The following is a 57,671-nucleotide window of genomic DNA, read 5'->3' as shown; positions in this document are numbered from 1 at the left end:
GGAGGTCGAGGCCGGGCGCGGCGAGGACCCGGCGGTGCCGGACGCCTCCGAGCCGACCCTGTCCGCCCTCGTGCTCGCCCAGGTGCTCCCGGGGCTGGCCGACCACCACCGCGAGGCGCTCGTGCTCGTCTACCTGCGGGACCGTTCGGTGGGCGAGGCCGCCGAGGAACTGGGCGTCCCGCCGGGCACGGTGAAGTCCCGGCTCCACTACGGCCTGCGCGCCCTGCGCGACGCTCTCCGGCGTTGATCTCGGGAGAAGCGCCCCTAAAACCGCGGTTTTAGCGTCGTTTTCCCCGAGATCAACAAGGATCTGGCCGGGGCACTGCTCAGCCCAGCAGGTCCCAGCGGTTGCCCGCGATGTCGAGGAACACCGCCACCCGCCCGTAGGGCTCGCTGCGCGGCTCGCTGACGAAGCGCACCCCGGCCTCCACCATGCGCGCGTAGGCACCGTCGAAGTCGTCCACACGCAGGAAGAGCCCCACGCGTCCCGCCCACTGGTCGCCCACGGCGGCGGTCTGGCGCTCCCCGTCGGCGCGCGCGAGGAGGAGCCCCGTGCCCCCGCCGGGGGGACGCACGACGACCCACCGCTTCGGCCGCCCCTCGGCCGACGTCAGCGCCGGGGAGTCCTCGACCAGCTCGAACCCCAGGGCCTTGGTGAAGAACTCGATCGCCGGGTCGTACTCGTCGACGATGACGCTGATGTGGTCCAGGCTCATCTCCATGGCGACACTCTAGGCGGCGACAGCCTCAGCGCCAGCGCCGGGCACATGTCCACGGCCTTGCCCGCCTCGTCCAGCAGGCGTTCGGGGACGGCGACCTCCGGCGCCTCCGGATAGCCGTGCCGGTCCAGCCGGATCAGCGCCGGGGCCAGGTGCGCGCACAGCCCATGGGCGTCGCACCGCGACCAGTCCACGGTCAGCCGCGACCGCGCGGCGGCGGCCTCCCCGGGCAGCGGTAGCACCTCCCGCACACGGGGCCGGCACGACCCGGCCACGGCGTGGACCGCGATGTCGTCGCGGAAGGCCTCCAGCGCCGACGCCGCCAGCCGCGCCGCGCCGTCCGGGTGGGCGCACGCGCCCCGGCCCGCCCCGATGGACGCGGCCTCGGCGACCGCTTCGGGCGTCCCCTCTCCCGCGGCCAGGTCGCCGAAGGCGCCGGCCAGCCGCGGCAGCCCGCGCGCGCACGGACCGCACTGGCGCGCGTTCTCCTCGGCCAGGTAGCGCAGCACACGGGCCGTCTCGTCCAGCGGGCAGGCGTCCGGGCCGACGGGCAGCACGATCCCCGCCCCGAGCGCCCCGCCCCGCGCCTCCATCCCCGCGCGCGAGAGCACGGCCCCCGCGGCGTCCCCGGGCGCCAGCCACGCCCCGTGGTAGCCGCCCACGAGCACGCCCCGCCCCGGGTCGGCCCCGCACGCCTCCAGCACCTCGCCCAAGGGCGTGCCGAAGGGGGCCTCCACGACGGCGGGGGAGCGGGCCGCCCCTCCCACGGTGAGGAGCAGCGACCCCGGTTCCCCGGGCGCGCCGACGACGCCGAACCGGTCCGCCCCCAGGGCCGCGACAACCGCGCGCTGGGCGTAGGGCTCGGCGTTGGACAGCAGCGTCGGCAGCCCGTCCACGCCGGCGTCGCTGGCGCGCTGCTTCACTCCGGGCGGGACGGGCCTGCTCCCGTTGATGCCGCGCACCAGCGCCCCGCCCTCACCGGACAGGAACCGCTCGGGGAGGCGCACCACCCGCACGGACGGGCCCGGCCCGCGTTCGGCGATCGCGTCGAGCAGCGACCGCTCGGCCCCGCCCCCGCCCGCGGTGCCGACCACCACCTCGTGGGCGTCCAGGGCGGAGGCGGCCAGCTCCGCGCCGTCCAGCACGAGGTGCGGGGCGCGCTCCAGCAGAGTGCGGTCCTTGCGGCTGCCCGGCTCGCCCTCGGTGGCGTTGACGACCACCCGGGCCGGGCACCCGCGCCGTCCGCACGCGCGCAGCACGGCGGCGACCTTGCGGGCGAACGGGAAGTGCGCTCCGCCCCGGCCGCGCAGCTCGCCCAGGCCCGCCAGGGCCACCAGGTCGTCGGGGCGCAGCCGGGGCGGCGCCGGGTGCAGGGCGCGGTGGCCGTCCAGGGCGAGGCGGGCCCCGCCCTCCAGCCCGGCCGTCAGCCGCGCCGGGCCGAGCGTGCGCACGGCGGTCGGGGCGTCCGCCGCCGCGCTCACCGCCGCCCCTCCCGGATGGAGGCCCAGAACTCCAGGTCCTCGGCGAGCCCGTCGCCGTCCCGCGGGTCGGCCGGGCGCCCCTGCGGGGAGCGGCCGCCCAGGGGCGGGAAGGCGCCGTCCGGGGCGCCGTCCCGATCGCCGGAGCGGACCACGGTCACCCGCCGCTCGGCGTCGGCGCGGCCCCGCTCGGGCCCGGCGGCGACCAGCAGCCGGGCGGCCAGGGCCAGCCCCACGGCGGCCAGGCACAGCGCGTACCCCGCCACCACCCACCCGGCGGGCTCGCGCCCGGCGGTGAGCCCGTGCACGATCGCCAGCGGCCAGCACAGGTAGGCGGCCGCGTGCACGGCCCGCCACAGCCGGGGGCGGCCGCCCCCGGTGAAGCGGCGCCGCAGCAGCCCGGTCACGACGATGACCAGCAGCAGGTCGGTGGAGAACGCGCCGAAGGCCACGGCCGCGTCCGCCCCGAACGGCAGCACCGCCTGGTGGGCGGCCACCCTGCCGAACGCCACCTGCAGGGCCACATGCGCGAAGAGGAACCCCAGCGCCGCCACCGCCACCGAGCGGTGCGCCGCCTGCAGCAGCACCCGGCGCCGCACGTCCAGCACGATCCGGTCGGTGGCCAGCAGCCCGCAGACCGTCGCGGCGGTCAGCCCGAGCAGCGCCAGCACCCCCGACGCCGCCCAGAGGAAATCCTGGAACGCGCGCAGGAAATCCAATTGGCGCGGCGCCGCAACGGCGAGGACGGTGTTCGATATAACTAGTCCGATTAGGAGGAAGGCGTGGGCGGCCAATGGCCGCCGCCGCGCCTTGAAGGTGATATCGATCGAGGTCAGAGCCTGTTCAAGCCTCTGTACGACGGTTCTGTCGGGCATTATCCGCCTCCACCTGGCACGGGTGGGCACCAGAACATAGCACGCGCGGTGCGCATGTGGGCGGAATCAAGAAAATCGCTTATGTGGTGAACCGGTGGCGCCCGTCGTGCGTATCTCTAGGCGATAACGGCCGTGAAACAGGTGGGAAACTGTGGCGGTCGATGACCGTGGACCCGATGGAGGGACCGTGAAGGCACCCGGAACGACCGCACTGGCCCTGGCCGGCGGGGCGGCGGCGCTGCTCGCCGCCGGATGCGGCGGCCAGGCCGAGATGCCCGAGTACGACGCGGCGCCCGCCGAAGGGGAGGCCGAGTCCTCCCCGGACGCCCCCGACGGGGCGCTGGCGGTGCGCGAGGGAACCGGCGTCGGCGAGGTGGTCACCGACGCCGACGGCTACACGCTCTACATGTACACCCCGGACGGCACCGAGCCGGCCGCCTCCTCGTGCACCGGGGACTGCGCGAAGCAGTGGCCCCCGGCGCTGGACGAGGGCGGCGGCGAGCCCGAGGGCATCGACGCCGACCTGGTCGGCAGCCTCGACCGAGAGGAGGGGGAGAGCCAGGTCACCCTCGGCGGGCGCCCCCTGTACCGGTACGCGGGCGACGTGGAGCCCGGCGACGTGAACGGCGAGGGCGTGGGCGGCCTCTGGTACGCCGTGGCGCCCGACGGGGGCAAGGCCGCGGAGGCCGTGGCGGACTCGGAGGGCTCCGGGGACTCCGGCGGCGCTGAGGACACCGAGGACACCGAGGGCTCCGACGGCGGCGGCGCGTCCGAGGACTCCGACGGCTACGGAGGCGGATCCGGATATGGCGACGACGGCGGATACGGGTACTGACCCGTCCCCCGGGCGCGGGCGCCGCCGCCTCGGGATGCGGCCCCTGTCCTCCCTCGGTGCGATCGAGTTCGCCGGGGTGGCCGCGTTCCTGGTCGTCTCCGCGATCACGGTGTTCATGGTGGTCCCCCACGGCTCCATGTCCGCCGCCGGCGTCTTCTGGCGCGAGTGGGAGATGACCGACCACGGCCCCCTCGGCCCGGCCGACCGGGACGCGCTGGCCAAGGTCCGCCAGGCCAACCTGTGGGAGATCCCCACCGGCCAGCAGGCCGAGGAGCGCGCCCGCAGCGACCGCGTCCGCGAGGTCGGCGGCATCCTCGCCGACGACCACGCCCTGATGGACGAGCAGGTCCGGGAGGTCGCCCGCGAGCTGGAGGTCGAACTGCCCAGCATGCCCAGCGCCCAGCAGCAGGACTGGATGGACGAGCTCGCCGGGCTCTCCGGCGACGCCTACGACCGCACGGCGGTGAACCGCCTGCGGTTCGCCCACGGCGAGGTGATCCAGGTGCTGGCCGAGGTGCGCGCCGGTACCCGCAACAGCCTCGTCCGCTCCTTCGTCCAGCACGCCATGTTCATGGTGCTCAAGCACATCACGCTGCTGGAGAGCACCGGCCTGGTGGACTTCGAGCGGCTCCCCGAGCCGCCGCCTCCCGAACGCCGCCGGGGCTGACCCCGGCGCGCCCCGGGCGCCGCAGCGGCGCCCGCCCGTCCACCCCCACGCACGACGGAAGACGGAAGGCACGACGATGACGAACCCCCGCAGACCCCGCAGCCCCCGCCGGAGCCGGACCCCCGCGCTCCTGGCCGCCCTCGCCGCGGCGGGCGCCCTCGCGACGGCCGCGCTCGTCGCGGCGACCGCGGCGCCCCCCACCGCCGTCCCGGTCGACGGCTACGAAGACGGGAGCGGCCCGAACGGTGACGGCGGCGGCGACGGCCCACCCGGGTCGGCCCCCGGCCCCGAGGACTTCGTCGACATCCGCGAGGTCCCTCCGGCGCCGCCCGGACCGCAGCCCGGCGACGCGGGCGGCGCCGACGGCGTCTACCGCGCCGAGTGCGGCCGCAACGAGAACGGACTGTTCAACTCCGAGAACGTGATCGTCGCCCCCGGGGTGCCCACCGGCGCCCAGCACACCCACGACTACGTCGGCAACCAGGACGTCAACCGGTTCACCGACGACGTCGAGGCCAACAACGCGATTCTGGCCGAGGGCGACACCAGCTGCGCCGACGGCGACCGGTCCATGCACTACTGGCCGGTGCTGCGCGACATCACCCGGGAGGGCGCGGACGCCGGCGCACCCGGCGGCGGCCTGGACGGCAACGTCGGCCGGATCCTCACCCCCGTGAGCGCCACCATCGAGTTCCGCGGCAACGCGGTCGACGAGGTGGTCCCCATGCCGCGCTTCCTGCAGGCCATCACCGGCAACGCGCGCGCCGCCACCAGCGGCGGGGAGAACGCCAACGCCCAGTGGACCTGCACCGGGTTCGAGGACCGGATCTCCACCGACCGGTACCCCCTGTGCCCCGACGGCAGCGATGTGACGAGGATCATGGACTTCCCGAGTTGCTGGGACGGGCGCAACACGGTGAGCGAGGACAACCGCTCGCACATCGTCTTCCCCGACCCGGAGACGGGCGCCTGCCCCGACGGCACGCGTCCCGTCCCCCAGCTGCGGCAGACCCTGGTCTACGAGGTGCCCGAGGGCCCCGCCTTCGCCGTCGACGGTTTCCCCGAAGAGGGGCACGCGGCTGTGACGGATCACTCCGACTTCATCAACGTGATGCCGGACGGTCTCATGGAGACGGCGGTGACCTGCATCAACGCCGGTCGCTCCTGCTGAGGGGGCGACGCGACACGCGCTGCGGACCGGGTGGGCGACACCCGGTCCGCAGCGCTCTATCGTGGGGCGACGGCGAGAAATAGACCACCGGTCTAAACCTGTTGTCCAGACCAACTGGCCGGTTACACCACTCGTCGTCGATGATGCGGACCAGACGACGAGAAGGAGCCGCTGTGTCTGAGACCGTTCCCGCCCCGGGCGTCGAGTCCGCCGACCCCACCAGTCAGGACGCGCCCACGACCCATAAAGAGCTGGTCACCTGGGTCGACGAGATCGCCGAGCTGACAAGGCCCGATGAGATCGTTTGGTGCGACGGGTCGGACGCCGAATGGGAGCGCCTGACTGGTCTACTCGTCGAGAAGGGCACGTTCGTCCGGCTCAACCCGGAACTGCGCCCCAACAGCTTCTACTGCCGCTCCGACCCCGGCGACGTCGCGCGCGTGGAGGACCGCACCTTCATCTGCTCCGAGCGCGAGCAGGACGCCGGTCCGACCAACAACTGGATCGCGCCCGACGAGATGCGCGCGACCTTCGCCGACGTCTTCGACGGCTGCATGCGCGGGCGCACCATGTACGTCGTCCCGTTCTGTATGGGCCCACTCGGCGGCGCCATCTCCCAGCTCGGCGTCGAGATCACCGACTCGCCCTACGTCGTGGTCTCCATGCGCATCATGGCGCGCATGGGCGAGGCCGCGCTGCGCCTCATCGAGGAGCGCGGCTCCTTCGTCAAGGCCGTCCACTCGGTGGGCGCCCCGCTGGAGCCCGGCCAGGAGGACGTCGCCTGGCCCTGCAGCTCCACCAAGTACATCTCGCACTTCCCCGAGACCCGGGAGATCTGGTCCTACGGGTCCGGCTACGGCGGCAACGCCCTGCTCGGCAAGAAGTGCTACGCCCTGCGCATCGCGTCGGTCATGGCGCGCGACGAGGGCTGGATGGCCGAGCACATGCTCATCCTGAAGGTCACCCCGCCCAGCGGCGACCCCAAGTACATCGCGGCCGCCTTCCCGAGCGCCTGCGGCAAGACCAACCTGGCCATGCTGGAGCCGACGATCCCCGGCTGGAAGGTCGAGACGGTCGGCGACGACATCGCCTGGATGCGGTTCGACGACGACGGCCGCCTGCGCGCCATCAACCCCGAGGCCGGGTTCTTCGGCGTCGCCCCGGGCACCGGCGAGTCCACCAACGCCAACGCGGTGCGCACCCTGTGGGGCAACAGCATCTTCACCAACGTCGCCCTGACCGACGACGGCGACGTGTGGTGGGAGGGCCTCACCGACGAGGCCCCGGCCGGCCTCACCGACTGGAAGGGCCGCCCCTGGACCCCCGGGTCCGGCGAGCCCGCCGCCCACCCCAACGCGCGCTTCACCACCCCGGCCGGGCAGGCCCCCACCATCGCCCCCGAGTGGGAGGACCCGGCGGGCGTGCCGATCTCGGCGATCCTGTTCGGCGGGCGCCGCGCCACCGCCGTCCCGCTGGTCAACGAGGCCTTCGACTGGCAGCACGGCGTGTTCATGGGCGCCAACGTGTCGTCGGAGAAGACCGCCGCCGCCGAGGGCACCGTGGGCGAGCTGCGTCGCGACCCGTTCGCGATGCTGCCGTTCTGCGGCTACAACATGGGCGACTACTTCGCCCACTGGCTGGAGATCGGGCGCGCCACCGACGCTGAGAAGCTGCCGCGGATCTTCTACGTCAACTGGTTCCGCAAGGACGCCGACGGGCGCATCGTGTGGCCCGGGTTCGGGGAGAACTCGCGCGTCATCAAGTGGATCGTGGAGCGCCTGGAGGGCAGGGCCGAGGTGCGGGCCACCCCGATCGGCAACCTGCCGACGCCGGAGTCGATCGACACCGAGGGCCTGGACCTGTCGGCCGAGGACCTGGAGTACCTGCTGACGGTGGACACCGAGACCTGGCGCCAGGAGGCCGGGCTGGTCCCCGAGTTCTTCAAGACCTTCGGCGACCAGCTCCCGCCGGAGCTGTGGGAGGAGTACAACAGGCTGACCGACCGGCTGGGGTAGGACGCCGGACCGGCTCCGGCCGGCGCAAGTGAGGCGGGGAGGCCCCCACCAGGGGTGGGCCTCCCCGCGTCCGCGTCAGGCCCCGTCCACGCCCTCCGCGGGGACCATGCGGAAGTACTGCCGGTCCTTGTCCTCGCGCACGACCACCCCGAGCTCGGCCAGCTCGCGCCGGAGCTCGTCGGCGTCGTCGCCCTCCGCGTCGTCCTTCAGCGCCTCCTTGCGGGCGCGCAGCAGCGCGTTTGCGGCGGGCGGCAGCTCCGGGAGCCCGTCGACCCAGCGCCGGTACTCCGCCGCGTAGGGGTCGGCCTCCAGCCACGGCCAGCCGTTCACCCGGAAGGCCTCGGCGACCCGCGCCTCCTTCAGGTCGCAGGGCATGCGCTCCAGCACGCGGCCGTCGCGGCCGAGGAGGACCAGCCGCTTGCCGGTCATCCCCTGGCCGTCGGTGAAGGCCCCCTCCACGTCGGCCCGCGCGTGTTCGCGGGTCCGCCCGCGCCGGGTGAGCTCCACCCGGTCGGTGCGCACGGCGAGGGTGAGCGCGTCGTGGTCGATCAGGAAGGACAGGACGAGGCCGCCGACCGCGCCGAGCACCCCGGCCCCGATGGTCGCCCCGGGTTCGGGGAGGGACTCCAGCAGCTCCAGCGGCCCCTGGAAGGGCGCCCAGGGCAGCGAGATGATCCACTGGGCCGCCCACTTGACCAGGAGCCCCGCGCCGATCCCGAGGAAGGGCGGGGCCAGGCGGAGCCAGGCGGGGTGGGCCACCACGGCGGCGCCCCCCGCGGCGCCACCGGGCGTGGATGCGTCGTTGACGTGCATGTCTTCGACGCTAGAGGGCGGGGGCGCCGCGCCGCGTCGGTCGGCGGCATGCATCGGGGCGCCCCGTGTCGTTCCTTGGTATGACCCGCCCCCACCCGCGCCAAGGCCTCCCCGTTGATCTCGGGAAAAACGCCCCTACAAGCGCGGTTTTAGGGGCGAGATCCCCGAGATCAACGGGGAAAGGGTGCTCCTACTGCCGGTAGCCCGACAGGAACCTGCCGATGCGGCCGATGGCGGCGTCGATGTCGTCGGGGTGGGGCAGGGTCAGGATGCGGAAGTGGTCGGGGCGCGGCCAGTTGAAGCCGGTGCCCTGCACCACGTGGATCTTCTCCTGGAGCAGCAGGTCCAGGACGAACCGCTCGTCGTCGGCGACCGGGTGCACCTTCGGGTCCAGGCGCGGGAAGGCGTACAGGGCGCCCTTCGGCTTCACGCAGGACACGCCGGGGATCTCGTTCAGGCGCTCCCAGGCCCGGTCGCGGCTCTCGCGCAGGCGCCCGCCGGGCAGCACCAGGTCCTCGATGCTCTGCCGCCCGCCGAGGGCCGCCTGAACCGCGTACTGCGCCGGGACGTTGGGGCACAGCCGCATTCCGGCCAGCGTGGTCAGGCCCTCCAGGTAGTCGCGGGCGTGCTTCTTGGGGCCGGTCACCGCCAGCCACCCGGACCGGAACCCGGCCACCCGGTAGGCCTTGGACAGGCCGCTGAAGGTCAGGCACAGCACGTCGGGGGCGAGCGCGGCGGGGCTGTGGTGCTCGGCGCCGTCGTAGAGGATCTTGTCGTAGATCTCGTCGCTGAAGACGATCAGGTTGCGGCGGCGGGCCAGGTCGCAGATGCGCTCGACCACCTCGCGGGGGTAGACCGCGCCGGTGGGGTTGTTCGGGTTGATCACCACGACCGCGCGGGTGCGGTCGGTGATCCTGGACTCCATGTCGTCCAGGTCGGGCAGCCAGTCGGCGGACTCGTCGCAGGCGTAGTGCACCGGGGTGCCCCCGGCCAGGGAGGTGACGGCGGTCCACAGGGGGAAGTCGGGGGAGGGGATGAGGACCTCGTCGCCGTCGTCGAGCAGCGCCTGGACGGCCATCTGGATCAGCTCGGAGATGCCGTTGCCCAGGTAGACGTCGGAGACGTCCAGCTCGGGGAAGCCGCGGGCGGCGTAGTGCTGGACCACGGCCCGGCGGGCGGGGAGGATGCCGCGCGCGTCGCTGTACCCGTGCGCGTTCGCCAGGTTCCGGACGATGTCCTGGACGAGGGCGTCGGGCGCCTCGAACCCGAACAGGGCCGGGTTGCCCGTGTTCAGGCGCAGCACGCTGTGCCCGGCCTCCTCAAGGGCGTTGGCCTGCTCGATGACCGGCCCGCGGATCTCGTAGGAGACGTTGGCGAGCTTGCCCGACTGCTTGTACTCCATGCTGACCTCCCCGTGGTTCCACTTGGTTCTACCAAGTGATCACTTGGAAAGTCCAACTCATTGTCTACACTGAGACGTATGCCGCGCCGAAGCTACGACCAGTACTGTGCCGTCTCCCGGGCCCTCGACGCCGTCGGCGAGCGGTGGACCCTCCTGGTGGTGCGCGAGCTCCAGGCGGGGCCGCGCCGCTACACCGACCTGCACGCCGACCTCCCCGGAGTCAGCACCGACGTCCTCGCCTCGCGCCTGCGCGACATGGAGCGCGACGGCCTGGTCGTGCGCCGCCCGCTCACCCCGCGCGGCGGCGCCGCCCTCTACGAGCTGACGCCGAGCGGCCGGGCGCTGCTGCCGGTCCTGCGCGCCCTCGCCGAGTGGGGCGCCCCCGGGCTCGGGGAGCGCCGCCCCACCGACGCCTTCCGGGCGCACTGGCTGGCGCCGCCGCTGCTCGGCGTGGTGGAGCGTGCCTGCCCCGAGGCGTCCGGCACGGTGGAGGTGCGCCTGGAGACCGGCGTGTTCCATGTGTGGGCGGCGGGGCCCGAGGGCGGGGAGGGCGGCTACGGCGACGGCCCGGCCGAGCGGCCCGACGCGGTCCTGGCGCTGAGCGAGGAGGCGTGCGTGCGCGTCGCCCGGGGCGCGCTGACTCCGGCGGAGGCCGTGGCGCGCGGCGAGGCGGCCGTCGAGGGGGTGGGCCCACTCGCCCGCGCCCTGGGGGCGGCGGAGTTTACCCCGACTTGAGGGTGACGCGGGTCTCGTTTGTCGTCGCCCCGTGCGAAGGTGTGGCCTACGACTCACCGTAGGGGGATCGACATGCCGTATCTGCTGCTCATCGGCACCAGGAAGGGCCTGTTCAAGGCCACCAGCGACGACCGGCGCGACTGGCGGGTCAGCGGCCCGCTCAAACTCGACAAGGAGTCCTGGACCGACATGATGGGGGTCTACGCCGTCGGCATCGACCCCCACAGCCGGCGCCTCCTGGCCGGGGCCGAGAGCTCCCACTTCGGGCCCAGCGTCTGGTACAGCGACGACCTGGGCGCCACCTGGAACGAGCCCGAGGAGCGCCCCATCGCCCTGCCCGAGGACGCCGAGGAGTCCTTCACCCGGGCGTGGCAGTTCGCCTTCACCGACGAGCCGGGCACCGTGTACGCGGGCGCCGAGCCGCACTCGCTGTTCCGCTCCACCGACGGCGGCGAGCACTTCGAGCTGGTCCGGGCCCTGTGGGACCACCCGCACCGCAAGGACTGGTTCCCCGGTGCCGGGGGCGGCGCCGTGCACACGATCATCCCCGGAAAGGTCACCGCCCAGGGGTCGGACCCGCGCGCCATGACGGTGGCCATGTCCACCGGCGGCGTCTACCAGACCCGCGACGCCGGCGCCTCCTGGGAGCCCGCCAACAAGGGCGTGACCACCACCTTCATGCCTGAGGAGACCCCCGAGTACGGCCAGTGCGTGCACAAGGTCTCCGTCGGCCCGGACGGCGCGTTCTACCTGCAGAACCACCACGGGGTGTTCCGCAGCGAGGACCCGGCGGGCGAGGGGTGGAGGCCGATCGCCGACGGCCTGCCGTCGGACTTCGGGTTCGCCATGGTGGCCCACCCGCACCGGCCCGGGACGGCGCTGAACTTCCCGGTCATCAGCGAGGCCTGCCACCTGCCGCCGGACCACCGGCTGCGGCCCTTCCGCACCGAGGACGCGGGCGGATCCTGGGGCGCCTACGACGCCGGGCTGCCGGCCGGCCCCTACTTCGGCATCGTGCTGCGCGACGCCGCCTGCACCGACGGCGCCGACGACCCCGGGTTCTACTTCGGCACCCGCGCGGGGGACGTGTACACGACGACCGACTCCGACGGGCGCTGGCACGCGGTCGCCGAGCACCTGCCGGACGTGCTGTGCGTGCGCGCGGCGGAGGTGTAGGGACGTGGCCGTGACGGTGATCCTGCCCCAGGTGCTGCAGTCCGACGCGGGCGGCGCCAAGCGCGTCGACCTGCCCTCCGCCCCGGACCTGCGCGGGGTCCTGGACGCGCTGGCCGACCGCCACCCCCGGCTCGACCGCCGGGTCCGCGACGAGCAGGGGGCGCTGCGCCGCTACGTCAACGTCTTCGTCGGCGACGACGAGTGCCGGGCGGTGTCCGGCCTGGAGACCCCCGTCCCCGACGGCACGGAGGTGCGCATCCTGCCCTCGGTCGCCGGGGGCTGAGCCCGGCACCCGCGCCGGCGGCGGAGAGAATCCTCCTCCGCCACCGGCGAGTTTCGCGTGCCCGCGGAGTCCTAGTCCTGTGGGGACGCGACGACTGACCGTGAGGGGTGCGGCCATGGTGCACAGGGTCGGAGAGGACGCCGTGGAGGCGGACGGGTACGGCGGGGGCGGGAGAGGCCCCGGCGGCCGCACCGCCGCCGGAAGCCCCGGAGGGTTCGTCCCCGACCACGCCTACGCGCTGCTCGAACGGGCCGTGGGCGCCGTGCTCCGGGCGGCCCAGCACGCCCGGCCCGAGCTCTTCGGCCGCCCCACGCCGTGCGCGGCGTGGAACCTGGAGATGCTCCTGCTGCACACCGCCGACTCGCTGGAGACCCTGGGCGAGGGGCTCGGCGAAGGGCGGGTCGCGCTCTTCCCGACCACGGCCACGGGCCACGACGCCATCTCCGAGGTGCGCATCCGCGCCTGCCGCCTGCTGCGCGTCCCCGCCGCCGGGGGCGAGGCCGCGGTGGCCGACCGCGCCCTGGGCGCCGCGGCGCTGGCCGGTGTCGGGGCGCTGGAGGCGGCGGTGCACGCCTGGGACATCGCGGCGGCCTGCGGGGCACCGTCGCCGGTGGCGCCGGACCTGGCCGCCGACCTGCTCCCGGTGGTGCCCCTGGTGGTCACCGACGCCACCCGGCACCAGCTCTTCGGCGACCCGGTGCCGCCCCCGCCCTGGGCGGGGGCGGCCGACCGGCTGGCGGCCCTCACCGGCCGGGACCCGCGGTGGCGGCAGGGGGTGTCGCGGGCCCGGCCGTAGCGGCCGGGTCAGGCGGCGGCGAGCAGCGCGTCGACGAACGGGTTGCGGAACTTGCCCGAGGGGTCCAGCTCCCCGGCCAGCCGCTTGAAGTCGGCGGCGCGCTCGTACAGGCCGATCAGCTCCCGCGGCGCGAGGCCGGTGAGCTTGGCCCAGTGCGGCCGCGCCCCCAGCGGGAGCAGCCGCTCCTCCAGCGCCGCGATGGCCGGCCGCAGCGCCTCCTCGTCGTTCACCCAGGTGAAGTGGAGGGCGGCGGAGTCGCGCCCGTAGGCGGGGCTGAGCCACAGGTCGTCGCCCCGCACGCTGCGGAGCTCGGAGGTGTACAGGAGCGGGGCCAGCAGGCGGCCGATCCCGCGCACCGCCTCGATGGCGGCCCGTGCGTTCTCCCGGGGGACGAAGTACTCCGACTGCAGCTCGTCGCCCGCCCCTTCGGGGGAGGACCCGGCGGCGGTGTGGAGGAAGTGGGGGAGGCGCTCGTGCCAGGGCCCATCGGCCCCGAGCTGCCCGGTGCACTGGACGGGGTCCCGCCCCGGGACCGGGTGGACGGGCTCCCGGGCGGCGTCGCCGCCGGTCCACCCTCCCGGCGAGCCCTCCCCGACCCGCTCCTTGAGCCAGAGGCGGGCGGTGCCGCTGGCCCAGTCGGTGAACGCGCTGACGCTGTAGGCGCTGCCGAAGACCTCGTCGAAGCGGTCCATCGGCTCGTCCAGGGGGACGTCGAGGAGGACCCGCTGGGCGACGGAGTAGGCGGGCTCGACGTCCAGCGTCATGCGGGTGACGATCCCGAGCGCCCCGAGGGAGACGACCGCCCCGGGGAAGGTGTCCGGGTGCGTGGCCCGGCTCAGCTCCACGATGTCGCCCTGCGGGCCGACCAGTTCGAGGGCGCTGACGGAGGCGGACAGGCAGCGCTGGGTGTCGCCGGAGCCGTGCGTGGCCGTCGCGCACGCGCCCGCGATGGTGATGTTCGGCAGGGACGCGAGGTTGCCCAGGGCGTATCCGGCCCGGTCGAGCGCGGTGCACACGTCGGTGTAGGTCATGCCCGCGGCGACGGTCGCCGTCGGAGGGCGGCCCTCCCCGTCGTCGATGGTGACGCCGCCCGGAAGCGCGTCGGTCCGGACCACGTCGCCGTCGGCGGCGATGACCGGGGAGAAGGAGTGGGTGCTTCCCAGGGCGCGGATGCGGTCGCTGCGGCGCACCAGCTCGCGCAGCTCCTCCACCGACGCGGGCCGGTGGGAGCGGGCCGGGTCGTAGGCGACGTTGCGCGCCCAGTTCGCGACCGGGAGCCGGGAGGGCGGGGGGAGGGGCATCGTCTCTCCGATTCAGTGGGCCGGGGGGCGGGGGCGGGACCCAGTCTCGCGCAGCGGCCCCGGGACCACGGTCCCGGGGCCGCATGCGGGGCCTGTGGGCCCTCAGATCGTGGCCGTGTCGATCACGAACCGGTAGCGCACGTCGCTGGAGGTGACGCGCTCGTAGGCGGTGTTGACCTCGTCGGCGCGGATCAGCTCGATCTCGGCGGTGATGCCGTGCTCGCCGCAGAAGTCCAGCATCTCCTGGGTCTCGGCGATGCCGCCGATCAGCGAGCCCGCGATCTTCTTGCGGCCGCCCATCAGGGCGAACAGGTTCACCGACACCGGCTCCTCGGGGGCGCCGACGTTGGCCAGCACCCCGTCGGTCTTCAGCAGGCCCAGGTAGGCGCTCATGTCCAGCGGGGCCGACACCGTGGACAGCACGATGTCGAAGGCGCCCGCCAGCTCGGTGAAGGTCTCCGGGTCGCTGGTGGCGAAGTACCGGTCCGCCCCCAGCCGAAGCCCGTCGTCCTTCTTGCGCAGCGACTGGCTGAGCACCGTGACCTCGGCCCCCATCGCGCGCGCGAGCTGCACGCCCATGTGGCCCAGGCCGCCCATGCCGACCACCGCGACCTTCGAGCCGGGCCCGGCGTTCCAGTACCGCAGCGGCGAATAGGTGGTGATGCCCGCGCACAGCAGCGGCGCGGCGGCGTCGAGCGGCAGCGCGTCGGGGATGCGCAGCACGTACGCCTCGTCGACGACGATCTGCTGCGAGTAGCCCCCGTAGGTGGGCTCCCCGTTGGAGTCCAGGGCGTTGTAGGTGCCGATCATCCCGGAGGTGCAGTACTGCTCCAGGCCCTTGCGGCAGTACTCGCACTCGCGGCAGGAGTCGACGAAGCAGCCCACGCCGACCCGGTCGCCGACGGCGTACCGGGTGACGCCGGGGCCGACCTCGGCGACCACTCCGGCGATCTCGTGCCCCGGGACCATCGGGAAGATCGCCTCGCCCCACCCCTCGTTCACCTGGTGGATGTCGGAGTGGCAGATGCCCGCGTACGCGATCTCGATCCGGACGTCGTTCTCGCCGACGGGTCGGCGCTCGATCGTGGTCCGCTCCAGCGGGGCCTTCGCGGCGGGGGCCGCGTAGGCGGCGACGGATGTCATCTAGGTCGTTCTCCTCTTGAGGACGGGACGCTCCGGCCCTCAAGGGCCGGGCGATGACGATCGTCCCTTGTGTGCAGGAACGGACCCAGACATCCGGTTAACGTACGTTCGCCGTGCCTACCACTGGCGGTGTCAGGCATTCGGCCGCGTACGCACCGATACTGGAGTAATGAGTGACGACACCGCCGACGGGCCCTCCGGTGACGCCGCCGAGCAGCCCTTGGACCGGCGCGCCGAGCTGAGCGAGTTCCTGCGCAGCCGCCGCGCCCGGCTCACGCCCGAGGACGTGGGCCTGCCGCGCTTCGGGCACCGGCGCCGGGTCCCCGGCCTGCGCCGGGAGGAGCTGGCGCAGATCGCCGGGGTGTCCGCCGCCTACTACACGCGGCTGGAGCAGGGGAACGGGCGCAACGTCTCCGCCGAGGTGCTGGAGGCGATCGCGCGCGCCCTGCGGCTCAACGACGCCGAGTACGCGCACCTGGTGCACCTGGCCAAGCCCAAGAAGCACAAGGTGCGGCGGGCGGCGTCCGCCCAGAAGGTGCGGCCCGGCCTGCGGAGCCTGCTGCACACCCTGGAGGGTGTGCCCGCCTACGTGGTGGGCCGCCGGTCCGACGTGCTGGCGTGGACCCGCGCCGCGGCGGCGGTCTTCGGCGACTGGGGAGAGCTGCCCGTGCGCGACCGGAACTGGGCGCGGCTGGTGTTCCTGCGCGAGGACTACCGCGAGCTGTTCGTCGACTGGGAGTCCAAGGCCGCGGACATCGTGAGCTACCTGCGCATGGACGCGGGGTGCTACCCGGACGACCCGCGGCTGTCCTCCCTGGTGGGCGAACTGTCGGTGAAGAGCGACGACTTCCGCAGGCTGTGGGCGGCCCACGACGTGAAGGAGAAGGGGTTCGGGTCCAAGGTGCTCAACCACCCGCTGGTGGGGGAGATGACCCTGTCCTTCGAGACCCTGCGCCTGCCCGAGGACCAGGACCAGGCCCTGGTGGTGTACCACGCCGAGCCGGAGTCCCCGTCGGCCGAAGCACTCCGCCTGGTCACCGGCTGGGGCGCCGACGCCACCCGAGCCGGCGAAAAGGCCCGCCGGGCGTGACCGGTCTGGGCACGGGGGCCGGGCCTCAGTCCTTCGAGGCGAGGCAGACGGTCTGACCGTTGATTACGGGATAGAAGGACGCGCTGTCGCAGGCGGCTGGGACGGTGGAGTATTCGGAGAGGGAGGACTGGGTGTACTTCCAGACGACGGTGGTGGTCGCCGCCGCCGCGAAGCAGGGGACCTCGACCCATCCGCCGCCGTCTTCGTCGTCGGTGATGTAGGCCATGCAGTCGCCGATCGCCACCTCGTCGGTCCCACCGTTGACGACGCTGCTCATCACGAGGGAAACGGGCTCGAACACGACATAGGCGAGCCCGAGGGCGACGGCCGCGGCCCCTAGCCAGAAGCCCGTCTCGTCACTCGACCCGTTCCCCGCCCCGTTCCCCGAAGAGGACTTCTTCTCGGAGGGTGCCGAACCGCCGGTGCCGGGCTTCTTGCCCGCTCCAGCGGACTTCGTCGCAGGCGGCTTGGGCGGAGCCTTCGCCGATGCGCTTCCGGTCGGCTTCCCGGAGGAGGCCTTCGGCGCCGGCTTCTTCACAGGCTTCTCGGCGGGCTTCTTCGGCGGCTTCTTCGTGCCGCTCTTCCCCTTCTCCTTCTGCGCCGGAGGATCCTCCGGCACCGGGGTCGCCACGCGTGTCGTCCGGGCCCGGATGACCTCGGTGACGTCTTCCGGCAGCCACCCGGCCGCCTCCGTCCGTCCCTCCTCCCCGGCGAGCGCGTTCAGCCGGGAGAGCACCTTGTCCAGGCCGGGCCGGTCCTCCGCCTTCTTGGCCAGGCACCGCCGCACCAGCGCAGCGAGCGGGCTCGGCACGCCCTCCAGGTCCGGCTCCTCGTGCACGACCCGGTAGACGACCGCCTCGGTCGGCCCCGTGCCGAACGGCGGGTTCCCGGACGAGGCCAGCGCCAGCAGGCACCCCAGGGCGAACACGTCCGACCGGGGGCCGACCTCCTTGCCGCGCGCCTGTTCGGGGGAGAGGAACCCGGGGGTGCCGATGACGGTGCGGGTCAACGAGGTGCTGGTCGCGTCCAGCGCCCGGGCGATGCCGAAGTCGATGACGCGCGGCCCGTCGTCGGCCAGGATCACGTTGGCGGGCTTGAGGTCGCGGTGCACCAGGCCGCAGCCGTGGATCGCGGTGAGCCCCTCGGCCAGCCCGGCGCCGAGCACCGCCACCGAGGCGAGCGGGAGCGCCGTGCGCATCTGGAGCACCTCGTGCAGCGAGGGGCCGGGGATGTAGGCGGTGGCGAGCCAGGGGCGCTCGGCGCCGGTGTCGGAGTCGACGAGCTGGGCCGTGTAGAACCCGCCGACCTTCCGCGCCGCCTCGACCTCGGCGGCGAACCGCTTCCGGAACTGCGGGTCGGCGGCCAGCTCGGCGCGCACCACCTTGACCGCCACCGGGCGCCCGCCCGGGGAGCGGCCGAGGAACACCTCGCCCATCCCGCCGCCGCCGAGCCGGGAGAGCAGGTTGTAGGGGCCCACACGATGGGGGGAGACCGTGGGGGGACCGGTCACCGCGCCTCCGTCCGTCCGAAGTGGAAGGTCGAGTCATCATGCCACCCGCCGGGCACGGTCGGCCAGACCCTCCGGGTATCGCTTCCGGTCACCGTCCCGGAAGGCGCGGGCGCCCCGTACCCGCCCCCACCTTTCCGCCCCGAAAAGGGGCGGCGCCAGTGACCGAAATTGCCGTGTAGCGGCCGCGCGCGATTCCGTCAATTCCGACGACCCGCTCTTTCGGATCAGAGGTGGGATGGTTAATCTGTGCGGGAATCGACTCCTGAAGGAGCACCATGACCTCCGTGCAAGGTTTTCCGGACCTCCTCTCCCCGGAATTCGCCGAGGACCCCTACTCGGCCTACCGCGCCATGCTGGACGAGGCCCCCCTCTTCTGGCACGAGGCCACCCAGAGCCACATCGTCTCCCGCTACGAGGACGTCTCCCGCGCCTTCAAGGACCCCGTCTTCACCACCGAGAACTACGGATGGCAGCTCGAACCGGTGCACGGGCGCACCATTTTGCAGATGAGCGGGCGCGAGCACGCCGTGCGGCGCGCGCTGGTGGCCCCCGCCTTCCGCGGCAGGGAACTGGAGGAGCGGTTCCAGCCGGTCATCGAGCGCAACTCGGCCGAACTGATCGACCGGTTCCGCCACAAAGGCGAGGCGGACCTGGTGCGGGACTTCGCGCGCCGCTTCCCCATCAACGTCATCGTCGACATGCTCGGCCTGGACCGCGCCGACCACGACCGCTTCCAGGACTGGTACTCCTCGATCATCGCGTTCCTGAGCAACCTCGCCCAGGATCCGGACATCGCCGCCGCCGGGATCCGGACGCGCGAGGAGCTGGCGGACTACATGATCCCGATCATCCGCGAGCGCCGCGCCGCCCCCGGCGACGACCTGCTCTCCCAGCTGTGCACCGCGGAGGTGGACGGCACGGTGATGAGCGACGAGGACATCAAGGCCTTCGTCAGCCTCCTGCTGGCGGCCGGCGGGGAGACCACCGACAAGGCCATCGCCGCCGTCTTCCGCAACCTGCTGGCCCACCCCGAGCAGCTGGAGGCGGTGCGCGCCGACCGGTCGCTGGTCACCCGGGCCTTCGCCGAGACGCTGCGGTACACCCCGCCGGTGCACATGATCATGCGCCAGCCCTCCGAGGACGTGGAGCTGAGCACCGGCACCGTGCCCGCCGGGTCCACGCTCACCTGCCTCATCGGCGCGGCCAACCGGGACCCGCGGCGCTTCGCCGACCCCGACCGCTTCGACATCTTCCGCGAGGACCTGCCCACCGACACGGCGTTCTCCGCCGCCGCCCACCACCTCTCCTTCGCCCTGGGCCGCCACTTCTGCGTGGGCGCGCTGCTGGCCAAGTCCGAGGTGGAGGTCGGCGTGAACGGCCTGCTGGACGCGATGCCCGACGTCCGGGTCGCCGACGGCCACGAACCCAAGGAGGAGGGCCTGTTCACCCGCGGCCCGCTCACCCTGCCGGTGGTCTTCACCCCGGCCGGCTGACGCGCCCCGTCCCGCCCCGTCCTGCCCCGGCCCGTTCCGCGCGGGGCCGGTGCAGGACGGGAACGGCGCAGGACGGGGGAGGGCGCGCCTCAGCGGCCCGAGACGTAGGCGGGGGTGAACCGCACCGGCAGGCTCTCCAGGCCGCGCATCCACACCGACGGGCGCCACGCCAGCGACTCGGGCGGGACCGCCAGCTCCGTGTCGGGAAGCCGGTCCAGCAGCACCTCCACGGTGCTGCGGGCGATCACCTCGGCCACCTCCGGCGCCGGGTACGGGCACCCGTGCTCGCCGTGCCCGAACGACATGTGCGCCCGGTTGCCCTGCAGGTCGACGTCGGGGCCCAGACTCCCGTTCGGGTCGGCGTTGGCCGCCGCCAGCCCCAGCACCAGCAGGTCCCCGGCCCGGATCCGGCGCCCGCCCAGCTGGGTGTCGCGGGCGGCGAACCGGCCGATGAAGTTCTGCGTGGGCGTGTCGTGCCAGAGCACCTCGTTCAGCGCCTGCCCCACGCTGGCCCGGCCGCCGGTCAGCGTCATCTCGAACCGCGGGTCGGTCAGCATCAGCCGCAGCGTGTTGCCGATCCAGTTGGCCGTGGGCTGCTGCGCGGCCGCGGTCACCACCAGCAGGTCGAGCACGATCTCGTCGTCGGACAGCCCGGCCGGGTGCTCCAGCAGCGCCGAGGGCACGTCCATCCCGGGCTCGGCCCGCTTGCGCTCCACCAGCCGGGCCATGGACTCCTGCACCCGCGCGTAGGCGGGCATCGCCTCGGGGCCCACGTCCAGCGACAGCGCCACGTCCCGCACCAGGTCGGGCGTCTCGGACTCGGGCATGCCGAACATCCCGGCCACCGCCGCGATCGGGATGCGCTGGGCGAACTGGGAGATCAGCTCGGCCCGGCCGCTCCCGGCGAACTCGTCCACCAGGCGGTCGGCGATCTGCTCGCACGAGCGCTGCAGGTCGAACTGGTCCACCTCGGACAGCGCGTCGCCGATGGCCCCGGCGCGGCGGCGGTGCTCGCCGCCCTCGGTGAACATCACCGAGGGGTTGTGCACCACGTAGGGCATCAGCGGCCAGTCGTCGGGCACGTGCTCCCACTGGTTCCACCGGCGGGTGTCCCGGGCGAACAGCTCGGAGTCCTCGGTGACCTGGTGCACCTCCCGGTACCCCAGGACCAGCCAGGCGGGCAGGTCCCCGTCGAGCAGGACCGGCACCACCGGGCCGTGGTCCCGCCGCATCTCGGCGTACATGGCGGCGGCGTCCCGCTGGAAGCGCTCCCCGTAGAAGGGCACGCGCCCGCCGGCGGGGGCGTCGGTCGGTGGGAAGGGTTCGGTCACGATGCGGTCTCCCGGGCTGACGGGGCGGAGGAAAGCGCGTACAGGTGGTCGACCAGCGCGAGCAGCACCCGCTTGGACGACTCGCGGTCGCGCGCGTCGCACTCCACGACCGGCACCTCCTCGGGCAGGTCGAGGGCCTCGCGCAGCTCCTCCAGGGTGTGCGCGACCGGCTCGAACCGGTTGCGGGCGACGATGAAGGGGATGCCGTGGTGCTCCAGCCGGTCCACGGCGTACCAGGAGTCCTCGATGCGGTGGGCGTCCACCAGCACCACCACGCCCAGCGTGCCGGAGAACAGCTGGTCCCACAGGAACCAGAAGCGCTTCTGGCCGGGCGCGCCGAACAGGTAGAGCACCAGCTCCTCGTCCAGGCTGATCCGGCCGAAGTCGAAGGCGATGGTGGTCGTGGTCTTGCCGCGGGCGCCCGCGGTGTCGTCCACGCCGACCCCCGCCTGCGTCATCACCTCCTCGGTGCTGAGCGGGCGGATCTCGCTGACGGCGCGGACCATGGTGGTCTTGCCGACGCCGAAGCCGCCCACGACGACGATCTTCACCCCGTCGGAGGCGGTCGCCCGCAGCGGCGGGCGGGTGTGGGCCCCGGGGTCAGAGGTTGCTGAGTCCAACGAGCACCTTCCTCAGGAAGTCCGGGTCGGGAAGCCGCGCCCCGGCCGTGGCCGAGGAGGGGTGGCGGGCCGAGACCATGCCCCGGTCCAGCAGGTCGGCCAGGAGGATCTTGACCACGCTGACCGGCAGCGCCAGGTCGGCGGAGAGCTCGACCACCGACGTGGGGCGGCGGGCGAGCCGCAGGATGCGGGCGTGCTCGGACTGCATGCCGGGGGCCGCGTCGGATTCGCTCACCACGAGGGTGACCAGGTCCAGCCCGGTGTCCTCGGCGCGGCTGCGCCCGCCGGTGACGGTGTAGAGCCGGTCCGGGTCCTCCCCGTCGAGCGCGTGCGGGCTCATACCGCCGGGCCGCCGGAGGCGGCGTGCCGGGGCGGCGCGGTGAGGAAGGCGCCGATCTGCTCGACGATCTCCTCCAGGTTGTGCCCGATCAGCCCGCTGTCGGCGTCCTCGGCGGCGACCAGCGCCACGTGCGCGCCGGGGCCGGCCTCCACGATGAACAGGATGCCGCCGTGGAACTCGGTCATCGAGCTGCGCACCCCGCCGGTGCCGTCCCCGAACTCGGCGGAGGCGCCCCCGGCCAGCGCCTGGACGCCGGCGGCGATGGCGGCGAGCTGGTCGGCCCTGTCGGCGGTGAGCCCCGGTGTGTGGCAGAGCTTGAGGCCGTCGCGGGAGAGCACCAGCGCGTGCCGGGCGCCGGGGGTCTCCCCGACGAGCCTCTCCAGCGTCCATTCGAGGGAGGAATCGGTGGCGTCCATGCGCTCACTCCTATCTGTCGTCCGGTCGGGCGGGGGCGGCGGTGCGGGGCGGGGCTCCTCGGGCCGTCCCGGGTCCTCCCGGGCCGCGCCGGCGGGCGGCCGCCGGTCCGGGGGCGGGACGGTTCCCGGCGGCCGCGGGGCGGATGCCGCCCGAGGAGCGCTCCCTAGCCGCCGCCGTCGGTGTCCTCGTCCTTCTGCGGGTCGGGGGAGCGCAGGGGAAGGGGGCCGGTGTCGCCGCTCCGGTGGCTCCGGGGGCGGCTCTGCTGGAACGCGCCGAACCGGCTGCCGAGCCCGCGACGCGGCTCCCGGCCCCCGTCGGAGGCGGGGGCGCTCCGGGCGCCGGCGGCGATGTCGGGGTCCGAGCGCAGGCTGTGGCCGCGGGGCCGCTTCGGCAGCGGACGCTTGGGGGCGGCGGTCTCGGGGGCGGGCGGCTCGGGCGCGACCGGTGCGGTGGTCTCGGGGGCGGCGGTCTCGTCCGCGGTCACGGTCGTAGCCGCGGCCGGGGCATCGGCGGGGGGCGCGGGGGCGGCGCGCAGGGCCTGGGGCTCCGGCGCGGCCCGACCGGGGGCGGCGGCGTGGGAGCCGTTGCGCACCGGAGCGGGCGGCGGGTCCTCGCGGGCGGAGGTGAGCAGGTGGTTGGGCAGGCGCAGGACCACGCCCACGCCGCCGCGCGAGGACGGGCGGAAGAAGACGTTCATCCGGTGCTTGCGGGCGAGCTGGCCGACCACGGCCAGGCCCAGGCGCGAGCCCGACAGGCGGGTCAGGTCGAGCGGTTCGGTGCGGGAGACCGCCAGCTCGGCGCGGGCCAGCGCCTGCGGCCGCATGCCCAGCCCGGCGTCCTCGACGGTGAACACCGCGCCGTTGTTCAGGTCCTCGACGTAGACGTGCACCTCCTCGGTGGGGGCCGAGAAGCGGGTGCCGTTGTCCATGAGCTCGGCCAGGGCGTGCATGACGTCCTCGGCGGCGTACCCGGCGACGGCCGAGCGGCTGCTGGAGTGCAGGCGCACGCGGCGGTAGGCGCTGATCCGGCCCATGGCGCCGCGCAGGATGCTCTCCATGCGGATCGGCTTGGTCCACCGGCGTCCGGTGCGGGCGCCGGTCAGGACGGCGATGCTGTCGGCGACCCGGCCGACCTGCGAGGTGGTGTGGTCGACGCGCATCAGGTCGCCGAGCATGTCGGGGTCGCAGCGGTCCTGCATGTCGCGCAGCTCGGCCAGGTTGCGGGTGCTCATCGCCTGCACCCGCCCGGCTGCGTTGGCGCAGGCGGCCAGGGCGGCGGCGCGGCGGCGCTCGCCCACCGCGATCTCCCGGACCAGGAGTTCGAGGAGGCGGCGGTGGTCCTCGTCGTCGGGGACGGGGGTCTCGGAGAGCACGGTGGGGGCGGTCGCGCCGTCGCGGAGGCGCGCCACGGCGCCGGGCAGCACCCGGGAGGCGAGGTCGTCCAGGCTCCGGCGGCCGGCCTCGGCGCGCTCCAGGGCGGCGTCCCGCTCCTCGCGGGCGGTGCGCACCTCCTCCTGGGCCCGGTCGCGTTCGGCGGCGCGGTGCTCGGCGGCGTCGGCGTAGCGCACCGCCAGGTAGCAGGCGGTGGCCGCGAAGGCCGTGGTGGCCAGGGCGGCCACTAGGAACAGGAAGCGCCCCTCGGGGACGGCGAAGCCGACGGCGCCCCAGAGGACGGCGCCGCCGACGGCCGCGGCCGCCGCGGCGGCGGGAGCGCGCCAGCGTCCGGGGCCGGGTCCGCCCGGGACGGGGTCGGGCGTCCGATCCGACATCGATCACCTTCCACGTGTCGCCGCGTGCGCGGCAGGGCGGGATGCGCCGGACCGGTGGGGACGGGTCCGAGCGGCGGGGATCACGGCCCTGCGCTGTGTATTCTTCGCGGCCGCAGACCATCGATCCGACAGGTGTGCGGCGCACGGGCATGCTGATTCGGCATTTACCGGGCTTGTTCGCCGGTGACGCGGTGAGCATCCTATTACCCGATACTCGCTCATGGGGACAGAGTGCGGAGAACCCGCGATGCGAGTGATCACCGTCCTGAAAGGGAGGAAAAAGGAATCCGGGCATTTTCCTGCCGAGATCGGCCGATGCGCCGCGAACAGGTGAAGATGTCACCCCGCCGGACCGCACCCCGCCCGGGCTGCGGTCCGGCGGGGTGAGGGCTCGTGAGGGCGGCGGCCCTTGGAGCAGCCGAGGGAATGGCGGAGAACGCAGCGCATTCGCGCGGCGCTCTCCGACCGGGCCTCCTGCGCAGGTAGGGAAACCCCTACCCCCATCGCATCCCTGGTCGTAGTGTTCCTCGGCGCCGTGCTCGGTTGAGTGGTGCCATGCGCACTCTCCTCCGCAGAACCGGAACCGCGGCGGCGGTGACGGCCGCTGCCGCCGTACTGGCCTCCGGCTGCGGCCTTCCGGACGCCACCGAGGCCGAGCCCGAGACCACCACCTTCCCCTTCGACGGGGACGTCCTCGACGTCCAGGCGGACGGCACCCCCACCGACCTCGTCGCCGCCGACCGCGGCGACGTCGAGGTCACCCGCTGGATCGCCACCCGGGGCGACCCCGACGTCTCCTCCACCTGGTCGCTGGAGGACGGCACCCTGCGCCTGGACAACTCCTGCCGCGGCGTCTGCATCTACGACGACCGCTTCCGCGTGGAGGTCCCCGAAGGGGTGCGGGTCCTCCGCGACGGCGAGCCGACCGACCTGGAAGGGGAGTGACCCCGTGCTCGACCTCGTCGACATCACCAAGGTCTACCGGGGCGGCCACCGCGCGGTCGGCGGCATCAGCCTCGGCCTGCGCCCCGGCGTGCTGGGGCTGCTCGGCCCCAACGGCGCCGGCAAGAGCACCCTCATGCGGATCGCCGCCACCGCCGCCCGGCCCACCACGGGCCGGGTGCTGCTGGACGGCGCCGACGTCACCGCCCGCCCGCGCCCCCTCCGCCGCACCCTCGGGTACCTGCCGCAGGACTTCGGCTTCTACCCGAACCTGACCGCCCGCGAGTTCCTCTCCTACCTGGCCGCGGCCAAGGGGGTGGGGGCGCGGGCCGCGCGGGTGCGCATCGGCGAGCTGCTGGACCTGGTCGGGCTCGGGGCCGCCGCGGACCGGCGGCTGGGCGGCTTCTCGGGCGGCATGCTGCGCCGGGTCGGCATCGCCCAGGCGCTGGTCAACGACCCGCGCGTGATCATCCTGGACGAGCCCACCGCCGGACTCGACCCCGAGGAGCGGGCGCGCCTGCACGCGCTGCTCAGCGACCTGGCGGCGGAGCGGGCGGTGGTGCTGTCCACGCACATCGTCCCGGACGTGGAGGACATCGCCGCCGAGGTGGCGGTGGTCGCCGCCGGGCGCCTGGTGCTCCGGGGCCGCCCCGCCGACCTGGTCGCCGACATGGCCGGACGGGTGTGGGAGGCGGTGGTCGACCCGGTGGCGCTGCCCTCGATCGGCGGGCGCTTCCCGGTCGTCCGGTCGGTCCGCGACGGCGAGCTGGTGCGGGTGCGCCTGGTCGCCCCCGAGCGCCCGCTGTCGGACGCGGTCCCGCTCCAGGCCGGGCTGGAGGACGTCTATCGCTCCGCCGTCGCCGCCCCGGCCCCCCTCCCCGGCCCACACCCCACCCCGGGGGCGGCACGATGATCCTCCGTCTGGCAGCGGGCGACCTGCGCGAACGCGTGCGCCGCCCGTCCTATGCGATGACCCTGCTGGCGTCGGCGGGCCTGGCCTACCTGGCGGTCCCGGCGGCCGACGGCCACTGGACCGTCGTGGACGCCGGGGGCTTCCGGGGCGTCTACGACATGGCCTACGTCGGCGCGGTGGTCGCCCTGGCGGGGGCGCTCTGGCTGGCCCTCGGCGGGTTCTACGTGGTGCGCGGCTCCGTCGAGCGGGACCGCCGTACGGGGGTGGGCCGGGTGCTGGCCACGGCTCCGCTGCGTGGGCCCACCTACCTGGCGGGCAAGTTCCTGAGCAACGCCGCCGTCCTCGTGTCGATGGTGGCGGTGCTGGTCGGCGTGGCGCTGGTGATGTGGTGGGCGCGGGGCGAGGACCCCGCGGTGGACCCGGTCGGCCTGCTCCTGCCGTTCCTGGTGGTCACGCTGCCGGTGATGGCGGCGGTCGCGGCGGCGGCGCTGGCCTTCGACACCGTCCCCGGGCTGCGCGGAGGCTTCGGCAACCTGGTGTGGATCCCCGTGTGGGGCACCTTCGTGTTCCTCGGCAACAGCGGGGGCGGCGCCTTCTCCGGGATCGGCACGCGGGCCTTCGCCTCGACCTTCGGTGTGGGCGCGGAGCGCACCGGTGTGGAGGTCGGCGAGTTCAGCCTGGGCTTCACCTACGTGGACGACCCGCTGAAGCCGGTCCCGTGGGGCGGGCTCGACCTGGGCGACGGCTTCCTCGCCGACCGGCTGGCCCTGGTGGCCGGGGCGGTCGCCGTGGTGGCGCTGTGCGCGGTGTGGTTCCGCCTCGCCCGCACCGACGCCACGGGCTCGGGCGCGGCGGGAGCCGTCGGCGGGCGGCTGCTGGGCCGGCGCCTCGGGGCCCTCGACCCGGCGGCGCTGCTGCCCGCGCCCCGCACGCTCGTGGGGGCCGAGTTCCGCATCCTGGTCTCGGGGGTGTCGGTGTGGTGGTGGTTGGGCGCAGGGGTGCTCCTGCTGGTCGGGCTGGTGCTCCCGGCCGATGCGGGGCGCACGGCGCTGCTGCCGGTCGCGTGGATCTGGCCCGCCCTGGTGTGGTCGCGGATCGGCACCACGGCGATCGCGTCCGGGGTGGAGGGGCTGGTGGAGTCCTACCCCCGCCCGGTGGCGAGGCTGCTGGCCGGGTGGGCGGCGGGGGTCGCGCTGTCCGCGCTCGCGGGTGCGGGGCCGCTGCTCCGGGCCGCGGCGGCCGGGGACGCCGCCACCGTCGCCGCGTGGTGCGCGGGCGCGGTGTTCATCCCGGCGCTGGCCCTGTTCCTGGGGACCCTGGGGCGCACGCCGACGCTGTTCCAGGTGCTGTACCCGATCCTCTGGTACATGGCCGTCAACGCCATCGACGCGGCGGACTACATGGGCATGCACACACCCGACCCGGCGTCGAGCGCGGCGACCGCGGGAGCGGCGGCCGCGCTGCTGCTCGGCGCGGTCACGGCCGACCGCCTGCGCCGCGCACGCGCGTGAGGCCCGCCGAGTGGCGTGGCTTCCGCCGGTCAGCGCCTCGAAGACGGCCCGGTCCCGTCCGAGAGCCGTCACCGGCGGGCCCACCTGGGCGGATGGGAATCGGTGGCGGCCTCGCTGGACCGGCCGCCCTCGCCCGGGCGCCGTCGGCGTCCTAGGGTTGCCCCGTCCGGCCCGGGCGGCTCCGGGCGGGTGAGCGGAGAAGGGGAGTGGCGTCGGTGCTGGGCGGGAGACCGGGTCTGCGGAGCGGTGCGGCGGCGGTGCTCGCCGCGGCGGTGGTCGCCGTGTCCGTCGGCGGCCCAGCGGGGGCGTCGGCCGACACGGGCGGCTCGGAGGGCGGCGGCTCCGACTCCCCGACGGCGCTGCCCGAGGCGGCGATGGTCGCCGAGGGAGGGGAGTGCCTGCCCCCTTCGGAGACGGTGATCGACCGCGAGGTGTGGACCGAGGGCGCGCTCGGCCTGCCCGAGGCGCGCGGGTTCGCGGACGGCGGCGGCGTGACCGTCGCCGTGGTCGGCAGCGGGGTCGACGACACCGCCGCCGCCCTTGACGGCGCCGTGGACGGGGCCGGGGAGGACTGCGTCGGGTTCGGCACCTTCCTCGCCGGGATCGTCGCCGCACGCGGACAGGACGACAGCGGCATGGTCGGGGTCGCCCCGGCCGCGCGGGTGCTCGCCGTCGGGGTGACCGACGACCGGGGCGTGGCCGACGCGCAGGACCTGGCCGGGGGGATCGAGAGCGCGGTCGGCGACGGCGCCGACGTGGTGCTGGTCGGCGCGCCGGTCCCGGCCGCCGGGGGCGACACGGGCATCGGTGCGGCGCTGCGCACGGCCGCCGACGCGGACGCCCTGGTGGTCGCCCCGGCCACGGTGCCGACGGACGGGGGACCGGTCGCCGCGCTGCCCGGGCCGGGGCCCGGGGTGCTCGCCGTCGCCGCGACCGGCCCGGACGGCGCACCCGCCGAGAGCGAGCCGGCCGTGGACGCCGACGGGGAGCCCGTGCGGGCCGACCTGGCCGCACCGGGGCGGGCGGCGATGGGCGTGGGCCCCGGCGGCGACGGCCACTTCACGTCGGGCGGGGACGCGGTCGCCGCCGCATTCGTGGCGGGGACGGCCGCGCTGCTGCGCTCGCACGAGCCCGACCTGGACGCCGGGGCGGTCGCCGAACGGCTGACGTCGACCGCCTACCCCGCCCCCGGTGCGGCCTCCGAGGCGCTGCTCGGCGCGGGGACGCTCGATCCCGTCGCCGCACTGACCGCCGTCCCGGCCCCGCGCGAGGCGGGCGCGGCCCCGGAGGCGGCGGCCTTCTCGCCGGACCCCCCGACCCCTCCGACCGTCGGCCGGACCCTCGCCGTGGCGGGCGGGTCGGCGCTGCTGATCCTGGTCCTGGCCGTCGGAGCCGCAGCCGTCCGGCACGGCCGCACCCGCCGCACCTGAGCGGCCCCGGCGGAGGAGCGCCGTTGCGGCCCGGCCCCCGATGATCTCGACAAGGGTGCTGTCAAAACCGCCGGAATGGCGGCACTTCCGTCGAGATCATCGCCGAGGGGCGGCCTCCTCGGTCTCGGGGGCCAGGGCCAGCTGTACCTGGACGGGGTCGCGGCGGTCCAGGCGCAGCGCCCGCCCCGGCGGCAGGGTCCGCGGGCGCAGTGAGCCGAACAGGATCCCCTCCGACGGCGGGCATGACAGCACGATGCTCGGCGTGTTCGCGTCGATCAGCATCCGCAGCGCCGGCTCCCCCATCGCCCGGCTGAACCCGCCCGCCCCGCGGGCCAGAATCAGGTGCAGCCCGATGTCGGCCCCCAGCGGCAGCATGTCCAGCAGCGGCGCCAGCGGCCCCGGCCCCCCGGTGCCCAGCAGGTCGTAGTCGTCGATCACCACGAACAGCTCCGGCCCGGTCCACCAGGAGCGGGCGCGCAGCTCCTCCGGGGTGACCTCGGGGCCGGGCAGCCGCGGCTTCAGCGCCTGGGCGGCGGCGTTCATCATCTCCTGGGCGCTCGCGCCCGTCACCGCGTACCCCAGGCGCTGCTCCTCGGGGATCGCGTCGAACAGCCCGCGCCGGGGGTCGACCACCACCACGCGGGCCTCCTCGGCCGAGTAGCGCTCCCGGATCGCCCGCGTCACGAGCCGCAGCAGGTTGGTCTTCCCGCTCTCGGTGTCGCCCACCGCCAGCATGTGCGGGGAGGTGGAGAAGTCGTGCCAGAACGGCTCCAGGCGCCGCTCCTCCAGGCCGAGCGGGACCCGGGGCCCCTCCTCGGCCGCGGGCAGCTCGGCGGCGGGCAGGTGCAGCGGCAGGGTGCGCACCGGCGGGGCGGGCGGGCCGTCCCACGCCTCGGCGACCGCCCGCACCAGCCCCTCCAGGCCGGAGGCGACGGGGGCCTCCGCCGTTCCGGGAGCCCCCTCGCCGCCCCCGTCCGCGAGCCGGGGGACCGCGGTGAGGAAGTGCTTGAGCTCGTCGGTCAGGCCCCGCCCCGGGACCCGCGGCACCGTCTCCGCCTTGCGCATGTTGATCGCCGAGTCCACCGCGTCGCCCAACCGCAGCTCGAACCGGGTGCCCAGCAGGTCGCGCAGGCTGGACTGCACGTCGGCCCAGCGCGGGGACGCCACCACCAGGTGCACCCCGTAGCTCAGCCCGCGCTGGGCGATCTGCACGATGTCGGGGACCAGGTCCATCATCTCCTGGCGGACCGTCGCCCACCCGTCGATCACCAGGAACACGTCGCCGTACCGCTCGTCGGGGAACTCCCCCCGGGCGCGGCGGCGCCGGAAGTCGGCCATCGAGTCCACACCGTGCTCGGCGAAGTCCCGCTCCCGGCGCGCCAGGAGCGCCGTCATCTCCGCCACCGTGCGGTTGACCCGCTCGGTGTCCAGGCGCCCGCACACCCCGCCCACGTGCGGCAGGCCCGAGGCGGCGCGCAGCGTCCCGCCGCCGAAGTCGAGGATGTAGAACTGCGCCTGGGCCGGGGTGTTGGTGAGCGCGAGGGCGGAGATCAGGGTGAGCAGCAGCGTGCTCTTGCCCGACTGCGGGCCGCCCACCACCGCGGTGTGCCCGCCCGAGGAGCGCAGGTCCGCCGTCAGCGGGGTGCGCAGCTGCTCGAAGGGCCGGTCCACCTCGCCCAGCGGGACGCTCAGCACCGGCTCCCGCGACCACGACGGGCCGCTCCCGCCGAGCCCGGCCTCGGCCAGCAGGCGCCCCAGCGCCGGGGGCGCGTCCAGGGGCGGCAGCCACACCCGCCGGGCGGGCGGCCCGGCGCCGCGCACCGCCTCCAACGCGGTCTCCAGCAGGCTCTCCGCCGGCTCCTCCTCCGGCTCCTCGGGTTCGGGGGCGGCCGCCGGGGCGGTCCTGGCCACGTACGTCGCCAGCAGCGGGGCCACCTCCCCGCCCGCCGCCGCGGTCCGCACCGGCCGCCGCCGCGCCCGGTAGGGCCCGGACACGTAGGCCGCCTTGAACCGGGCCAGCTCGTCGGTGTCGGTCTTGAGGTAGCCGCTCCCGGGGGCCGGCGGCAGCTGGTGGGCGTCGGGCACGCCCAGCACCCCGCGGCTCTCCATCGCCGAGAACGTGCGCAGCGCGATCCGGTAGGACAGGTGGCTCTCCAGCTGGTGCATCCGCCCCTCGTCCAGCCGCTGGGAGGCGAGCAGCAGGTGCACGCCGAGGCTGCGCCCCAGCCGCCCGATCATCACGAACAGGTCCATGAAGTCGCGGTGCGCGGCCAGCAGCTCGCTGAACTCGTCCACCACCACCAGCAGGGTCGGCATCGGCTCCATGCCCGGGTCGGAGCGGCGCGCCTTCTCGTACTCGTGCACGGAGCTGAAGTTCCCGGCCGCGCGCAGCCGCTCCTGGCGGCGGATCAGCTCGCCGTGCAGCGCGTCCTGCATCCGCTCCACCAGGGAGGTCTCGTCGGCGAGGTTGGTGATCAGCGCCGAGGTGTGGTTCAGCCGGTCCAGCCCGATGAAGGTCGCCCCGCCCTTGAAGTCGACCAGGACGAAGTTGAGGGTCTCCGAGGAGTGCGTGAGCGCCAGCGCCAGCACCAGGGTGCGCAGCAGCTCGCTCTTGCCCGACCCGGTGGCGCCGATGAGCATCCCGTGCGGCCCCATGCCGCCCAGCGCCGACTCCTTCAGGTCCAGCTCCAGCGGCGCCCCCGACTCGGTCATCCCGACCGGCACCCGCAGCCGGTGCTCGGGGCGGTCCCCGCGCTCCCACTGCCGGTGCGGGTCCCAGGTGTGCAGGTTGGCGATGCCCAGCAGCGCGGTCAGGTCGAAGTCGGTGGTCAGCGGCTCCACCACGTCCGCGGACACGCTCATCCGGTAGGGCGCCAGCAGCCGCGCCAGGGCGCGGGCGCGCGGCTCGCCCAGCCGGTCGGGGCGGCCCAGCGGGGCGAACACCTCCCGGCCGGACCGGTCCAGGTCGGCCACCTCCACCCCGTCCGCCCCCACCCGCAGCGACAGGGTGTGCGGGGCGCCGTCCCAGGCCCGGTCGGCCCCGACCTCGACCACCACGGCGTTGCGGTAGCCCCCGCCGGCCATCCGCGCGCCCTGCGGCACCCGGCCGCCGTCCACCAGCAGCACGGTGAACGGCTCCTCCCGCCCGGGCGCGGCCTGCGGGTCGAACCGGGGGCGGTCGGCCAGGTCCGGGCCGATCAGCCGCTCCAGCTCCACCGCGTCCGGTGCGAACAGCCGGACCGGCCCGGCGCCGTCCCGCTCGGAGGGGTGCAGGCAGTGCGGCAGCCACTTGAGCCAGTCCCAGCGGGCCGTCCGGTCGTCGCCCACGCACGCGGCGATGCGCAGCTCGTCCGGGGCGTGGAACACGGCCAGCTGTCCCACCAGCGCCCGGGCCATGGCGCGCGCCGCCTCGGCGTCGCCGCGCAGCGCGATGTGCGCGTACCCCCGCAGGTGGATGGAGACGGGCAGGTCGGCGACGGTGGAGTAGGCGGCGATGAACCGGCGCAGCGCGTGCGCCGACAGCGGCTCCAGGTCCTCCACCGGCTTGGTGGACAGCGGCGCGATGGTGGCGTTCAGCGGCTGCCGGCCCACGGCGAAGCGCACCTCGCCGAAGTCGTCGTGGGCGGCGCGCCGCTCCCACAGCCGGGTCGTGCGCACCAGCGACCACAGCGCGTCGGGGTCGGGGCCGTTCCAGTAGCGCGCGTCCCGCTGGGCGGCGACCAGCTCGCGCACCCGCCCCCGCATCCTGCCCAAGTAGCGAAGGTAGTCGCGGCGCTCCCCGGCCAGCGCCCGGCGCCGCTCCAGACGGGTGCGCAGGTACTGCCCGCCCAGCATGGCGACCGCGCCGACCAGCATCATGCCGCCGGCGATGTAGGGCATGGCGCCGCCCAGTCCTCCGCCGCCGCTCCCGGGCCGCAGGAACAGCATCACCATGGCGAGCGAACTGAGCGCCATCGGCAGGTACATGAAGACCGCGCCCATGCCGCCCCGCTGCTCGGGCAGCGCGGGCGGCTCCTGCAGGGCGAGCTCCCCGGAGGGGAGCTCGGGGCCGGGCCGGCGGGCCGGCCGGCGGACGATGAGAGTGCTCACGGCTGCACGGACCCCTTTGTTCGATCGGACGGATCAGCGGGCCGCAGATCGGCCGATCGGCCGATACCCGGCCGCTCGGATTGCTCTACGATGCCCCACCTGTGAGGTCATTCGATATTGATCGAAACGTCATCTCTGCCATTCTGCGAGTGGTGCTAACGTAGCGGAGCATTTGCCGCCCCGGAGCCGCGACCGTGCTCATATGAGCACGCGGAGGGCCTACGGGGTAGGCGATGCCGTTGCCCAGGAACGGAAACACCCGGGGGTAGTATGACCGAGTCCGCCGCCGCGGAATTGTGTCGACTCACCGTTCGTGCACCTGCGGTGTCCTTTGAAATCGCCGTGCCTTGTGACATCCCTCTCGCCGAACTCGTCCCCACATTCCTGCTCTATGCCGAACGCGATGGCGAGGACCTGGACGAGAACGGGCTGGACCACTCCGGGTGGGTCCTGCAGCGCCTCGGCTCGCCGCCCCTGGACGAGGACGGGACCTGCGAGTCCCTCGAACTCTTCGACGGCGAGGTGCTCTACCTGCGCGAGCGCCGCGACCAGATGCCGCCGGTGCACTTCGACGACCTGGTCGACGGCGTGGCCACCGGCATGGCCGAGCGCCCGGACCGGTGGGGCGCGGCCGCCGCCCGCCGCTGGCTGACCGCCGCCGGCGCCGCCACCCTGTTCGCCGCCCTGCTCCCGGTCGCCCTGCTGGGCCCCTCCGGCACCGGCGCCGCCGTCGCCGCGGGGACCGCCGTGCTGATGCTGCTGGCGACCGCGGCGGCCGGGCGGGCGCTGGGATCGGCCGAGACCGCGGCCGCCACCGGCACCGCCGCGGTCCTGTTCATGGCCTTCGCCGGGGCCTGCGCGCCCGACGGCGACCCCGGCGCCGCGCTGGCCGGGGCGCGCCTGCTCGCCGGGGGCGCGGCCGGGACCGGCGCCGCGGTCCTGGCGGTGGCCGCCGCGGCCGGGTGCGTGCCGTTCTTCACCGGCCTCGGCGCGGTCTCGGTGTTCGGCGGCGCCGCCGGGGCGCTGCTGATGTTCTGGGGCGGCGTCCCCCTCCCCGGGGTGGCCGGGCTGCTCGCCGGGGCCGCGGTGCTGCTGGGCACCTTCGCGCCCGCCGCCGCCTTCCGCATGTCCGGGATGCGCCTGCCGCCGCTGCCCTCCGGCGCCGACGAGCTGCAGGAGCACATCGACCCGCACCCGGCCCGCGAGGTGCTGGAGCGCACCCGCCGCGCCGACTCCTTCCAGACCGCGCTGCTGGCGGCGGTCGGCGCGGTGTGCGCGGCGGCGCTGGCCGTGCTGGCCGTGCACCCCGGATGGCTGTCCACCGGCCTGGGCGCGGCCCTGTGCCTGGTGCTGCTGCTGCAGGCCCGCGGGCTCGGCGGCGCCTGGCAGCGGGCCTGCCTGCTGGTCCCCGGCCACCTCGGCGCGCTCGCCTTGGCGCTGGGCGCCGCCGCGCTCGGCGGGACCGCGGCCCGGCTGGCGGTGTTCGGGATCCTGCTGGCGGGGGCGCTGGCGCTGGCCGTGGCCGCGTGGGCGGTGCCCGGCAACAGGCTCCTGCCGCACTGGGGGCGCGCGGGCGAGCTGCTGCACAGCGCCGCCGCGATCGTCCTGGTGATCCTGGTCCCGGCGAACCTGGGGCTGTTCGGGCTGCTGCGCGGGATCGGCGGATGAGCGCGGGCGGCGGGAGGCGGCTGTGAACACGCGGCGCGACCAGGTCCAGGCGCACGGCTTCCTGGTGGGGCGGCTGTCCACCGCGATGCTGGAGGCCGACCCGGACGCGGTGGAGGCCCCGATGAACCGCACCCGCACGGGGGCGGCCATCGGCCTGGTGCTGTCGCTGCTGATCGGCGCCGGGTTCCTGGTGTTCGGGCTCATCTTCCCCGGCAACGCCACCTCGTGGCGGACCGAGGGGACCGTGGTCGCGGTCGAGGACGGCGGCGGGCGGTACGTCTACTCCGACGGCGCCCTGTGGCCGGTGGCCAACCAGGCCTCGGCGCTGCTGCTGGGCGAGCCGGTTCAGGTGTCGGCCGCGTCCCTGGAGGGCACCCCCGTCGCCTCGGCGATCGGCATCGGTGGCGCCCCCGACGCGGTGCCGCCCCCGCCCGCCGAGGACGCCGGCCCGTCGGCGTGGCGGGTCTGCGCGGTCCCGGTGGCCACCGGCGAGGACGAGGACCCGCGGGCGCTGACCGCGCTCACCGTCGGCGGCGGCGAGGGCGACGGGGAGACCCCGGTCCCCGCGGACCGGGCGGTGCTCGCAGCGGGGCCGGACGGCACCCGCCACCTGCTCTGGCGCGGCGAGCGCCTGCGCCTGGACGCCGAGCACGGCGCCCTGGAGGCCCTCGGGTACGGGACCGCCCCCGCCCACCCGGTGTCCGCGCGGTTCCTGTCCGCCCTGCCCGAGGGGCCCGGGCTGGCCGCTGCGCAGGTGGACGGCGCGGGCGGCGAGGGGCCGCGGATCGGCGGGCGGGAGCGCCGGGTCGGCCAGGTGTTCACCGTCGGCGGCGGCGACGGCGGCTCCGACCAGTACTACGTGCTGGAGCGCGACGGACTCACGCCCACCGGCGAGGTCCGCGCCCGGCTCCTGCTGGCGGACCCGCGAACGGCCGAGGAGGCCTATCCCGGCGGCGACCCCGATGCGGTCCCCCTGGACGCCGCCGACGTGCGCCCCCACCTGTCGGACCGGGACCGCGACGACGCGGGCCTGCCCGGCGAGCCGCCCGCCCTCACCGAGACCGGAGGGGCGGCGCTGTGCGCGGTGGACCGGGGGGATGGGCCCACACTGGCGCTGCGCGGCCCCTCCACGATCACCGCCCGCGCCGCCGACCCCCCGCCCGGCGCCGCCGCCTCCTGCACCCCGCCCGACCTGATCGGGATCCCGGCGGGGGAGGGCGGGCTGGTGCGCGCCGCCCCGGCCGGGGGCCGCGCCGACCGCGGCGCCTACTACCTGGTGACCGACGCCGGGGCCAAGTACCCGGTGCCCGACGCCGAGTCCGCCGAGCGGCTCGGCCACCCGCCCGGGGGCGCCCGGGAGGTGCCCGCCGCAGTGCTGGACATGCTGCCCACCGGCCCCGAACTGAGCACCTCGGCGGCGGCCGGGCCCGCCGCCGACCCGGCGCCCCCGGAGGAGGCGGACTGCCCGTCCGGGTGAGGACGGGCCCAGGCCAGCGAAGAACCGCAGAGGACCCGCAGGAGAACGCGACACGGTCGAGGAGGAACACCCGATGAGCGAACTGTTCGGCAGTACCGACCAGGCGATGCGCGAAGGCAAGGACGCGATGGAGGCCGCGCACTCCACCTGCAACGGCGTCTACACCCAGGTGGACGGCACCCGGGACCTGCTGGGCGGCAACTGGCAGGGCGGCGCGGCCGCCCGCTACGACACCGCCCTGGTGAAGTGGCTGGAGGAGCTCCGGCTGATCACCAACGACATGAACGACATGATCGGCATCCTCGGCGGCACCGAGCGCAACTTCCACGAGATGGAGGACGCCAACATGGTCACCGCCGACTGGGCCGCCCAGCTCAACCCGAACCAGCGCGACGTCGCCGCCGGACGCTGAGGCCCCCTCCCCTCGGAAGGGACCCCCGCCCCCTACGGACCCCGGGCCGCACGGCCCGTCAGGAGAGGAGAGCCGACCGTGAGCTTCGACGGTTTCGAGATCAAGAAGTCGGGCGCGCAGACCGCCGGACTCGACCTGCGCCAGCAGACCGAGGTCATCGCCAACGCCATCGAGGAGCTGGACCGGCGGGTGCGGCGCGTCAAGGACGGCTGGGTCGGTGAGGCCGCCGACCAGTACGACGTGCGCATCGCCAACTGGCGCAAGAACGTCGAGGACATGCGGACCCTGCTGAACCAGGCGCAGGTGTCCCTGGACGACATCGTCGACCGGTACAACCGGGGCGACCTCCAGGAGGCCGGGAACTGGAGCCAGCGCCGCTGACCCCCGCGGGTGCGGGGCCGCGCACACCGGCGGCCCCGCACCCGCCCTCCCCGCAACGGCCCGACGAGAAGGCAGCAGGAGGCTGAGCGCGCATGCCGGAAGACAAGGACGACGGCGACACCATCAAGGTCACCCTCGACTACCTGCGGGGGCTGCGCACCGACGAGATCGACACGATGCGGGAGCGGTTCTCCGCGAAGAAGACCGCGTTCGACCAGTACTACGCCGGTGAGGCCGCCAAGACGCCCCGGTTCGGCAACCCGGCCCTGCTGCCGTCGGCCGGGGTCCTGGCCGACGAGGTCAAGCAGGCGCTGACCAAGGTCGAGGAGCTGTTCGACAAGTACGAGAAGGACCTGCTGGCCATCTCCAAGGGGATCGCCGACAGCGAGCTGGTCTTCGACGACCTCGAAGAGGACGCCGAGCTCACCGCCGACCAGCTGAACCGGATCTTCGGCTCGTCCTCCCCCTCCGGCGGTGCGGGCGGGGACTTCCCGGGAGGCTCCTCGGAGGGGTCCTCCGGCGGCTCCTCGGACGGAGACGGCCCCTCCTCCTCCACCGATGAGGACGGGGAGGAGACCGGCGAGGACGAGGACGAGAAGGACTGACTCCCGGCCGCCCCGCGGCCCCCGCCGCCCGCCCGAGGCCCTGAACCGCCCGTACCGCAGGAGACAGCGTGGACAACGAGAAGGAACTCAACCCCACCCCGGGGCAGGGGGCCACTCTGCCCAACGAGGGCGCGGCGTCCAGCGCGGAGCTGGACCACATCCTCAACGTCTTCGCCGACCCGGAGGGCGGGGGCTCCGTCCCGCCGATGGACAGCCCCCGGGTGATCTACGAGGCGGGGTGGATCGACCGGTACTTCTGGAACGAGGGCAACCCCCACTCCGCGGACGAGTGGTACGGGTTCTTCATGGACGACCAGCTGTACGGGGACTACCACAAGGGCATCTCCGACACCTACTCCGGGATCTTCCTGAACCCGGAGATCCTCGACGGCGCCGACACGCTCTGGGGCAGCTTCGAGAACAAGCTCAAGACCGTCGTCACCAAGGGCATCGGGGACCCGAACCTGGGCAGCGAGTCCTACTACCACGCGGGCCTCAGCCGGATGGCGACCCGGCTGGAGGAGTACCAGACCTTCTTCCAGGAGGAGTACGACCGGCTCTGGACGCTGTACGAGAAGGTCAAGCCGGGCAACGACTCCTTCGAGGGGGCGACCGCCGCGGCCCTGGCCCAGCACCTCAAGGGCAAGGCGCTGGAGCTGAAGGGGGCCGCCGACTACCTGGCCCCGGTCAAGGAGGCGGTGGAGAGCGCCGCGTCCGCGGCCGACCCCACCTTCGCCGACCCCGTGGTGAAGGCCTACAACGACTGGGCCTCCGACCCCGGGCGCAGCCCGCGCCAGGTGGTGCGCACCTGGTGGGAGGAGAACCGGAACACGGTCACCAAGCAGGACGGGTTCGTCTACATCGGCGGCAAGCCCACCGACAGCCTGGAGACCTGGCGCGGCATCGAGCAGGAGATGAAGGACCTGTGGTGGTCCAAGCTGGAGGGCCTGCGCAACGCGGCGTCCGAGAACATCCCGGGGCTGTCGCAGAGCTACGCGAACGCCGCGGGCGACATCCTGCCGTACACGCCCGTCACCACGGAGCAGGGCGGGAGCGGCGGGAACGGTTCCAGCGGCTCGGGCGACGGGCCCGGGGGGTCCGGTGACGGTTCCGGGGGCGACTTCGACATCGGGGAATGGTTGGACGAGTACTTCGGCGGCGGGGACTCCGGAGGGGGCTCGGGCGAGGGAGAAGGAGACGGGGGAGGCGGAGACGGCTCCCAGGGCGGGTCCGGTGATTCCGGCGGGTCCGGCGGCGACTTCGACATCGATGATTACCTCGAACACCTCACCGGGTCCGGCGGGGACGGCTCCGGTGCCGACTCCGGGTCGGGCGAGGGTCCCGGCGGCTCCGGTTCCGGCGACGCCTCCGGAGGGAGCGGGTCCTTCCCGGAGCGGGAGGACCGGACCGAGATCACCGGTGGGCCCTCGTCGGGCGACGGGGCGGGCGGAGCGTCGGGGGACGGGGCGCCGGGCGGGTCGGGGTCCTTCCCGGACCGGCAGGACCGGACCGAGATCACCGGGGTCTCGTCCTCGACCGACGGGTCGGACGGCGCGTCAGGGGACGGTGCCGGTGGCGGCTCCGGGTACGTGCCGCCCCCGGTCACCGGTCTGGGAGGCGGCGGTGGCGGCGCACCCGGCGGGAGCGGACGCGCCCGCGGACGCGGAGCCGGCGGGCAGACAGGCGGCGGCGCGGATTTCGTGACGTCGGGGGACTCGGGGGACGACAGGAGCGGAGGCTCCGGTACCGGCCCCTTGGACCGGGTGTCGCTCGCCGCCTCGACGGACGGGACCGACGCCGGCGGCGGCACGGTCGACCTGCCGCCGCCCCCTGAGCGGACGCAGGTGGAGACCGGCGGAGGGGCGCCCGGCGGACCGGAGGGAGGCCGGACGGGAGAGGACACCTCCGGCGGATCCTTCGAGCCGGGTTCGTCTTCGGACGGTGGTCCGGCGCCGGGTGGTTCGGTGGATGTGCCTGATGTGGGTGGGGCCGGTGGTTCCGGGGGTTCTTGGGATCTGGGCTCCTCCTCCGATGGTGGTCCGGCGCCCGGCGGCTCGGTCGACGTTCCTGACGTCGGTGGGGCCGATGGTTCCGGAGGGTCGTGGGACCTGGGTTCGTCCTCTGACGGGGGCCCGTTGCCCGGCGGTTCGGTAGACGTCCCTGACGTCGGTGGGGCTGGCGGCTCTGGTGGGTCGTGGGACTTGGGCTCCTCCTCCGATGGTGGTCCGGCGCCCGGCGGCTCGGTCGACGTTCCTGACGTCGGTGGGGCCGGTGGTTCCGGAGGGTCGTGGGACCTGGGTTCGTCTTCGGATGGTGGTCCGGCGCCGGGTGGTTCGGTGGACGTGCCTGACGTGGGTGGGGCCGGTGGTTCCGGAGGTTCTTGGGACCTGGGCTCGTCCTCCGACGGAGGACCATTGCCGGGCGGCTCGGTGAACCCGCCCGACTGGAGCTTCTCCGATGGGTCCTCCGGAGGGTCCTTCGGGACCGGAGGCTCATCGGAGGACCGCCCTCTGTCCGGTTCGAGCGGCCTATCGGGCATCGGCGGGGGTGTGCGCCCCTCCGGAGGCACGGTGGACATGTCGGGGTCCGGCCCGGCGGGCACCGGAGCCGACGGGGTGAGCGGAGCCGCCTCGTCCGGGCCGGGGTCGTCCGCCCTCGACGGCGCGGGCGCGCCGCAGGGCTCCGCATCCGGCCACGGCGGCGGTGCGGCGGGACCGGGCGGCTTCGGTGCGTCCGGCGCGGGCGGTGCCGGCATCGGCGGCGGCGCGGCCGGCGCCGCGGGCGGTGGCCCCGGCGGCCCGATGATGCCGCCCATGATGCCGCCGATGGGCGGCGGGGCCGGTGCGGGCGGGCCCGAGCAGGAGCGCAACCGCAGCACCTGGCTGACCGAGGACGAGAAGGTGTGGGGCACCGCCGACCGCGGCGGCCCCGCCGTGCTGGGCCGACCGGGCGTCGGCCCGGGGAAGGGAGCGACCGGCCTTGGACATGTCCCTGCCGGAGCGGATGGCGCACGACCTCGAACGTCTTCGGCGGACCCAGCGGAGTCTGTCGGAGGCAAGCGCAAGCCTGGAATCGGCCGACGCGGAGGCCGTGTCCAGGGATCGGATGGTCAGCGCGAGGGTGAACGCGAGGGGTGAGGTCGCCGAGCTGCGCTTCCACACCTCCAAGTACCGCACCATGGCCCCCGCCGAGCTGTCCGCGGCCGTCCTGGACGTGATCGGCCGGGCCCGGGAGGAGATGGAGCGCCGGGTCGCCGATGCCTTCGCGGACCTGGCCCCCGGCAGCTCCGAGGCGCGTGCGGAGGTGGTCAACGGCGGTGACCCCGCACGGCTCCTGGCCGAACTGGGGCTGCACCCCCGTCCACCGGAGTCGCCGTGAACACGGTGCGGCGGACCGGCGACGGGCGGGGACGGACGCGCGGGCCGTGGCGGACACGGCCGGACGGACACGGGTGAGGAGGAACGGCGATGGCCGACAGGATCGCGGTCGACCCGGAGGCGGTGGCCAAGCACGGCGGGGACCTGTACGCCCTCTCCGACGAGGTGCGCGAGATCCACCGCTGGCTGGGCGCCCGGACCGAGGCGCTGGGCCGCCCATGGGGCGAGGGCGACGAGATCGCCGCCTCCTTCGAGACGAACTACGTGCCCGCCCGGCGCGCCGTGGACGCGTTCTTCACCGCCCTGGCGCAGGCCTTCGACAAGACTGCCGAGGGCACCATCGAGACCGCGCGCCAGTTCGCACTCAGCGAGCAGCACGGGATCGACAGGGCGAACGGGCTGCTCGGGGCCGACGGCACCGGCCCGGGGGCGCCCGGGGCCGGGAGGCGGTAGCGGCACATGGGCATGCAGCCCCCCGACGAGCTGCGCACCATGTTCATGGTGCTGACCGGCTCGGAGTGGCCGGACGCCGATGAGGACCTGCTGTGGGAGCTGGCCTCGGTCTATGGCACCACGGCCGACCGGCTCGACGTCGACCTGCCGCAGTTCGTGCTGCGCGTGAAGAACAAGGTGCGGGAGGAGTTCGACGCCACGGCGGCCGACTTCTTCGACGACTCGGTGAACCAGTTCGTCGGCGGCGACCGGAACTACCTGGGCGAGGGCGCGGCCGCCGCGCGCGGGCTGCGGGACTACCTGGACAACGCCGCCACCCAGGTGCAGTACGCCAAATGGATGATCATCGGCCAGCTGATCCAGCTGGCCGCGGAGATCGCCTGGGCGATCGCGATGGCCCCGTTCACCTTCGGTGCGTCGCTGGCCAAGATCCCCGTCTTCCAGGCGATCACCCGCACCATCATCGGAAGGGTCCTGTTCCGGCTGATCAGCGAGCTGGTGCAGCAGATGGCGATCAGCCAGATGTTCGCGCTGGCGCTGGACGCGATCATCCAGCGCATCCAGATCGACCAGGGCAACCGCGCCTCCTGGGACGACGAGCTGACCGAGGAGGCCGCCAAGGGAGCGCTGCTCGACGGGCTGTTCGGCACCGGTGCGGCCTTCGGGGGCAGCGCGCTGGCCAAGAAGTTCGACGAGCTCCTCGGCAATGCGGCGGGTCCCGCGATCGCCAAGTACCTGGACGACCTGTTCGACGGCCGCGGTGGATCCGGTGGTCCCGGTGGCCCGAGCGGCAAGGGTGCCGGTGACGGGGTCGGGGGCGCGGCGGGCAAGGGCGCCGACGACGCGACCGGCGGCGGTGGCACGAACAGTGCCGGCGGCGCAGGGCACGGCACCGGGACAAGCGGTTCGCCGGGCAAGGGCATGGCCGACGACCTGGGCGGGCTGTTCGGCGACGAGGCCGACCACCTGCTGGCGCCCTACGGCAAGGACGCGGGGCCCGGGTGGTCGCGTCCGGCCGACCTTGAGCGCTTCAAGGACCGGATGGGCGACGCCTTCGCCGACGGCATGGGCGGTGCGCTCGGACGGGACCGGGCCGAACGGCTCGGGCGGGACTACGCCGACGCGTTCGCGCGCAACTGGGGCTCGGAGAACCTGGGCAAGGCGCTGGACGACGTGCTGTCCGGCGCTGGGCCCGGCCTGTCCCCGCATGTGCGGGACGTCCTGGCCCGAGGGCTGCCCGATGCGGTCGAGAAGGGTCTGGCCGACGTGGGGTCGGCGTGGCGGACCGCGCTGTCGCAGTACTCGTCGCAGGCGATCGCCAACGCGGGGCAGGGCGTGCTCGCCGAAGGCTTCTACAACCTGTTGTTCGGTGAGGACAAGACCTTCTCGGTGACGTGGTTGTCGGCCGTCTCCGGTGCGGTCTCGGGCGCTGTCGAACAGGGACTGACCGAGGCGGGCATCGCGATGCTCGACAGGATCGGCGGGATCGGTTCGGACCTGCCCGACCCTCCGTCCGAGACCTCGGGCGGGGGAGAGAAGGCCGTGGACCCGTCGGACTCGGACGGCGCGAGCACCGTGTCCTCCGAGGACGGGGGAGACGGGGAAACGGAGAAGGTGGGCCCGGAGACGGGGGCGGCGCACGACGGCGCCTCCGAGAGCGGGGCCGCCGGTGGGCCGACGGGCGGTCGCGGCGGAGGCGGGGCTTCCGGCGGCGGCGCGTCCACCACCCATGGGAACGACCGGTCGGAGCAGGACGAGGAGGGCTCCGAAGGGGCCGTGCCGCCGCCGCGTGAGGTGACGACGTTCTCGGACGGCACGGGGGAGCCTTCGCCGCGTGGCGGTTCCCCTGATTCCGCGGAGGTCGGGACCGGCGGCCCCGCAGCCGACGGACACGGCGGGCATTCGCGGACCGCACCGGAACCCTCCGGAGAGGAGGAGGCGCAGGCGCCCGACGAGGGGACCGGTCCCGTGGCCCCTGTGTCCGGTGGCCCCGAGGGCACTGGACAGGACGGCGCCGACGCAGCGCTGGACGCAGGCGGAGATACGCCTTCCTCATTCCCGCGTGAGGCGGGCGAGTGGTTCCCCGGTTCGGAGGATGGGCCCTCCGACGGGTCGGGGCGTGGGGAGGACACGGGGCCTGTCGATGGAGTGCAGGCGTCCGGCGACCGGACTGCGCCTGACGCTCCCGCATTCGGTGCTGCTGGGGACGACGGGCTGAGGGGCGCCGAGACGCCGCCGGACACCGGTACAAGCGCGTCTTCCTCCCCGGATGCGGACGGCACCGGCTCCGAGTACGACGGCGGCCGGGTTCCCGGCGAAGGCGGCGGGAACGGGGAAGACGGGGAGGACACCGGTCCTGCTGATGGAGTGCAGGCGTCCGGCGACCGGACCGCGCCCGACGCTCCCGTATCCGGTGCTGTTGGGGACGACGGGCAGAGAGGAGCCGAGGCGCCGCCGGACACCGGCGCAAAGGCGCCTTCCTCCCCGGGTACGGACGGCGCGTCGGTCGGCTCCGAGTACGGCGGCCGGGTTCCCGGCGAAGGAGTCGGGAGCGGGGAGGACACCGCTCCTGCCGGAGATCCCAAGGCGTCTGCGGACGAGGCGCAGGCGTCCGACGGCGGGACCGGACCTGAGGTCCCTGTGTCCGGTGCACCCACCGGCGATGGGCGGAGCGGCGCCGACCGGTCCGACGACCTCGCTGCGAACGGCGGCGTCCCGAACCCGTCGCTTGCCCACACGGGGGAGGAGGGGTCCGGTGCCGAGAGCGGAACCGGCCCTTCCCTGCAGCCGGTTGCGGCGCCGGTGCCCATGGTCTCCGGCGGTGGGCCGGTGGTCCAAGGCGCGCAGCGGGACACGGTGGACGGCCACGGAACAGGAACGGCGGAGCGGAGGCCGGACACGCAGAGGACTCCCCGGTCGGGACCGCCCCCGACACCGGACGGGCGGCCTGGGACGGCCCGGGGCGAAGAGGGGCCCGAGGCCCGCCGCCGCGATCCCGGGCCTCCGGTACCGAGCCGCACCGAGTCCGAGTCCGGGCCCGAGAGGGCCGTGGGGACGGACGGTGGTTCGGGCACATCGCACGGCCGGGCGCCGCTCGACGAGAGCGCCCCTGCCGAGGGTGTCACCGCCGAGGTGCCGCCGCCCGGTCCCCGGATTCCGACCGAATCCCCCGACGAGGGCGCGGACGGCGAGTGGATCGAGATGGGCCCCGTCGGCACGCGGGCCGCGGACTCGTCCGGCGGTCCGCCGTCGGACGGCGACCACTCCGACTCCGACGCCGACACCGACGCCCACTCGGACCGGGACGAGGAGTCGGAGGACGGGGAAGAGGAGCAGCGAGAAGAGGACCGGCAGGACGGGGACGGCCGCGACCGCCGGCCCGTCGACGGCGACATGGCCCGGATGCTCGACGCCCTGGTCGGCGGCGGCACCCGCGGCGGGCGCTACGACGGCGCCCGCACCGGGACCGACGACCCCGTCCCCGCCGTGGTGGACCGGGTCCGCCGGTGGCTCGGCGACGACTGGCGCTTCACCGCGGTCGGGCTCGACCTGCTGCGGACCAGGCTCGCCGACCACGACCTGACCGGCGACGGCGGTCGGCGGCCGGTGACCGTCGAGGTCCCGGTCGTCTCCGCCGACGGCGCCTCGCGGGCCACGGCCGTCGTGGACGTCTCCCGCGCCTGGCGCCCCGTGGACGACCCGCCCGTGCGCCCTACCACCACCTACGAGAGCCGCGCCAAGACGGGCGGGAACGCCGTGCAGCAGTCCCGCAAGCAGTTCGGCATCACCGGGCCGTTCACCGTGATCGGCGAGGTCGCGAGCAAGGTCGCCCTGCTCAACCTGCGGCTCAGGGCCGCCGTGGCGCAGCGGCAGCGCGGGACGCAGTACCGGACGTCCGCCGAGAGCAAGGCCAAGCGGGCCGTCGACGCCAAGGACGACGGCGAGGGGTTCGCGGCCGACCTGCGCATCGACCTCGGCCTGCGCGACGGGCGGGAGCCGGAGGGGGAGGTCCTGCGCCGGGACACCGCCACCGTCCCCGGGGTCAACGAGGTCACCCTGCCCGGACGCAGGTCGGGGGCGCCCGAGCCGTGGATGCCGGACACCATCGGCGAGCGCGGCGGCCCGGTGCTGGCCCGTGCGCCGAGGTTCGGCCGGACGCTCGCCGTGCTCGACACCGGCGGCGTCGCCGACCGGGTGGCCGGCGGCGGCCGCGACCGGCCGCCCCTGGAGGCCGACGAGCGCGCGCGGCTCAGGGAGCGGCTCGGTGACCGGGAGCTCAAGGAGGCGATGGGGCGGCTCGACCAGGGCGAGCCGCTCGCCCTGCCCTTCCGCCGCAGGGAGCGGGACCGCCTGACCGAGCCGGAGTGGATGGAGAGCGCCGAGCTGCGGGGTGGGCCGGTCCACTACGAGCGGGTGGGGCCGGTCCTGGGCGGCACCTCCTTCAGCGACGGCGACAAGACGTCGGCGTCGGCGGCGACCACCGCGAACCGCACCGGCAAGGTCGACGTGGAGGTCGAGGGCGGTCTCATGGCGACCGCCGACCCCGCCCCCGGGGCCACCGTCCGGGCCGGGGCCGGCGGGAAGGTCGGCCACCAGCGCACCGACAAGCAGGGCCGGGGGACCGACCACGGGGCGGAGCGCGCACGGGGCGCCTCGGCCGAGGACCACTCGGCGCTGTACCGGGTGACCCGGGAGTACACCGTCACCACCACCGACGGCGGCCGGGAGACGGTCACCATGGTCACCCTGGACCTGCTCTCCACCGAGGACGCGGCGGCGCTGACCGGCCCGGAATGGGCGGCCCCCGGGGGAGCGGGCGCCGCGGACCGGCACGGGGACGGGCCGTCCCCCGGCGGGCTCGGCGTGGGCAGGGACCGCATCGACGGGTTCGGCGAGGCCCACCCCGTGGGCCTGCGCTGGGGCAACGGCGACCTGCGCCGCGGGGAGGACGGGACCACCCCCGCCCAGGAGGTCGCGCGCGCCGTCCAGGCGATGGTGCACCGGGAACGGCCGGACCTGGTGCTGCCGCCGGACGGCGACGGGAACCGGCCCAACGCCTGGAACCGGATGTGGCGCAAGCGGGACACCCGGATGCAGAACACGCTGCGGCTCCACCGGCAGGTCGAGGGCGCGGCGAAGGACGCGGACGCGCTGGCGGGCGAGGGGGTCGCGATCGACCTGCGGCCGTCGGGGGGCAGGAACCTCTTCCGCCTCGGCCCGGGGCCGCTGCGGCAGGCGCTGCACGCCCTCGGGCTGATGGCCGAGCGGAGCTCGCAGGACGGCGCCGACCACTTCAGCCTGCGGCTGCGGGCGGACTTCACCGACGGGACGCACCGCGGGACGCGCGCCGAGGGGAAGCTCACCTCGGCGCTGGCCGCCCACGCCTCCCTGTCCGACGGCACCGAGCACGGGCGCAAGGTCACCGGTGAGGCGAGCGCCAAGGTGCAGTACCGGCACGGCGAGACCCCGGCCGGCCTGCCCTGGTTCCTCGCCGAGGGCGGGTTCACGAACACGGCCGAGGCGGGGTGGAACAGGTCGGTCCTGGACACCGGCAAGGGCGCGATCCATGGCGGGGCCTCCTACTCCGGCCCCGTCGACAGCTGGTCCTACAACGCGGGGTTCCAGGTCGAGATGGCCGGCGGCGCGCCGCGGCCCGTCCCTCTCGGCGACGACGGGCCCGTGCTCGTGGTGGAGACCCCGGTCGGCCGCCCGGTGCCCGGCGAGGCGACGGGCGGCGGCACGGCCGACGGCACCGACGCGGAGCGGGCGGAGCAGCGTGCGCGGGAGATGGAGGAAGGCCTCCGCGGACTGATGGACCTGCCCGGGCAGGAGCGGGCGGCGGCGGACGCGCGCGCCGGGGCCGAGCGGATCGCGGGCGAGGTCGACGCCCTGGAGGCCCAGGCGGAAGACGCCAGAGGGCAACGGGACGCCAGGCGCCGGGAGCACGACGAGGCCCAGGAGGCGGTGGACACCGCCCGGCAGCGGGTGGACGGGGCCGAGGGGCGGTCCCGGAGCACGCAGGAGGACGTCGCGCGGGCGAAGCGGGACGTCGAGACGGCGGACGAGGACGGGCGGCGCGGAGCCGAGGAGCGCCTTCACCGAGCGGAGGGGGAGGCCGACCGGGCCCGGCGGGAGGCCGAGGAGGCGGGCGACGCGCTCCGGAGGGCGGAAGAGGAGCGCGACGCGGCCGGGCACGCACGCGAGCGGGCCGAACAGGACGTCCGAGACGCTGAGCAGCGGGTGCGCGACCGCGCGCAGGAGCGCGACCGGGCCCGGGAGCGCGCCGACCGCGCCGAGGAACAGGCGGACCGGACGCGGGCCGCCGTTCGCGATGCCGGGTTCGAGAACACCGCGGAGGCGGATGCCCGGCAGCGCACCGCGCGGGCCCGGGCCGAGGCGGACGACGCCGCCTTCCGCGGTCGCCGTGACCGGGACATCCGCCCGGACGGCGCCAAGGGGGACGCCCTCACTGGCCTTCCGCACGCCCCGCGTTCAGCCCGGAGCGACGACGGCGGGCTCCTCGACACCGCCCGCAGGACGCTTTCGCGCGCGACCGGGTACGCCCGGGCGCTGTGGTCCGGGTCCGCGATTGACGGGCAGGTCGCCGTGCTCACCTCTCCGAGGTCGCTCGCGGCGGAGTCCGACGCACTGCGCAATGGCGGGCTGCCGTTCCGCCAGCAGTACGAGGACGCCATCACCCGCCGGTCCGACGTGGACGCGCTGATCACGGCGGAGGACCGGGGGATGTCCGCCTCCGAGGCGTTCCAGGGCGGCGGCCTGGACCTGACGGTCAAGGCGGAGAACGAGCGCACGGTCTCCTCGGGCCGGTCCTTCGCCGACCGGCTGGGCCTCAATCTCACCCTCCGGGGCTCTCCCGACCACGGCGCCGCCCACTACAACCGCCTGGGCGGGGTGCTCGGGGCGATGTGGGGATGGACCCGCTCGGGGACCGAGGCGCAGACCGAGACCTTCACCGAGGAGGACCAGTTCTCCCTGCCCGGCAGCACGGTCGGGGTGGTCCGGGACGTCGCCTTCTCCTTCGCGGCCCGGGCACGTGTGCGGCCCAACCTCATCGCGAGCCTTCCGCTGCCCTGGACGAGGGACCTGTCGCAGGAGGACCGGGACACCCGGGGGCCCCGCGGCGCCCGGGAGGACGGGGACGGGACCGTCGGCGGCAGGGAGGAGACCCGCTACCGGGTGGTCGACCTGGCCGCGAAGGGCCTCCTGCGCGGGACCGAGGGCCTGGTCGGCCCGTTGCGGGCCGCGCGGGCCCTGCCGGAGGCGATCGCCTCCCGCGCGTCGGGGCCGGGCGCCTCCCGCGGCCTCACCCTGAGCGGCCTGGACGTCGACCGGGCCGTCCAGGGCATCAAGGACAGGGTCGGGGAGGCCGGATTCGACCTCACCGGCCAGAGCGAGCACGACATCCGCATCGCCCTGTCGCCCAACGCCTCCCGCGGCCGCCGGCGGGCCCTGTTCAGCGAGGGCGTTCCGGTGCGGGTCCGCCTGAGCCACAAGGGGGCCGGGGACCAGCGGTTCACCGACGGCGGCTGGATCCGCATCCGCCTGGAGCGCGGCCCGGGCGCCGCGACGGGGGCGGTCGAGGCGCAGATGTCCTCCTCGCGGACCGACACCGACAGCGACGAGAGCAGCCGCGCGGAGGCGAAGGGGAACAGGGCCGGGATCACGGCGAAGGCCGACGGCGCCGTGCTGCCGGTCGCCGCGGACCAGGGCGCGGACCCGTCCCTGCCGCCGACCCGGATGCACCTGCTCAATGCCCAGGGGCCGCTCCAGGTTGCCGAGACGGGCGTCGACCGGACCCACGGGACCGCCGACTCGGCCACCGACAACCGCGCCCGCACGGTCACGGAGCCGGGGGTGTCCATGGACACCCCCGTCCGCCTGCGGTTCACCCTCACCCGCGAAGGGGCGGTGAACAACACCAAGGCGCCGATCACCGACGGCGGCCACGGGGTCGACGCCGGGCGGGTGAAGGAGATCGTCCCGGTCAGCGCGATGGCCCCGGACGACGGGCCGGTGTCCCGGCCGGGCCCGGCGCGGGAGTTCGACCGCGCCGCCGCCCACCAGGAGCGCCCGGAGCAGGTCGGGGACGCCTGGCGGAACGGCGGCGGCCGCGCCGCCGACCGGCAGCCCCGGGTCCCGATGCCGGAGTCCATCGGCCCCGGCGTCGCCGACGCGCTCGTGCTCTCCACCGCCCTGGCCAAGGGGTGGACCCCGGACGGGAACCGGATGGACCCCGCCGCCGCGGAGGCCTACCTCGGCACGAAGGGCGGGCTCGGCGTCCGAGCGGGCGTCCTGCGCGCCGCCGCGGGCGAACAGGTCCTCCGGTCGGTCTTCCAGAGGTCGCAGGGCGGGGCGCAGGGCGGGGCGCCCCCGGCCGACGGCCGGGTGCACGGCGAGGACGGGGCCCCGCTCCTGGGCGGCGGGGACGGCCCCTTCGCCGTCCCGGGCCTGGACGCGCGGCTGTACACCTCCCTGCGCCCCGGCGAGGGGCGCGTCATCGACGTGGACGACGGCGCCTCCACCGACCGCTACACGCAGCGGACGCACCGCGAGGAGCGGTCCGGGACGCACGACGGGGGCCAGAACCTGCCGGTCTCCGGGGACCTGGCCTTCGTGGGCGGCCTCGACGGCGGGGACCGGGGCGGGTTCGCCCCGAGCGCGATCTACGGCTCCCAGAGCGCGGCGGGGAACGCGGCGCCGCCCGTCGGCGCCGGAACGAGCAAGGACGAGGCCACCGTCCTGCACACCGATCACGGCGCGCCCGAGGAGAAGGGCCGGCGGTTCCTGGTGCGGATGCCCATGGACGCGCTGGTGGTCGCCCACGACCCCGGCGGGCGCGGCGGCCCGTTCGGCCGGACCCGCGGCCACCCCCGCGGCGTCACCGCCTCCACCGAGGTGGAGGTGTGGCTCACCCGGGAGCAGGCGGAACGGTACGGGCTGCTGGGCGATGGGGCGGCGGGGCGCTGGGACGCCGTCGCCGAGGCCAAGGAGGAGGCGGGGGAGCGGGAGAAGGCGCTGTTCGACGCGCTCGACCGCCACCTGGGACTGGACCGCGACCCCCGGAGCGCGGACGACCGTGCCCACGGTGACCGCGCACGCGAGGCCCAGGACCTGCTCGGGCTCGACCCGGGCCTGGACCCCGCCGACTGGGACGGCCCGGCGCGCTCCGCCGTCGCCGCGCTCCGCCGCCACCTGGGCATCGGCACCGACCCGGACCAGGGGTGGGACCGCGACCCGGACACCGTGCGGGCCGACCGCGAGCGGGCCGGTCAGGCCCTTGACCTGCTGCGGGAGCGCGAGGCGGCCGGGAGGCCCGTCCTCCCCCGCGAGACCGTGGCGGCCCTCGGTGACCTGGTCGAGCGCCGCGACGCCCTGCACGCCGCCCTGGCCGGCCAGCGCACGGCGCTGGACGGGCTGGCACGGGCCCTGGCGGCCGCCTGGGGCCGTCCCCAGGAGCAGGCGCCGACCCTGCAAGCCGCCTTCGACGAGGCGCTGAACCCGGACGGGGGGAGGCGGCGCGTGCACTGACCGGCGGACGTCCCCCCGTCCACCCCGCTTTCGACCCCACCGAGAGAGGAACCCCCACATGGCAGCAGAATCCGCGAAGGCCGAGCGGCCCGGAGTCCTGGCGAGCTCCGCCGACCCGGCCCCGGCCGCCGCCTCCCGGGCGGCGGCGCCGGCGCCCGTCCCGCCCCCGTCGGCCCCCTCGGCCCGGACCGGTCAGGCCGCCGAACCCCCCGCCGGCGGCGCGCTGTCCGGGCTGACCGCCGCCATCGGCCGGTTCGGCGCCCCCGCCGCCGACGGCAAGGGAACGGCGGCGGCCGCCCACCGGCCGGGGAAGCCCACCATGGCGCTGGCCGCCATCGCCGGGCTGCTCCTGGTCGCCGCGCCGTTCGGCGCCTCCGAGACGGGGATGCGGCTGGCCGGGGGCGAGGGGGCCGGGGCCTCCGGCGCCGACCCGGCCGCCGGGACTGCGGGCGCCCAGGCGCAGGCGCCGCTGGCGGGCGGCGCACCGGTCGTCCCGGGCGAGGGCGGCGGCGCGGGCGGCGCGGGCGGAGGCGGCGGGCAGGACCCCGGCGGCTTCGTGCCCGACGTGCTGCCGCAGGCGCCCGGCGCGGTCGGCGGTGAGGACCGGGAGGACGGCGGCGCGCAGGAGGGCGGTTCCGGCGACGGCTCCGGCGGCGATGGGGGAGACGGCGGCGGCGCGGGCGGCTCCGGGCCGGAGGCCGAGACGCAGATGGGCTCGCTGCTCGACGGGGTGCCGCTGCTCGGGTCGGACGGCTCCGAGGAGCCCGGCGGCCGCGAGGGCTCCGGGAAGGAGAAGAAGGAGAAGGAGGACACGGAGGCCACGGAAGAGGCTGAGGGCGCCGGCGGCGAGAGCGGGAGCGGCGGGGGCGCCGAAGGCGGCGGCTCCGGCTCCGGTTCCGGGTCCGGCGCCCCCGAAGGCGGGGACGGTCCCGCCGACGGGCCGGAGGCGGCGGGAGGCGCGGACGGCGGAAAGGCCCAGGACCAGGGCGCGACCCCGCTCAGCGCGGGCACCGCCGAGGGGACGGACGAGGGCGCGGGCGACGGCGGGCAGAAGCGCGAGTACTCCGCCGTGGCCGGTCCGGACTGCACCGACCCCGGCGCCTCCTACGCGGTGCACGGCCAAGGGGTCGCCCGCACGGGCTCCGGCCACTACACCGGTTCGGGATGCGCGGGCGGCTACGACGCCCTCCCGGTGAGCGGCGACTCCAACGCCTACACCGACACCGCCGCGACCTGGACGTTCACCCCCGGCTTCGACGACGCCACCTGCTCGCTGAAGATGCTGGTCATCGCGGGTGAGTCCCCGCTGTGGGGCAGCGGCGAGCCCGCCAACGTCGAGCTGTTCGACGGCGCGCGGGCCGAAGGCCGGAACCGCGGCGTCTACAAGATCGAGCGGCCCGACCCCGGCAACTACTGGGCGGTCACCGAGTTCTCGGACGTGGACGGCGCCTTCACCCTCCGGCTGACCAACGCCGGAGCCGCCCCCCAGGGCGCGCCCCACCCGACGCTGCCCGCGTCGGTGGTCGAGGCCGAGTGCCGCTGACCCGCCGTACCGCCGCCGCGGACGGCGCGGCGGACACGGCGGCGGTCCGAGCGGCGGACAGAAAGGAACGGAAGGTTCGATGACCCCTCACGTGCGCACCGTCGACCCGTCGGGCGGCGCGGAGTTCCGGACGATCGGCGAGGCGGTGGCCGCGGCCGGGGACGGCGCGGTGCTCTCCCTGGCCCCGGGACGCTACACCGAGCGGCTGGTCCTGACCCGTGTGGTCACCCTGATGGCCGCCGAGGAGCCCGGGTCGGTGGAGATCCTCTGCGCGGAGGGGAGCGCGGTCACCTCCGTCGCCGAGGCGGTCAAGCTCACCGGGCTCGTCCTGCGCGGCCGCGACCCCGAGGCGCCGGTGGTGGACGCCGCCGCCGGGCAGGTGGAGCTGGCCGAGTGCCGGGTGGACGGCGCCGCCTGGGCGGCGGTGCTGGCCCGCGACGAGGGCGCCCTGGCGCTCCGCGACTGCCGGGTGACCTGCTCGGAGGGCGCGGGCATCGTGGTGACCTCGGCGCAGGCCAGCGTCATCGAGGACTGCGTCGTGGAGGACGTGGGGACCAGCGGCCTGGTCATCAACGAGCGGGGTGCGCCCCGGGTGCGCCGCTGCACCATCCGCGACGCCGGCGGCAACGGCGTGTACGCGGCCGGGGGCGGCGCGGGCCGGGTGGAGGACTGCGAGGTGACCGGCACCGCCAAGCCCGCCGTGGCGGTGGACGGGGACGCCGCCCCGGAGCTGGTGCGGCTGCGGGTGCGCGACGTCCGCGACGACGGGGTGGTGCTCTCCACCCGCTCGGCCGTGCGGCTGGAGCAGGTGGAGGTGGACGGCGCGGCCGGGCGCGGGCTGGTGCTGCGCGGCGGTACCGACCCGCGGGCCGACCGGGTCGCCGTGGTGCGCAGCGGCCGCGAGGGCGTGCTCGCCGAGGAGAAGGCGCGCGGCCTGCTCACCGGGGTCGAGGTGCGCGACGCGGGGGGCGCGGCGGTGCGCGTCACCGGCCGCTCCTCCACCGCGTTCAACGGGCTGGAGGTGCACGGCGGCGCGGCCGAGGGGGTGGTGGTCGCCGACGACTCGGCCGCCGAGTTCGACCGCCTCACCGTGGACGGCGCGGACGGCGCCGGGGTCGCGGTGCTCTCCGGCTCCTCGCCCTTCCTCCGCCGGGTCCGGGTGCGGCGGGTCCGCGGGCACGGCGTGCGCTTCGACGGCGGCGGGGGCCGCCTGGAGGACCTGGAGGCGACGGGGGTGCGGCGCTCCGGGGTGCACGCCTCGGGCGACGCGCGCCCCTCCCTCACCGGCCTGCGGGTGGTCGACGCCGGGGAGAACGGGGTGAGCGCCGCCGCGGGCGCGGTGCTGGACCTGCGCGACGGCGAGGTCGCCGGGTGCGGCGGGGACGGGCTGGCGGTGCACGCCGGAGGCGAGCTGGCCGCCACCCGCATGCGCTCGAACGGCAACGGCCGCAACGGGGCGCTCGTCGCGGCGGGCGGGCGTGCGGCGCTGCGCTCCTGCGAGCTGTTCGGCAACCGGGCCGACGGGGTGCTCGTGGGGACCGGCGAGGACGTGCTGGTGGACGGCTGCTCGGTGCGGGACAACGGCCGCGCCGGGCTGAGGCAGACCGTCGCCGGGGCGAACGTCACCGCCGCATCGCTGGTCAGCGAGGGCAACACCGATGAGGACCGGTACGGCCCGGACGCCGTCCCCGAGGGCGCCGGGGCGCCGGGCGCCCCGGCGGCGGGGGGCGGCGAGGCCGACGGGGGACCCGGGGACGAGGACGCGGGCCCACTGGCCGAACTGGAGGCGCTCATCGGCCTGGACGGCGTCAAGCGCGAGGTCACGACGCTGGTCAACCGGAACCGGATGGCCCGCCACCGGGCCGAGATGGGGCTGCCGTCCCCGCCCGTCGCCCGGCACCTGGTGTTCTCCGGCCCGCCGGGCACCGGGAAGACCACCGTGGCGCGGCTGTACGGTCGGCTGCTGGCCGACCTGGACGTGCTGCGCTACGGGCACGTCGTGGAGGCGGCCCGCGCCGACCTGGTCGGCCAGTACGTGGGCGCCACCGCGATCAAGACCACCGAGGTGTTCGAGAAGGCCCGCGGCGGGGTGCTGTTCGTCGACGAGGCCTACACGCTCACCCCGGCCGGGTCGGGCAACGACTTCGGCCAGGAGGCGGTGGACACCCTGGTCAAGCTCATGGAGGACCACCGCGACGACGTCGTGGTGATCGTCGCCGGGTACGGACCGGAGATGGAGGGGTTCCTCGCCTCCAACCCCGGGCTCGCGTCCCGGTTCGCGCGCACGGTCGAGTTCCCCAACTACCGCTCCGAGGAGCTGGTGGCGATCGTGGAGGCCCAGGGCGCCGCGCACAGCTACACGCTGGACGAGGGGCTGCGCGAGGCCCTGCTGCGGCACTTCGACCGGATGCACAAGGGGCCCGCGTTCGGCAACGGGCGCGAGGCCCGCAAGGTGTTCGAGCAGATGGTGGACCGGCAGGCGCACCGGCTCGGCGAGAACCCCCCGGCCGACCCCGCCGAGCTCACCCTGCTGCTGCCCGAGGACCTGGACGGCGGCGCCCAGGCGGGGCCCGAGGGCGGCGGGTCCGACGCGGTCGCCGCGCTGCGCGCCGAGCTGGACGCCCTGACCGGGCTGGCCGAGGTCAAGGAGGTCGTCAACGACCTGGTGAACGTGCTCGTCGCCGCTGCGCGGCGGCGGGAGCTGGGCATGCCGGTGCCCACGCTCAGCCACCACCTGGTGTTCTCCGGCCCCCCGGGGACCGGTAAGACGACGGTGGCCCGGATCTACGGCCGGCTGCTCAGCGCGCTGGGCGTGCTGCCGGGCGGGCAGACCGTCGAGGCGGCCCGCGCCGACCTGGTGGGGCGGTACGTGGGGCACACCGCCCAGCTCACCGCCGAGGTGTTCGAGAAGGCCCGCGGCGGGGTGCTGTTCATCGACGAGGCCTACACGCTCACCCCGGCGGGCGGCGGCAACGACTTCGGCCAGGAGGCGGTGGACACCCTGGTCAAGCTCATGGAGGACCACCGCGACGAGGTGGCGGTGATCGTCGCCGGGTACGACGCGGAGATGGAGCGGTTCCTGGCCTCCAACCCGGGACTGGCGTCCCGGTTCGCCCAGCGCGTGCCGTTCACCGACTACGGCTCCGCCGAGCTGGTGTCCATCGTGCGGGGCATGGCCCAGGCGGGCGGGTACACCGTCCCGGACGCGACGGCGGAGCGGCTGCTGGCGCACTTCGAGGCGGTCCCCCGGGGCGAGGCCTTCGGCAATGCCCGCTACGCCCGCCAGGTGATGGAGAAGATGATCACCCGGCAGGCCGGCCGCCTCGTCGCAGTGCCCGAGCCGACCCGCGAGGACCTGGTGGTACTCGCCCCGGACGACGTCCCCTGACCCCGCCACGGGGCCGGGCTCCCGCCCCCGGCCCCGGTCACGGCTTGCGCGCGACGCCGCGGGGAGGAGTGGGGGTGAGGTGACGATGACGTTTGACGCACAGTTAGCGCAAAGATCTTCGTTAAGCGCCCTCAGTCTGCATACGATGCGCAGAGAAGGATCCGACTGATGTGCGCTGCGGCGGGAACGGAGGGCTGCGTGCTGCTGAGGTTCCGTGTCGCGAACCACCGGTCCATCAGGGACGAGCAGGAGCTGTCACTGGTGGCCGTCCCCAAGCGCGGCGAGCCGAAGGACAAGGGCGAGGGGGCGCCTCCGACCGTCCGCGTCGCTGGGATCTATGGCGCGAACGCCTCGGGCAAGTCCAGTGTGCTCGACGCCCTGCGATGGATGCAGTATGCAGTGCGGACGTCGCACACCGAGTGGAAGCCGGCGGCGAGGGTGCACCGCTTCCCGTTCCTTCTGGACGACTCCTCGAAGGAGCGGCCTTCGTTCTATGAGGTCGACTTCATCCACGAAGGCGTCCGGCATAATTACGGATTCGAGATCACAGAAGACGGCGTCGTCGGTGAATGGCTCTTCGTCTACCCGAAGGGGAGGGCTCAGCGGCTCTTCGAACGGTTCGGTCACGAGGAGGATGACTACCGATTCGGCCGGGCGTTGACCGGTGAAGTCAGAAGAATACGGCGAATGACCCGGAACAACGCCCTGTATCTGTCGGTCGCTGCGTCGAATGATCACACCAGGCTTCTCGGGGTCTATCGGGCGATCGTCGAGGGGATGAACTACGCGTCGCACCAGGAGAGTGATGAGGCCCTCCGGCTCAGAGCAGCCAGTGAACTACTGAAAAGTGGGGAGAGCTCCTCGATCTTCAATCGCCTGGTCCGGGTTGCCGACCTCGGTGTCGTTCGAGTCGATATTGAAAAGAAGGCCGTTTCGGACGAGGAATTCAATACGTTTGTGAAGGTGGTGCGGGTCTTCGACCCGGAAGAGGACCTCGTCAAGGAGGGGTCTGAGGTCCTCTCGCGCATGCGGGAGGGGATCGAGTCGCAGATCGTTCTCGTGCATTCGGCCGAGGGAGGGGATCGGCGTCTCGATCTCGATCAGGAGAGCGCTGGTACGCGGGTCTGGCTCTCCTTGATCGTTCAGGTTCTGAATGTCGTCCTTCGAGGGGGTGTGTTCCTTGTCGACGAGATCGACTCCAGCATGCACCCCGTGCTCTCCTCGACGCTGATCAAGATGTTCAAGGACCCGGAGATCAACCCCAAGGGGGCCCAGTTGGTCTTCGCCTCCCACGACACGACGCTTCTCGGCAGCCTCCTCCGCGATGACCTCCTCCGGCGTGACGAGGTGTGGTTCACCGAAAAGGACCGGAGCGGGGCGACATCGCTCTACTCGCTCGCGGATTTCCGTCCGCGCGGTACCGAGAACGCGGAGAGAGGGTATCTTCAGGGGAGGTACGGGGCAGTACCGTTCGTCGATTTCGACGACATCCGATCGGTGTTCATCGAGCTGCACAGGGGAGTCGATGGCGCGTCCCCGGAGGGCGAAGAGGGACCTCTCCCGGAGCAGGCCGAGGCGTGACGCCAAGCCGCGAGTCCTGGTGGTCTGCGAAGGCGAAGTGACCGAGGTCGTTGTCTCCAACCCCTGCTTCGAGTTCTGGCTGCTCTACCACTTCCAAGACCTGACGAGTTCGGTCGATCGGAACGTGCTCTGCAAAGAGAAACTGCGCCGGCACTTCGACGGCTATGCCAAGCACCTTCCCCCCGACTTCCCGTTCGGCCACCATTCCGAAGCCAAGCGCCGGGCCTTGCGGGTGGCGGACGCGCCAGAGGATTCGGGCATCATCGGCCCGAATCCGTCGACGAACGTCTGGTTGCTCATTGAAGCGGTCCGCCGCGCCTCTGCCCGAGACGTCGCCGGGCCCGGCTGAGTGACCGGCCCGGCCCGTCGGCCAC

At 74.8% G+C, this 57,671-nt stretch carries 42 protein-coding genes (1 of these 42 cut by a window edge); 28 read left to right on the top strand and 14 right to left on the bottom strand.

Annotation, left to right across the window (positions count from 1 at the left end; all coding sequences use genetic code 11):
* Positions 1 to 247, top strand: partial view of a sigma-70 family RNA polymerase sigma factor gene (locus O4J56_RS01240; protein WP_270683162.1) — the 3' end only. The gene continues 302 nt to the left of window position 1, outside the view; only the last 247 of its 549 coding nucleotides appear in the window; the start codon falls outside the window, past its left edge; it ends in the stop codon at positions 245 to 247.
* Between the two features lie 79 nt (positions 248 to 326).
* Here O4J56_RS01240 and O4J56_RS01235 read toward each other — a convergent pair whose 3' ends face one another.
* From O4J56_RS01235 to O4J56_RS01225, 3 genes are read right to left on the bottom strand one after another with little or no spacing between them, the layout of a single operon-like run.
* Positions 327 to 722, bottom strand: coding sequence for a VOC family protein (locus O4J56_RS01235; RefSeq protein ID WP_270683161.1), 396 nt, complete (start codon positions 720 to 722; stop codon positions 327 to 329).
* The gene (locus O4J56_RS01230; RefSeq protein ID WP_270683160.1) at positions 713 to 2,200 is read right to left on the bottom strand and encodes an NADH-quinone oxidoreductase subunit NuoF family protein; all 1,488 of its coding nucleotides are present in this window, start codon (positions 2,198 to 2,200) and stop codon (positions 713 to 715) included. The genes O4J56_RS01235 and O4J56_RS01230 overlap by 10 nt, the downstream gene beginning before the upstream one ends.
* Positions 2,197 to 3,072 carry a hypothetical protein gene (locus tag O4J56_RS01225; protein WP_270683159.1) on the bottom strand — a complete coding sequence of 292 codons (876 nt, stop codon included), beginning with the start codon at positions 3,070 to 3,072 and terminating at the stop codon, positions 2,197 to 2,199. The genes O4J56_RS01230 and O4J56_RS01225 overlap by 4 nt, the downstream gene beginning before the upstream one ends.
* A gap of 187 nt (positions 3,073 to 3,259) precedes the next feature.
* On the opposite strand from O4J56_RS01225, the gene O4J56_RS01220 reads away from it, so the two are divergent.
* From O4J56_RS01220 to O4J56_RS01205, 4 genes are all read left to right on the top strand, one after another.
* Positions 3,260 to 3,907 (top strand): COG4315 family predicted lipoprotein, encoded by a 648-nt coding sequence (locus O4J56_RS01220; RefSeq protein WP_270683158.1) that lies wholly within the window; start codon positions 3,260 to 3,262, stop codon positions 3,905 to 3,907.
* Positions 3,879 to 4,574, top strand: coding sequence for a DUF4142 domain-containing protein (locus tag O4J56_RS01215; RefSeq protein ID WP_270683157.1), 696 nt, complete (start codon positions 3,879 to 3,881; stop codon positions 4,572 to 4,574). Before O4J56_RS01220 ends, O4J56_RS01215 begins: the two co-directional genes overlap by 29 nt.
* 76 nt (positions 4,575 to 4,650) lie before the next feature.
* Positions 4,651 to 5,745 carry a DUF1996 domain-containing protein gene (locus tag O4J56_RS01210; protein WP_270683156.1) on the top strand — a complete coding sequence of 365 codons (1,095 nt, stop codon included), beginning with the start codon at positions 4,651 to 4,653 and terminating at the stop codon, positions 5,743 to 5,745.
* Positions 5,746 to 5,918: 173 nt separating this feature from the next.
* Positions 5,919 to 7,760: a phosphoenolpyruvate carboxykinase (GTP) gene (locus tag O4J56_RS01205; RefSeq protein WP_270683155.1), complete on the top strand. Its 1,842-nt coding sequence runs from the start codon at positions 5,919 to 5,921 to the stop codon at positions 7,758 to 7,760.
* Positions 7,761 to 7,835: 75 nt separating this feature from the next.
* Here O4J56_RS01205 and O4J56_RS01200 read toward each other — a convergent pair whose 3' ends face one another.
* Both O4J56_RS01200 and O4J56_RS01195 read right to left on the bottom strand, forming a co-directional pair.
* Positions 7,836 to 8,573, bottom strand: a complete 738-nt coding sequence (locus O4J56_RS01200; RefSeq protein ID WP_270683154.1) for a YqeB family protein — start codon at positions 8,571 to 8,573, stop codon at positions 7,836 to 7,838.
* A gap of 190 nt (positions 8,574 to 8,763) precedes the next feature.
* Complete coding sequence (locus O4J56_RS01195) at positions 8,764 to 9,975, bottom strand: pyridoxal phosphate-dependent aminotransferase (RefSeq protein WP_270683153.1); 1,212 nt, start codon at positions 9,973 to 9,975, stop codon at positions 8,764 to 8,766.
* A gap of 78 nt (positions 9,976 to 10,053) precedes the next feature.
* Between O4J56_RS01195 and O4J56_RS01190 the strand changes: the two genes are divergently transcribed.
* From O4J56_RS01190 to O4J56_RS01175, 4 genes are all read left to right on the top strand, one after another.
* Entirely contained in the window at positions 10,054 to 10,710 is a 657-nt protein-coding gene (locus tag O4J56_RS01190) for a winged helix-turn-helix transcriptional regulator (protein WP_270683152.1), read from the top strand.
* Between the two features lie 72 nt (positions 10,711 to 10,782).
* Entirely contained in the window at positions 10,783 to 11,886 is a 1,104-nt protein-coding gene (locus O4J56_RS01185; RefSeq protein ID WP_270683151.1) for a WD40/YVTN/BNR-like repeat-containing protein, read from the top strand.
* Positions 11,887 to 11,890: 4 nt separating this feature from the next.
* Positions 11,891 to 12,169, top strand: a complete 279-nt coding sequence (locus O4J56_RS01180) for a MoaD/ThiS family protein (protein ID WP_270683150.1) — start codon at positions 11,891 to 11,893, stop codon at positions 12,167 to 12,169.
* 115 nt (positions 12,170 to 12,284) lie between these two features.
* A complete protein-coding gene (locus O4J56_RS01175; protein WP_270683149.1) occupies positions 12,285 to 12,965 on the top strand; it encodes a DinB family protein in 681 nt (226 codons plus the stop codon).
* 8 nt (positions 12,966 to 12,973) lie between these two features.
* Here the strand turns inward: O4J56_RS01175 and O4J56_RS01170 are convergent, their stop codons facing one another.
* Both O4J56_RS01170 and O4J56_RS01165 read right to left on the bottom strand, forming a co-directional pair.
* On the bottom strand, positions 12,974 to 14,266 hold the full coding sequence (locus tag O4J56_RS01170; RefSeq protein WP_270683148.1) for a D-arabinono-1,4-lactone oxidase: 1,293 nt from the start codon (positions 14,264 to 14,266) through the stop codon (positions 12,974 to 12,976).
* Between the two features lie 102 nt (positions 14,267 to 14,368).
* Complete coding sequence (locus tag O4J56_RS01165; RefSeq protein WP_270683147.1) at positions 14,369 to 15,409, bottom strand: NAD(P)-dependent alcohol dehydrogenase; 1,041 nt, start codon at positions 15,407 to 15,409, stop codon at positions 14,369 to 14,371.
* A 169-nt stretch (positions 15,410 to 15,578) separates the two neighbouring features.
* Here O4J56_RS01165 and O4J56_RS01160 point away from each other — a divergent pair, with 169 nt between their 5' ends.
* Positions 15,579 to 16,499 (top strand): helix-turn-helix domain-containing protein, encoded by a 921-nt coding sequence (locus O4J56_RS01160; RefSeq protein WP_270683146.1) that lies wholly within the window; start codon positions 15,579 to 15,581, stop codon positions 16,497 to 16,499.
* A 25-nt stretch (positions 16,500 to 16,524) separates the two neighbouring features.
* On the opposite strand, the gene O4J56_RS01155 is transcribed toward O4J56_RS01160, so the two are convergent.
* A complete protein-coding gene (locus O4J56_RS01155; RefSeq protein ID WP_270683145.1) occupies positions 16,525 to 18,009 on the bottom strand; it encodes a serine/threonine-protein kinase in 1,485 nt (494 codons plus the stop codon).
* A 275-nt stretch (positions 18,010 to 18,284) separates the two neighbouring features.
* Between O4J56_RS01155 and O4J56_RS01150 the strand changes: the two genes are divergently transcribed.
* Positions 18,285 to 19,502 (top strand): cytochrome P450, encoded by a 1,218-nt coding sequence (locus O4J56_RS01150; protein ID WP_270683144.1) that lies wholly within the window; start codon positions 18,285 to 18,287, stop codon positions 19,500 to 19,502.
* Between the two features lie 89 nt (positions 19,503 to 19,591).
* Here O4J56_RS01150 and O4J56_RS01145 read toward each other — a convergent pair whose 3' ends face one another.
* The 5 genes from O4J56_RS01145 to O4J56_RS01125 form a co-directional block, all read right to left on the bottom strand.
* A complete protein-coding gene (locus tag O4J56_RS01145; RefSeq protein WP_270683143.1) occupies positions 19,592 to 20,833 on the bottom strand; it encodes a cytochrome P450 in 1,242 nt (413 codons plus the stop codon).
* Positions 20,830 to 21,453 (bottom strand): GTP-binding protein, encoded by a 624-nt coding sequence (locus tag O4J56_RS01140; protein WP_270683142.1) that lies wholly within the window; start codon positions 21,451 to 21,453, stop codon positions 20,830 to 20,832. The genes O4J56_RS01145 and O4J56_RS01140 overlap by 4 nt, the downstream gene beginning before the upstream one ends.
* Complete coding sequence (locus tag O4J56_RS01135; protein ID WP_270683141.1) at positions 21,434 to 21,793, bottom strand: DUF742 domain-containing protein; 360 nt, start codon at positions 21,791 to 21,793, stop codon at positions 21,434 to 21,436. Before O4J56_RS01135 ends, O4J56_RS01140 begins: the two co-directional genes overlap by 20 nt.
* Positions 21,790 to 22,209 (bottom strand): roadblock/LC7 domain-containing protein, encoded by a 420-nt coding sequence (locus O4J56_RS01130; RefSeq protein ID WP_270683140.1) that lies wholly within the window; start codon positions 22,207 to 22,209, stop codon positions 21,790 to 21,792. Before O4J56_RS01130 ends, O4J56_RS01135 begins: the two co-directional genes overlap by 4 nt.
* A gap of 164 nt (positions 22,210 to 22,373) precedes the next feature.
* Complete coding sequence (locus O4J56_RS01125; RefSeq protein WP_270683139.1) at positions 22,374 to 23,978, bottom strand: sensor histidine kinase; 1,605 nt, start codon at positions 23,976 to 23,978, stop codon at positions 22,374 to 22,376.
* Between the two features lie 555 nt (positions 23,979 to 24,533).
* Between O4J56_RS01125 and O4J56_RS01120 the strand changes: the two genes are divergently transcribed.
* The 4 genes from O4J56_RS01120 to O4J56_RS01105 all read left to right on the top strand — a co-directional run bounded on the left by O4J56_RS01120 (position 24,534) and on the right by O4J56_RS01105 (position 28,774).
* Positions 24,534 to 24,923, top strand: a complete 390-nt coding sequence (locus O4J56_RS01120) for a hypothetical protein (protein ID WP_270683138.1) — start codon at positions 24,534 to 24,536, stop codon at positions 24,921 to 24,923.
* 4 nt (positions 24,924 to 24,927) lie between these two features.
* Positions 24,928 to 25,833 (top strand): ATP-binding cassette domain-containing protein, encoded by a 906-nt coding sequence (locus tag O4J56_RS01115; RefSeq protein ID WP_270683137.1) that lies wholly within the window; start codon positions 24,928 to 24,930, stop codon positions 25,831 to 25,833.
* Entirely contained in the window at positions 25,830 to 27,344 is a 1,515-nt protein-coding gene (locus O4J56_RS01110; protein WP_270683136.1) for a hypothetical protein, read from the top strand. The genes O4J56_RS01115 and O4J56_RS01110 overlap by 4 nt, the downstream gene beginning before the upstream one ends.
* Positions 27,345 to 27,718: 374 nt before the next feature.
* Positions 27,719 to 28,774, top strand: coding sequence for a S8 family serine peptidase (locus O4J56_RS01105; RefSeq protein ID WP_408639071.1), 1,056 nt, complete (start codon positions 27,719 to 27,721; stop codon positions 28,772 to 28,774).
* A 96-nt stretch (positions 28,775 to 28,870) separates the two neighbouring features.
* On the opposite strand, the gene eccCa is transcribed toward O4J56_RS01105, so the two are convergent.
* A complete protein-coding gene (gene eccCa, locus O4J56_RS01100; RefSeq protein ID WP_270683134.1) occupies positions 28,871 to 32,863 on the bottom strand; it encodes a type VII secretion protein EccCa in 3,993 nt (1,330 codons plus the stop codon).
* 270 nt (positions 32,864 to 33,133) lie between these two features.
* Between eccCa and eccD the strand changes: the two genes are divergently transcribed.
* The 13 genes from eccD (at position 33,134) to O4J56_RS01035 (ending at position 57,646) form a co-directional block, all read left to right on the top strand.
* Positions 33,134 to 34,531, top strand: a complete 1,398-nt coding sequence (gene eccD, locus O4J56_RS01095) for a type VII secretion integral membrane protein EccD (RefSeq protein ID WP_270683133.1) — start codon at positions 33,134 to 33,136, stop codon at positions 34,529 to 34,531.
* A gap of 22 nt (positions 34,532 to 34,553) precedes the next feature.
* The gene (gene eccB / locus O4J56_RS01090) at positions 34,554 to 36,008 is read left to right on the top strand and encodes a type VII secretion protein EccB (protein ID WP_270683132.1); all 1,455 of its coding nucleotides are present in this window, start codon (positions 34,554 to 34,556) and stop codon (positions 36,006 to 36,008) included.
* 73 nt (positions 36,009 to 36,081) lie between these two features.
* Positions 36,082 to 36,420, top strand: coding sequence for a WXG100 family type VII secretion target (locus O4J56_RS01085; RefSeq protein WP_270683131.1), 339 nt, complete (start codon positions 36,082 to 36,084; stop codon positions 36,418 to 36,420).
* A 78-nt stretch (positions 36,421 to 36,498) separates the two neighbouring features.
* Positions 36,499 to 36,801 (top strand): WXG100 family type VII secretion target, encoded by a 303-nt coding sequence (locus O4J56_RS01080; protein ID WP_270683130.1) that lies wholly within the window; start codon positions 36,499 to 36,501, stop codon positions 36,799 to 36,801.
* 92 nt (positions 36,802 to 36,893) lie between these two features.
* Complete coding sequence (locus O4J56_RS01075; RefSeq protein WP_270683129.1) at positions 36,894 to 37,406, top strand: hypothetical protein; 513 nt, start codon at positions 36,894 to 36,896, stop codon at positions 37,404 to 37,406.
* A 68-nt stretch (positions 37,407 to 37,474) separates the two neighbouring features.
* Complete coding sequence (locus O4J56_RS01070; protein WP_270683128.1) at positions 37,475 to 40,543, top strand: hypothetical protein; 3,069 nt, start codon at positions 37,475 to 37,477, stop codon at positions 40,541 to 40,543.
* Entirely contained in the window at positions 40,452 to 40,784 is a 333-nt protein-coding gene (locus tag O4J56_RS01065) for a YbaB/EbfC family nucleoid-associated protein (RefSeq protein ID WP_270683200.1), read from the top strand. The genes O4J56_RS01070 and O4J56_RS01065 overlap by 92 nt, the downstream gene beginning before the upstream one ends.
* Before the next feature lie 89 nt (positions 40,785 to 40,873).
* On the top strand, positions 40,874 to 41,236 hold the full coding sequence (locus O4J56_RS01060; RefSeq protein WP_270683127.1) for a hypothetical protein: 363 nt from the start codon (positions 40,874 to 40,876) through the stop codon (positions 41,234 to 41,236).
* A 6-nt stretch (positions 41,237 to 41,242) separates the two neighbouring features.
* Positions 41,243 to 50,785 (top strand): WXG100-like domain-containing protein, encoded by a 9,543-nt coding sequence (locus O4J56_RS01055; protein WP_270683126.1) that lies wholly within the window; start codon positions 41,243 to 41,245, stop codon positions 50,783 to 50,785.
* A gap of 58 nt (positions 50,786 to 50,843) precedes the next feature.
* Complete coding sequence (locus O4J56_RS01050; RefSeq protein ID WP_270683125.1) at positions 50,844 to 52,328, top strand: hypothetical protein; 1,485 nt, start codon at positions 50,844 to 50,846, stop codon at positions 52,326 to 52,328.
* A 79-nt stretch (positions 52,329 to 52,407) separates the two neighbouring features.
* A complete protein-coding gene (locus tag O4J56_RS01045; protein WP_270683124.1) occupies positions 52,408 to 55,716 on the top strand; it encodes an AAA family ATPase in 3,309 nt (1,102 codons plus the stop codon).
* Between the two features lie 198 nt (positions 55,717 to 55,914).
* Entirely contained in the window at positions 55,915 to 57,297 is a 1,383-nt protein-coding gene (locus tag O4J56_RS01040) for an AAA family ATPase (RefSeq protein WP_270683123.1), read from the top strand.
* A gap of 37 nt (positions 57,298 to 57,334) precedes the next feature.
* Positions 57,335 to 57,646, top strand: a complete 312-nt coding sequence (locus O4J56_RS01035) for an RloB family protein (protein WP_270683122.1) — start codon at positions 57,335 to 57,337, stop codon at positions 57,644 to 57,646.
* The last annotated feature ends 25 nt before the right edge of the window (positions 57,647 to 57,671 follow it).

It is taken from the genome of Nocardiopsis endophytica, from assembly GCF_027706725.1.
Lineage (GTDB): Bacteria > Actinomycetota > Actinomycetes > Streptosporangiales > Streptosporangiaceae > Nocardiopsis_A > Nocardiopsis_A endophytica.
Note: the sequence above shows the minus strand (reverse complement) of the source record. Positions and strands in the feature narration are given on the sequence as shown.

Bases quoted from the DNA above. Each gene is read 5' to 3' on its own strand.
- O4J56_RS01195 (WP_270683153.1), bottom strand. From the start codon at position 9,975: ATGGAGTACAAGCAGTCGGGCAAGCTCGCCAACGTCTCCTACGAGATC.
- O4J56_RS01050 (WP_270683125.1), top strand. From the start codon at position 50,844: ATGGCAGCAGAATCCGCGAAGGCCGAGCGGCCCGGAGTCCTGGCGAGC.
- O4J56_RS01185 (WP_270683151.1), top strand. From the start codon at position 10,783: ATGCCGTATCTGCTGCTCATCGGCACCAGGAAGGGCCTGTTCAAGGCC.
- O4J56_RS01165 (WP_270683147.1), bottom strand. From the start codon at position 15,409: ATGACATCCGTCGCCGCCTACGCGGCCCCCGCCGCGAAGGCCCCGCTG.
- O4J56_RS01055 (WP_270683126.1), top strand. From the start codon at position 41,243: ATGGGCATGCAGCCCCCCGACGAGCTGCGCACCATGTTCATGGTGCTG.
- O4J56_RS01215 (WP_270683157.1), top strand. From the start codon at position 3,879: ATGGCGACGACGGCGGATACGGGTACTGACCCGTCCCCCGGGCGCGGG.
- O4J56_RS01235 (WP_270683161.1), bottom strand. From the start codon at position 722: ATGGAGATGAGCCTGGACCACATCAGCGTCATCGTCGACGAGTACGAC.
- O4J56_RS01160 (WP_270683146.1), top strand. From the start codon at position 15,579: ATGAGTGACGACACCGCCGACGGGCCCTCCGGTGACGCCGCCGAGCAG.
- O4J56_RS01170 (WP_270683148.1), bottom strand. From the start codon at position 14,266: ATGCCCCTCCCCCCGCCCTCCCGGCTCCCGGTCGCGAACTGGGCGCGC.
- O4J56_RS01120 (WP_270683138.1), top strand. From the start codon at position 24,534: ATGCGCACTCTCCTCCGCAGAACCGGAACCGCGGCGGCGGTGACGGCC.
- O4J56_RS01110 (WP_270683136.1), top strand. From the start codon at position 25,830: ATGATCCTCCGTCTGGCAGCGGGCGACCTGCGCGAACGCGTGCGCCGC.
- O4J56_RS01210 (WP_270683156.1), top strand. From the start codon at position 4,651: ATGACGAACCCCCGCAGACCCCGCAGCCCCCGCCGGAGCCGGACCCCC.
- O4J56_RS01045 (WP_270683124.1), top strand. From the start codon at position 52,408: ATGACCCCTCACGTGCGCACCGTCGACCCGTCGGGCGGCGCGGAGTTC.
- O4J56_RS01105 (WP_408639071.1), top strand. From the start codon at position 27,719: ATGGTCGCCGAGGGAGGGGAGTGCCTGCCCCCTTCGGAGACGGTGATC.
- O4J56_RS01085 (WP_270683131.1), top strand. From the start codon at position 36,082: ATGAGCGAACTGTTCGGCAGTACCGACCAGGCGATGCGCGAAGGCAAG.
- O4J56_RS01075 (WP_270683129.1), top strand. From the start codon at position 36,894: ATGCCGGAAGACAAGGACGACGGCGACACCATCAAGGTCACCCTCGAC.
- O4J56_RS01200 (WP_270683154.1), bottom strand. From the start codon at position 8,573: ATGCACGTCAACGACGCATCCACGCCCGGTGGCGCCGCGGGGGGCGCC.
- eccD (WP_270683133.1), top strand. From the start codon at position 33,134: ATGACCGAGTCCGCCGCCGCGGAATTGTGTCGACTCACCGTTCGTGCA.
- O4J56_RS01060 (WP_270683127.1), top strand. From the start codon at position 40,874: ATGGCCGACAGGATCGCGGTCGACCCGGAGGCGGTGGCCAAGCACGGC.
- O4J56_RS01175 (WP_270683149.1), top strand. From the start codon at position 12,285: ATGGTGCACAGGGTCGGAGAGGACGCCGTGGAGGCGGACGGGTACGGC.
- O4J56_RS01125 (WP_270683139.1), bottom strand. From the start codon at position 23,978: ATGTCGGATCGGACGCCCGACCCCGTCCCGGGCGGACCCGGCCCCGGA.
- O4J56_RS01130 (WP_270683140.1), bottom strand. From the start codon at position 22,209: ATGGACGCCACCGATTCCTCCCTCGAATGGACGCTGGAGAGGCTCGTC.
- O4J56_RS01150 (WP_270683144.1), top strand. From the start codon at position 18,285: ATGACCTCCGTGCAAGGTTTTCCGGACCTCCTCTCCCCGGAATTCGCC.
- O4J56_RS01135 (WP_270683141.1), bottom strand. From the start codon at position 21,793: ATGAGCCCGCACGCGCTCGACGGGGAGGACCCGGACCGGCTCTACACC.
- O4J56_RS01225 (WP_270683159.1), bottom strand. From the start codon at position 3,072: ATGCCCGACAGAACCGTCGTACAGAGGCTTGAACAGGCTCTGACCTCG.
- O4J56_RS01190 (WP_270683152.1), top strand. From the start codon at position 10,054: ATGCCGCGCCGAAGCTACGACCAGTACTGTGCCGTCTCCCGGGCCCTC.